At 46.6% G+C, this 57,671-nt stretch carries 52 protein-coding genes (1 of these 52 running past the window's edge); 29 read left to right on the top strand and 23 right to left on the bottom strand.

All coding sequences use genetic code 11. The features are described from left to right. From gap to def, 8 genes are all read right to left on the bottom strand, one after another. Nucleotides 1–48 carry the beginning of a type I glyceraldehyde-3-phosphate dehydrogenase gene (gene gap, locus ABF87_RS13645; protein WP_160829664.1) on the bottom strand. The gene continues 951 nt to the left of window position 1, outside the view, so only the first 48 of its 999 coding nucleotides appear in the window; the start codon lies at nt 46–48; the stop codon falls past the left edge of the window. A 76-nt stretch (nt 49–124) separates the two neighbouring features. After that, nucleotides 125–2,140 (bottom strand): transketolase, encoded by a 2,016-nt coding sequence (gene tkt / locus ABF87_RS13640; protein ID WP_160829663.1) that lies wholly within the window; start codon nt 2,138–2,140, stop codon nt 125–127. A gap of 176 nt (nt 2,141–2,316) precedes the next feature. Continuing rightward, complete coding sequence (locus ABF87_RS13635; protein ID WP_160829662.1) at nt 2,317–3,579, bottom strand: sigma-54 dependent transcriptional regulator; 1,263 nt, start codon at nt 3,577–3,579, stop codon at nt 2,317–2,319. A gap of 314 nt (nt 3,580–3,893) precedes the next feature. Then, nucleotides 3,894–6,056, bottom strand: a complete 2,163-nt coding sequence (locus ABF87_RS13630; protein ID WP_160829681.1) for an ATP-binding protein — start codon at nt 6,054–6,056, stop codon at nt 3,894–3,896. Continuing rightward, nucleotides 6,056–6,619 carry a DUF4390 domain-containing protein gene (locus ABF87_RS13625; protein WP_345789920.1) on the bottom strand — a complete coding sequence of 188 codons (564 nt, stop codon included), beginning with the start codon at nt 6,617–6,619 and terminating at the stop codon, nt 6,056–6,058. Before ABF87_RS13625 ends, ABF87_RS13630 begins: the two co-directional genes overlap by 1 nt. Before the next feature lie 43 nt (nt 6,620–6,662). Continuing rightward, the gene (gene rsmB, locus ABF87_RS13620; protein ID WP_160829660.1) at nt 6,663–7,940 is read right to left on the bottom strand and encodes a 16S rRNA (cytosine(967)-C(5))-methyltransferase RsmB; all 1,278 of its coding nucleotides are present in this window, start codon (nt 7,938–7,940) and stop codon (nt 6,663–6,665) included. Then, nucleotides 7,933–8,892, bottom strand: coding sequence for a methionyl-tRNA formyltransferase (fmt, locus tag ABF87_RS13615; RefSeq protein ID WP_160829680.1), 960 nt, complete (start codon nt 8,890–8,892; stop codon nt 7,933–7,935). The genes rsmB and fmt overlap by 8 nt, the downstream gene beginning before the upstream one ends. Nucleotides 8,893–8,955: 63 nt before the next feature. Continuing rightward, nucleotides 8,956–9,459 (bottom strand): peptide deformylase, encoded by a 504-nt coding sequence (gene def, locus ABF87_RS13610; RefSeq protein ID WP_160829659.1) that lies wholly within the window; start codon nt 9,457–9,459, stop codon nt 8,956–8,958. Between the two features lie 108 nt (nt 9,460–9,567). Between def and ABF87_RS13605 the strand changes: the two genes are divergently transcribed. The 4 genes from ABF87_RS13605 (at nt 9,568) to ABF87_RS13590 (ending at nt 14,916) form a co-directional block, all read left to right on the top strand. Further along, nucleotides 9,568–10,605: a LysM domain-containing protein gene (locus ABF87_RS13605; protein ID WP_160829658.1), complete on the top strand. Its 1,038-nt coding sequence runs from the start codon at nt 9,568–9,570 to the stop codon at nt 10,603–10,605. 15 nt (nt 10,606–10,620) lie between these two features. Beyond that, nucleotides 10,621–11,745, top strand: a complete 1,125-nt coding sequence (gene dprA / locus ABF87_RS13600; protein ID WP_160829657.1) for a DNA-processing protein DprA — start codon at nt 10,621–10,623, stop codon at nt 11,743–11,745. A 53-nt stretch (nt 11,746–11,798) separates the two neighbouring features. Further along, nucleotides 11,799–12,257, top strand: a complete 459-nt coding sequence (locus ABF87_RS13595) for a DUF494 domain-containing protein (RefSeq protein WP_160829656.1) — start codon at nt 11,799–11,801, stop codon at nt 12,255–12,257. Nucleotides 12,258–12,399: 142 nt separating this feature from the next. Next, nucleotides 12,400–14,916 carry a DNA topoisomerase III gene (locus ABF87_RS13590; RefSeq protein ID WP_160829655.1) on the top strand — a complete coding sequence of 839 codons (2,517 nt, stop codon included), beginning with the start codon at nt 12,400–12,402 and terminating at the stop codon, nt 14,914–14,916. A gap of 126 nt (nt 14,917–15,042) precedes the next feature. Here ABF87_RS13590 and ABF87_RS13585 read toward each other — a convergent pair whose 3' ends face one another. Beyond that, nucleotides 15,043–15,288: a hypothetical protein gene (locus ABF87_RS13585; protein WP_160829654.1), complete on the bottom strand. Its 246-nt coding sequence runs from the start codon at nt 15,286–15,288 to the stop codon at nt 15,043–15,045. A gap of 251 nt (nt 15,289–15,539) precedes the next feature. Between ABF87_RS13585 and aroA the strand changes: the two genes are divergently transcribed. From aroA to pyrF, 6 genes are all read left to right on the top strand, one after another. After that, the gene (aroA, locus tag ABF87_RS13580; RefSeq protein ID WP_160829653.1) at nt 15,540–16,850 is read left to right on the top strand and encodes a 3-phosphoshikimate 1-carboxyvinyltransferase; all 1,311 of its coding nucleotides are present in this window, start codon (nt 15,540–15,542) and stop codon (nt 16,848–16,850) included. 49 nt (nt 16,851–16,899) lie between these two features. Continuing rightward, nucleotides 16,900–17,583, top strand: coding sequence for a (d)CMP kinase (gene cmk, locus ABF87_RS13575; RefSeq protein ID WP_160829652.1), 684 nt, complete (start codon nt 16,900–16,902; stop codon nt 17,581–17,583). 127 nt (nt 17,584–17,710) lie between these two features. Further along, nucleotides 17,711–19,423, top strand: coding sequence for a 30S ribosomal protein S1 (rpsA, locus tag ABF87_RS13570; RefSeq protein ID WP_160829651.1), 1,713 nt, complete (start codon nt 17,711–17,713; stop codon nt 19,421–19,423). 9 nt (nt 19,424–19,432) lie between these two features. Further along, complete coding sequence (locus ABF87_RS13565) at nt 19,433–19,723, top strand: integration host factor subunit beta (protein ID WP_160829650.1); 291 nt, start codon at nt 19,433–19,435, stop codon at nt 19,721–19,723. A gap of 169 nt (nt 19,724–19,892) precedes the next feature. After that, nucleotides 19,893–20,093 carry a LapA family protein gene (locus tag ABF87_RS13560; protein WP_160829649.1) on the top strand — a complete coding sequence of 67 codons (201 nt, stop codon included), beginning with the start codon at nt 19,893–19,895 and terminating at the stop codon, nt 20,091–20,093. A gap of 11 nt (nt 20,094–20,104) precedes the next feature. Next, the gene (gene pyrF / locus ABF87_RS13555) at nt 20,105–20,809 is read left to right on the top strand and encodes an orotidine-5'-phosphate decarboxylase (protein ID WP_160829679.1); all 705 of its coding nucleotides are present in this window, start codon (nt 20,105–20,107) and stop codon (nt 20,807–20,809) included. A 36-nt stretch (nt 20,810–20,845) separates the two neighbouring features. Here the strand turns inward: pyrF and ABF87_RS13550 are convergent, their stop codons facing one another. Together ABF87_RS13550 and ABF87_RS13545 are read right to left on the bottom strand one after the other, a co-directional pair. Beyond that, the gene (locus ABF87_RS13550; RefSeq protein ID WP_160829648.1) at nt 20,846–21,028 is read right to left on the bottom strand and encodes a hypothetical protein; all 183 of its coding nucleotides are present in this window, start codon (nt 21,026–21,028) and stop codon (nt 20,846–20,848) included. Nucleotides 21,029–21,279: 251 nt separating this feature from the next. Next, complete coding sequence (locus ABF87_RS13545; protein ID WP_160829647.1) at nt 21,280–23,784, bottom strand: hypothetical protein; 2,505 nt, start codon at nt 23,782–23,784, stop codon at nt 21,280–21,282. A 455-nt stretch (nt 23,785–24,239) separates the two neighbouring features. On the opposite strand from ABF87_RS13545, the gene ABF87_RS13540 reads away from it, so the two are divergent. The 10 genes from ABF87_RS13540 to ABF87_RS13495 all read left to right on the top strand — a co-directional run bounded on the left by ABF87_RS13540 (nt 24,240) and on the right by ABF87_RS13495 (nt 39,194). Beyond that, on the top strand, nt 24,240–24,995 hold the full coding sequence (locus ABF87_RS13540; protein WP_160829646.1) for an ABC transporter permease: 756 nt from the start codon (nt 24,240–24,242) through the stop codon (nt 24,993–24,995). Then, entirely contained in the window at nt 24,985–26,271 is a 1,287-nt protein-coding gene (locus tag ABF87_RS13535) for an ABC transporter ATP-binding protein (RefSeq protein ID WP_160829645.1), read from the top strand. The genes ABF87_RS13540 and ABF87_RS13535 overlap by 11 nt, the downstream gene beginning before the upstream one ends. 119 nt (nt 26,272–26,390) lie before the next feature. Then, entirely contained in the window at nt 26,391–27,962 is a 1,572-nt protein-coding gene (locus tag ABF87_RS13530; protein WP_205012707.1) for a GNAT family N-acetyltransferase, read from the top strand. Nucleotides 27,963–28,084: 122 nt separating this feature from the next. Then, nucleotides 28,085–31,717 (top strand): glycosyltransferase, encoded by a 3,633-nt coding sequence (locus tag ABF87_RS13525; protein ID WP_160829643.1) that lies wholly within the window; start codon nt 28,085–28,087, stop codon nt 31,715–31,717. Between the two features lie 54 nt (nt 31,718–31,771). Next, nucleotides 31,772–32,686, top strand: coding sequence for a glycosyltransferase family 2 protein (locus ABF87_RS13520; protein ID WP_160829642.1), 915 nt, complete (start codon nt 31,772–31,774; stop codon nt 32,684–32,686). Nucleotides 32,687–32,705: 19 nt separating this feature from the next. Next, a complete protein-coding gene (locus ABF87_RS13515) occupies nt 32,706–33,623 on the top strand; it encodes a glycosyltransferase family 2 protein (protein ID WP_240143693.1) in 918 nt (305 codons plus the stop codon). Next, nucleotides 33,616–34,500, top strand: a complete 885-nt coding sequence (locus ABF87_RS13510) for an NAD-dependent epimerase/dehydratase family protein (protein ID WP_160829641.1) — start codon at nt 33,616–33,618, stop codon at nt 34,498–34,500. The genes ABF87_RS13515 and ABF87_RS13510 overlap by 8 nt, the downstream gene beginning before the upstream one ends. A gap of 141 nt (nt 34,501–34,641) precedes the next feature. Further along, entirely contained in the window at nt 34,642–36,426 is a 1,785-nt protein-coding gene (locus tag ABF87_RS13505; RefSeq protein ID WP_160829640.1) for a type I secretion system permease/ATPase, read from the top strand. Nucleotides 36,427–36,480: 54 nt separating this feature from the next. After that, nucleotides 36,481–37,839, top strand: coding sequence for an HlyD family type I secretion periplasmic adaptor subunit (locus ABF87_RS13500; protein WP_160829639.1), 1,359 nt, complete (start codon nt 36,481–36,483; stop codon nt 37,837–37,839). Between the two features lie 2 nt (nt 37,840–37,841). Next, nucleotides 37,842–39,194 (top strand): TolC family outer membrane protein, encoded by a 1,353-nt coding sequence (locus ABF87_RS13495; protein ID WP_240143692.1) that lies wholly within the window; start codon nt 37,842–37,844, stop codon nt 39,192–39,194. A 6-nt stretch (nt 39,195–39,200) separates the two neighbouring features. On the opposite strand, the gene ABF87_RS13490 is transcribed toward ABF87_RS13495, so the two are convergent. Next, nucleotides 39,201–39,683: a DUF5658 family protein gene (locus ABF87_RS13490; protein ID WP_160829638.1), complete on the bottom strand. Its 483-nt coding sequence runs from the start codon at nt 39,681–39,683 to the stop codon at nt 39,201–39,203. A 539-nt stretch (nt 39,684–40,222) separates the two neighbouring features. Here ABF87_RS13490 and rpmH point away from each other — a divergent pair. The 6 genes from rpmH (at nt 40,223) to ABF87_RS13460 (ending at nt 45,278) form a co-directional block, all read left to right on the top strand. Further along, the gene (gene rpmH, locus ABF87_RS13485) at nt 40,223–40,357 is read left to right on the top strand and encodes a 50S ribosomal protein L34 (protein ID WP_090721140.1); all 135 of its coding nucleotides are present in this window, start codon (nt 40,223–40,225) and stop codon (nt 40,355–40,357) included. 31 nt (nt 40,358–40,388) lie between these two features. Continuing rightward, nucleotides 40,389–40,769 carry a ribonuclease P protein component gene (rnpA, locus tag ABF87_RS13480; protein WP_345789922.1) on the top strand — a complete coding sequence of 127 codons (381 nt, stop codon included), beginning with the start codon at nt 40,389–40,391 and terminating at the stop codon, nt 40,767–40,769. Beyond that, on the top strand, nt 40,754–40,963 hold the full coding sequence (gene yidD, locus ABF87_RS13475) for a membrane protein insertion efficiency factor YidD (protein WP_160829637.1): 210 nt from the start codon (nt 40,754–40,756) through the stop codon (nt 40,961–40,963). Before rnpA ends, yidD begins: the two co-directional genes overlap by 16 nt. A gap of 193 nt (nt 40,964–41,156) precedes the next feature. Beyond that, complete coding sequence (gene yidC / locus ABF87_RS13470; RefSeq protein WP_160829636.1) at nt 41,157–43,082, top strand: membrane protein insertase YidC; 1,926 nt, start codon at nt 41,157–41,159, stop codon at nt 43,080–43,082. Between the two features lie 63 nt (nt 43,083–43,145). Then, entirely contained in the window at nt 43,146–44,507 is a 1,362-nt protein-coding gene (gene mnmE, locus ABF87_RS13465) for a tRNA uridine-5-carboxymethylaminomethyl(34) synthesis GTPase MnmE (RefSeq protein ID WP_160829635.1), read from the top strand. Nucleotides 44,508–44,579: 72 nt separating this feature from the next. Further along, nucleotides 44,580–45,278, top strand: coding sequence for a response regulator transcription factor (locus tag ABF87_RS13460; protein ID WP_160829634.1), 699 nt, complete (start codon nt 44,580–44,582; stop codon nt 45,276–45,278). A 170-nt stretch (nt 45,279–45,448) separates the two neighbouring features. On the opposite strand, the gene ABF87_RS13455 is transcribed toward ABF87_RS13460, so the two are convergent. Beyond that, nucleotides 45,449–46,015, bottom strand: a complete 567-nt coding sequence (locus tag ABF87_RS13455; protein WP_160829633.1) for a plasmid pRiA4b ORF-3 family protein — start codon at nt 46,013–46,015, stop codon at nt 45,449–45,451. 126 nt (nt 46,016–46,141) lie between these two features. On the opposite strand from ABF87_RS13455, the gene ABF87_RS13450 reads away from it, so the two are divergent. Continuing rightward, nucleotides 46,142–46,867 carry an RNA methyltransferase gene (locus tag ABF87_RS13450; RefSeq protein WP_160829632.1) on the top strand — a complete coding sequence of 242 codons (726 nt, stop codon included), beginning with the start codon at nt 46,142–46,144 and terminating at the stop codon, nt 46,865–46,867. Between the two features lie 15 nt (nt 46,868–46,882). On the opposite strand, the gene argB is transcribed toward ABF87_RS13450, so the two are convergent. Both argB and ABF87_RS13440 read right to left on the bottom strand, forming a co-directional pair. Beyond that, nucleotides 46,883–47,773, bottom strand: coding sequence for an acetylglutamate kinase (gene argB / locus ABF87_RS13445; protein ID WP_160829631.1), 891 nt, complete (start codon nt 47,771–47,773; stop codon nt 46,883–46,885). Nucleotides 47,774–47,823: 50 nt separating this feature from the next. Further along, complete coding sequence (locus ABF87_RS13440) at nt 47,824–48,330, bottom strand: chemotaxis protein CheW (protein WP_240143691.1); 507 nt, start codon at nt 48,328–48,330, stop codon at nt 47,824–47,826. 110 nt (nt 48,331–48,440) lie between these two features. On the opposite strand from ABF87_RS13440, the gene ABF87_RS13435 reads away from it, so the two are divergent. Continuing rightward, complete coding sequence (locus tag ABF87_RS13435; RefSeq protein WP_160829630.1) at nt 48,441–49,019, top strand: BON domain-containing protein; 579 nt, start codon at nt 48,441–48,443, stop codon at nt 49,017–49,019. 12 nt (nt 49,020–49,031) lie between these two features. Then, entirely contained in the window at nt 49,032–50,411 is a 1,380-nt protein-coding gene (locus tag ABF87_RS13430) for an FAD-linked oxidase C-terminal domain-containing protein (protein ID WP_160829629.1), read from the top strand. Nucleotides 50,412–50,582: 171 nt separating this feature from the next. Here ABF87_RS13430 and cyoE read toward each other — a convergent pair whose 3' ends face one another. From cyoE to coxB, 8 genes are all read right to left on the bottom strand, one after another. After that, a complete protein-coding gene (gene cyoE, locus ABF87_RS13425) occupies nt 50,583–51,476 on the bottom strand; it encodes a heme o synthase (RefSeq protein ID WP_160829628.1) in 894 nt (297 codons plus the stop codon). Between the two features lie 71 nt (nt 51,477–51,547). Further along, nucleotides 51,548–52,129: a hypothetical protein gene (locus tag ABF87_RS13420; protein ID WP_160829627.1), complete on the bottom strand. Its 582-nt coding sequence runs from the start codon at nt 52,127–52,129 to the stop codon at nt 51,548–51,550. Continuing rightward, nucleotides 52,098–52,820, bottom strand: a complete 723-nt coding sequence (locus ABF87_RS13415; RefSeq protein WP_160829626.1) for an SURF1 family protein — start codon at nt 52,818–52,820, stop codon at nt 52,098–52,100. Before ABF87_RS13415 ends, ABF87_RS13420 begins: the two co-directional genes overlap by 32 nt. A gap of 168 nt (nt 52,821–52,988) precedes the next feature. After that, a complete protein-coding gene (locus ABF87_RS13410; RefSeq protein ID WP_160829625.1) occupies nt 52,989–53,846 on the bottom strand; it encodes a cytochrome c oxidase subunit 3 in 858 nt (285 codons plus the stop codon). 33 nt (nt 53,847–53,879) lie between these two features. Further along, a complete protein-coding gene (locus ABF87_RS13405) occupies nt 53,880–54,053 on the bottom strand; it encodes a DUF2970 domain-containing protein (RefSeq protein ID WP_275689472.1) in 174 nt (57 codons plus the stop codon). Between the two features lie 44 nt (nt 54,054–54,097). Then, nucleotides 54,098–54,646: a cytochrome c oxidase assembly protein gene (locus tag ABF87_RS13400; RefSeq protein WP_160829623.1), complete on the bottom strand. Its 549-nt coding sequence runs from the start codon at nt 54,644–54,646 to the stop codon at nt 54,098–54,100. 117 nt (nt 54,647–54,763) lie between these two features. After that, the gene (ctaD, locus tag ABF87_RS13395) at nt 54,764–56,350 is read right to left on the bottom strand and encodes a cytochrome c oxidase subunit I (RefSeq protein ID WP_160829622.1); all 1,587 of its coding nucleotides are present in this window, start codon (nt 56,348–56,350) and stop codon (nt 54,764–54,766) included. Nucleotides 56,351–56,362: 12 nt separating this feature from the next. Beyond that, the gene (gene coxB / locus ABF87_RS13390; protein WP_160829621.1) at nt 56,363–57,184 is read right to left on the bottom strand and encodes a cytochrome c oxidase subunit II; all 822 of its coding nucleotides are present in this window, start codon (nt 57,182–57,184) and stop codon (nt 56,363–56,365) included. Between the last annotated feature and the right edge of the window lie 487 nt (nt 57,185–57,671).

Genomic DNA, 57,671 nt, shown 5'->3' with positions numbered 1-57,671 from the left:
CATACGGCCAATACGACCAAACCCATTAATACCTACCTTAATTGCCATTCTAAAACTCCTTAAAATAAGAAACTTAATTTTTCGAGTGATGAAACATCACCCGATAATTTATTCATTCATTGATTCAGAGAATACTTTTCGTCGTTTTGACCACGTTTTCCACAGTAAAGCCAAAATGCTTGAATAATGCATCCGCAGGCGCCGATTCTCCAAAGGTATCCATCCCTACCACGGCCCCATCCAGACCTACATACTTGCGCCAGAAATCCGTTACGCCGGCTTCGATCGCCACCCGTTTGATGCCTTTAGGCAGAACGTTGTCCTTGTAAGTTGAATCTTGACGATCGAACACATTCGTACAAGGCATGGAAACGACGCGCACATGAATTCCTTCATCCGCCAATGCTTTTTGCGCATTCATGGCCAAACCGACTTCCGAACCTGTGGCAATCAGAATGGCTTGTGCTTTACCATTGGTCGCTTCAGACAATACATATCCGCCTTTTCTGATCAATTGAATGGTTGCGGCATCCCGTTGTTGGAACGGCAGATTCTGACGGCTGAAAATCAAGGTTGAAGGACCGTCCTGGCGCTCAATAGCACACGTCCAAGATACAGTCGATTCAACCGTATCGCAGGGGCGCCACACATCCATATTAGGGATAAAACGCAGCGTCGCCGTTTGCTCGACAGGCTGATGCGTTGGCCCATCCTCACCCAGGCCGATCGAATCATGCGTAAAAACAAATATATTGCGGATCTTCATCAATGCTGCCATGCGCAGAGCATTACGAGCATATTCCGAGAACATCAGGAACGTAGCGCCGTAGGGAATCAAGCCGCCGTGCAATGACAAGCCATTCATGATTGCGCTCATACCGAATTCACGCACACCGTAATAGACATAATTGCCACCGTTTTTCTGATCTATCCCTTTGGAGCCCGACCACAGCGTCAGATTGGATCCGGCCAGATCGGCGGATCCCCCGATCAGTTCCGGTAATATCGGCGCCAAACCTTCGATCGCGTTTTGAGATGCTTTTCGACTCGCGATCGTTTCCGCTTTGGCATTGACTTGATTGATCACGCTTTCGGCATGGCTGCGCCAATTGGCGGGCAGGTCACTCGACATGCGGCGATTAAACTCAGCAGCCTCAGACGGATATTTTTCTGCATATTCGGCAAACTTGACATTCCACTCGGCTTCGAACTGTTGGCCCTTTGCACGCGCATCCCAAGCACTATAGACATCCTGTGGAATCTCAAAAGGGGCATGATGCCAACCGATGTGCGGACGGGTAGCCGCAATCTCGGCATCTCCCAATGCTGCGCCATGCACCGAATGGGTGTTGGCCATATTGGGTGAACCCAAGCCGATCACTGTTTTACAACAGATCATCGAAGGCTTGTCACTGACTTTCTTAGCTGCTTCGATCGCCGCTTCGATGGCTACCGGATCGTGACCGTTCACGTTCGGTACGACATGCCAGCCATAGGCTTCAAACCGTTTCGGCGTATCATCGGTAAACCAGCCTTCGACATGTCCATCGATGGAAATTCCATTATCATCATAGAAGCAAATCAGTTTACCCAACCCGAGTGTTCCCGCCAGAGAACAGGCCTCATGAGAAATGCCTTCCATCAGACAACCATCACCAAGGAAAACATAGGTGTGATGATCGACGATATTGTAACCCGGACGATTGAACTCAGCGGCCAGAACTTTCTCCGCCAACGCCATGCCGACTGCATTGGTAATCCCTTGTCCCAATGGCCCTGTTGTAGTTTCTACCCCGGGCGTATAGCCGTATTCGGGATGTCCGGGTGTTTTGGAATGGAATTGCCGAAAGCGTTTAATTTCTTCCATCGGCAAATCATAACCGGTCAAATGCAGCAAGGCGTAAATTAACATGGAACCATGTCCGTTCGACAGTACGAAGCGATCGCGATCCACCCACTTTGGATTGGCAGGATTATGACGCAGATGATGCATCCACAGCACTTCGGCGATCTCGGCCATGCCCATTGGCATGCCGGGATGACCCGAATTGGCTTTTTGCACGGCGTCCATTGCCAATGCACGAATCGCACTGGTCAAATCCTTAAACACCGGCGCGTCAAAATCCTTAAATGTACCCATCAATACTAACTCCCTTAAATTTTCAACAAACAGAAATAAAAAAGCCTGCTGCGTGCATAATGCTATGCATACGTGACAAAGTTGGCATTATCTCTTAAGATGGGTAAGACGACAACTAGAGACCCTCATTTTGCGCATAAAAACCAATTCAGTAGCAGCAAAACTTTCTTACAACGTTAATTTCCTCTCAGCTTGATTCCCAGCAATTTTATCTTGCGGTAAAGATGTGTCCGCTCCAATCCAGCGCGATCTGCAACACGGGTCATATTGCCATTTTCCTGGTCAATCAATCGTTCAAAATAGGTTTTCTCAAATAAATCACGCGCCTCGCGCAACGACAAATCCAGCGGAATTTCCGGAGAAACTGACGTCGACGCTGACTCAGGAAAAACCATCGCCTGCTGAACCGCCTCAACCGAAATTTCCTCGCTGGTACAGGTCAATGCCAACGAATGAATCACGCCTGTCAATTGAGTCAAGTTGCCCGGCCAGTCATAGTTCCTCAGGCAGTTGAGCGCCGCAGTACTAAATTGCAAGGCTGACGCAGCCTCGCCCGATTCCACGAAACGCGACAGAATCTGGTTGGCCAATTCCGGAATATCCTCTCGATGCGCTCTGAGGGGAGGAATACCAATACTCAAATTGCTGAGCACCTCGAACAGCTTGGGGTGATAATTGCCTTGCGCTGTCAATTCCGCGAGGGGTTGCGAGGTTGCACACACCAGCCGCACATTGTATTTATCCAATTTACTCAATAACAGCAACAACCCTTTTTGCGCCAACTTGTTGATCTCGCCGATATCCTTGAGAAACAACAAACCATCCCGCGCCAGTTCCAGTAAATCCAGAGGTGATTCAGCCAATGATCCGAGAGTTTCCGGCTCCACCCAAGGGGTATTAGGCCGGTGCATGAAGCGTGCGCATATTTCTGCACCAACGCCGGGTTCACCCATCAGCAACAACGGTGTTTTCAAATTGGCGACCTGCTCCAGCTTTTTCCTCAAATCTGCAATGAGCGCCCCTTTGCCCATGCTGCCCAACGATAACGCAAGCTGCTGCTTGTTTTGCCCGCCGCGCAGTGCTTTACTGACCGTACTCAGTAATTTCTGCAGCGGGATAGGTTTTTCCAAATAGCCGAATGCGCCGATTCGCGTCGCCTCGACTGCGGTGTCGATGGTGCCATGGCCCGACATCATGATCACCGGCATCGTCAGCATTCCGTTGCTGGCCCAGTCCTTGAGCAACGTAATACCATCGGTGTCAGGCATCCAGATATCCAGCAACACCAGATCCGGGCGCGTTTGATTGCGCCATACGCGAGCTTGTTCTGCATTCTCTGCCAATGCCACCCGATATCCTTCATCACGCAAAATTTCAGACAGCAATTCGCGTATACCAATTTCATCATCAACAACAAGGATTGTATTGTTTGTTATCATTTAAAATTCTCTCCGCTGCCGAAATCTATTCAGCTTAATTACAAAAAAACTGTCACTGTTTGTTATGAATGATCGCTGACTCGCTTGAGCGCTATTACTCTGATGATTCGTATTGGTCGAAACAAATGTTGTTTTTCAATAACTCTGAAGAACTACTGCACCCAATCATTCGGCGTTTAAATCAAATTCAGAATGCACATTTACTTTCTGTAAGCTGTGCTTTTCATCTCATTTCCAATTGCTTTGATCGTCGCTCGCTGCTTTTTCAGAGCTATCATTTGTTCTTTTACATCCGACGCTTCAGCCTGAATCAATCAACCGACCTTAGCAGATACGCTCTTCTCCACTGTCGGTAGAATAATTGAAATTTGGGCCCCATGCGGTTTAATATTTTCAATGTGAATCAAACCGACATGCTCCTCTATTATTTTCTTAACGATGGGCAACCCGAGGCCGGTTCCCTTCTTCTTCGTTGTCACGTAAGGTTCGAAAACCCGCGCTCTGACCTCATCAGGAAAACCGCAGCCGTTGTCGCGCACGCTTAATTGCACCCCACCATGCACTTTTTCAGTGCTTATTTCGATCACCGGCTCGGAGATATCGCTCAATGCATCCTGGGCATTTTGCAGTAAATTATGCAGTACCTGGCGCAACTGGGCAGAGTCTCCTCTGATTGCCGGCAGATCTGCTGCGAGTACTTGGTTGATTTTGATATGCCTGCCATTTTCAGCGGTCATATTGGCAGTTTCATACAATGATAATACTTCCCGCACCAATCGGTTGAAATCAAGCTGCCGTAATTCTAATTCAGGAACTCGCGCATATTGATTAAATTCATTGACCATCTTCTTTAAAGCTTCGACCTGATTGACGATCGTTTCTGTCGATCGCCGCAGTATGCGGGCATCTTCTTCATCCAGTTTGTGTATCAACTTATGCTGCACGCGCTCAGCGGAAAGTTGGATGGGCGTCAAGGGATTCTTGATCTCATGCGCCAGTCGGCGCGCCACTTCCCCCCAAGCCACCGCACGCTGCACTTGCAATAAACTGGTGATGTCGTCAAAAACAACCACTCCTCCGCCACCCGATATCTTGGGTAAACGCGTACCTCGTAACAACAATACTTGATTCTGGCCATCCTGCGTACGTGTCAATTGCCGCTGCCAGACACCTACTGCTTCGGCGTTAAATCCCTCTCTGATCTCAGCAACTAATTTACTCAACTGCGGCTCATTATCGACGCAACCCTCGATAATTGAACCATCCAAGCTGATCAACGGAACTTGGAGAATCTGTTCCGCACTTCGGTTTGCTTTTGACAAAATCAATTGCTCATCGAATACCAGCACACCCGATGAAAGATTTGCCAGAATGCTCTCCAGATGCGCGCGCGCGCTCTCCACTTCCTGTTGATTATGCTGTGCCGTCGCCTGCGCTTCCTCAAGTTGTTGCGTCATCAGATTAAACGATTCGGTCAACACGCCCAACTCGTCCCTGCTTTGCACCAAATGACGCCGGCTATAATCTCCCTGAGCAATGGCACGGGTACCCTCTGCCAGCATGCCTAAGGGGGCGCTTAATCGTTCACTCAATAATGACGCTGTCGCTAGCGCAGAAAATAATGACAACAGTAGTGCCAGCGTCAAGGTCACGCTGTACAACCGCGTAAGCCCTTGGCGTGACAAGGACAACTCCTGATAATCCTGATATCCGGCCTGGACGCGCTCGGCATCTTTGGCCAATTGCGCGGGAACGGGCTGCAATAACTGGAGCGCCTGAATATCCTCTTTTAGATTCAGCACATTCACCGGCGCAACTACTCGTAAATACATTCCCTTATCAGAAACAGATTCCACCACACCGTAGGGTTTCTGAATCCTGATATGCCGCATCACCATGGCACTTGGCACTCCCGGGAATAGTGCTGCATCGCTTTCACTTGAAAATACAATGACTTTACCTTCCTGGTTGAACAATGTCGCTTCTTCAATCTGAGATTGCAATAGCAATTCATTCAATACCAGCAATGGCGGAGTAGAAGATTCCGACAACGTCAATGCAGCCGCCTGCGCTTTCTTCTGCAATTCTGACAACAAATTTTCCAGCATGGTTTGACCCAGGCTAATCCCGCCTTCCAGCGCACGATCTACCTTAACATCAAACCAGGATTCAATGCTTTTCTCCAGAAACTGAACAGACACCGCATACACCAGCGCACCTGGAAGTATCGCCATCAATGAAAAAACCAGCATTAGCCGTAAGGCCAGTCGCGACCCGAACACACCTGATTTCAATCGCCGCCGGAATCGCCACAACAAGAATCCCACGATAATCATGAGAAAAGCGACGAAAACGATATTGATACCTAGCAGCAAGCGATATTTTCGTTCAAAAAACTCTGTGTTCGCTCCTGCCGTGGCCAGCAAGAACAACATAACCGCTCCAATGCCTGCAGCAATGATGAGCACATATTTCATCAGCGGCCTTTCAGATGAAACGGTTGCTCCGGAAGGGGCAATTTCATGCGCCACTCCAATCGATCCGAGCTCAAATTCCATTCGTTGGAACCCAGCGCCTCGACCTGAAAAGGCTTCGGCATACGTGTCAGATCAAGCCAAATCCGCAACGATGCAATGTATTCGATATCCTGCTTCAGATCTGATTTGACCGTTAAAGAATATTTGCGCAGCTGGCCCAGCGCCTGAAGCGCCTCTCTGAGCGTATTGAAGCTTTGTGAAAATTCCGGGAAATTCAAATGATACTGACGCGTAAGCGCATAATATCTTAGCCCAATCCTGGACTTGCCACGCACCACTTCATCATTCAACCAGTACCATCTCGAATCGACCAGACTGAATTTGGTAACGAAGTACAGTACGATACCTTTTTCCAGCGCTTGCTCCAAGGTCGCGTTGAGTACAATTTCTGAATCGACACTCATTTCATAGTGTCGATCAACCGCTGCCAAGCTGAAAGATTTAATCTGTATTCCTTCCGCCTGCGCCATCGCACTGAGCAATAACAAGACCAGCAATAACACGAATGATTGGATGTTAAGCCATCCCTCGCACCACCTACTTGGGCTATTTTTTTTGCAACAAGGTATAAAAGAAACCGTCATGGTGATTAGTGGGTAACAATTGTCCATCGATCAACGCTGCTTCAGAAAGGGACAATGGATACGCATCGGAATGATTTTCAAGGAACCTCTCTATCTGCACAGTGTTTTCTTCAGCAAAGATCGAGCAGGTCACATACAGCAACTTACCATTCTTGTTCAAAATTTTCCACAATGCGTTCAAAATTGCTTGTTGATGTGTTGCAAACTTAACCAAGTCCGTGTCACGCCGCAACCATTTGATATCAGGATGCCGGCACACTACGCCGGAAGCAGAACAAGGCACATCCGCGAGAATCCGGTCATATGATTGACCATCCCACCATTGCTCGGGCTGCGATGCATCCGCGCATACCAGACGCTCTACATCCATATTCAAACGTTGCAAATTCTGCGCAATCTGAGCAAGCCTGATTGGATCGCTATCCAAGGACGTCAAGGATACATCAGCCAATTCCAGTAAATGGGTGCTTTTTCCTCCGGGTGCTGCGCAGGCATCCAACACACGCATACCATTTCGCACGTCCAGAAAAGGGGCTGCAAGCTGAGCTCCAGCATCCTGAACAGTTACCAAACCGGCGTGGAAGCCTGGCAAATCGTCCACGCTCACTGGCTGAATGAGGCGGAGCGCGCCATTCCATAAACGTTCAGCCTGTAACCCGTTCTCCGCTAGTAACTGATCATAATCCTCGACGCTGATTTTTCGTTGATTGATCCGCAAGGTCATTGGCGGCCGTTTGTTGCCGGATTCGAGTATCGATTGATAATGATGGGGATACTGCAACCGCACCCGATCAATCCACCACGACGGATATGAATACCGCCCGGTCTCATGCTCGGCAGCTTGCTCCAAGCAATGCTCACGCTGCCGGATAAAATTCCGCAATACCGCATTGATCAACCCTTGGATTCCGTGCCCCTTCGTCAGCGAGCGTGACGCTGAAACGGCCTGATCCACGACGGTATGCGGCCGTGCCCTGCTGTATTGCAGTTGATACAGGCCAACCAATAACAAATAATGCACACATCGTTGATCCAACGCTTTTCTCAGCAGACCACCCAATATGGCATCAAGTTGCCCGTAAAACCGTAATACACCATAACTGATATCTTGAATCGCACCCCTTTGCTGTTGGGATAATTGCACATCGGTGCGCCAAAGATCTTGCAGCACTGCCGTCAAGCTTGCGCCGGCCATTACTTTACTGATGACGGACACTGCAGCAAGCTGCGTCTTAATCATGCACTGAAACTGAATTGCCGAGCATGCAGAAACGATCGCCCGGACGAATCGGATAACCTGCCAGAAATTCATTCATCGGCAACTTCTTACCACCTGCCTTTTGCATCCTTTTGATCCGCAATCCGCCGGAACCACAGGCCACGGTAATGCTTTCCCGGTCAACAGCAATAACTTCTCCTGGTCGCTCGGATATTTCCCCAACCACGACTTCCGCCTGCCAGACTTTTAGAATCTTCTGATGAAAATGAGTATATGCACCTGCATTGGGATTAAACGCTCTCACCAAGCGTTCCAATTGTTCTGCACTTTGTTGCCAATCAATTTCCGCCTCATTTTTTTTGATCTTAGCCGCATAACTGGCCTGCGCTTCGTCTTGCCGGGTAGCGATGAGTTTTCCCTGTTGCAAGAGCGCCAGAGCTTCCACGATACTGTGCGCACCGAGCACACTCAGCCGGTCATGCAACAATTGCGCCGTATCATCCGGAATGATTGCCAAAGTATGCTTGAGCAAGATGGCACCGGTATCGAGACCTGCATCCATCTGCATGATGGTAATTCCGGTTTCATGATCACCCGCCAGAATGGCACGCTGAATCGGCGCTGCACCACGCCAGCGCGGCAATAATGACGCATGGATATTCAAACATCCTTGCGAGGGAATATTTAGAACCGCTTCGGGCAATAATAATCCATAAGCCGCAACAACCATGACATCGGCCTTCAACGCCCGCAACTGCGATTGCAGCGCCGCATCCTTGAGCGTTTGCGGTTGCAACAAAGAAAGCTCATGCTGTTGAGCAACTTGCTTTACGGCGCTCGCAACGGTTTTCATTCCTCTCCCGGCAGGGCGATCGGGTTGAGTCAACACCAGGGCAATATCATATTGCGCCTCGAGCAGTGCTTCTAATGCAACAGCGGCGAAGACCGGAGTTCCCGCAAATATGATTCTCATCTCAGGCATACCGACTGATCGATTGATTCCGATCGCATTGCTCCTTTTCCATACTCGAACACATTACATGACGCTACGCTGTTTTTTCTTCAATCGCGCTAATGTTCGTGCTTGCCTGAGCCGTGACCAATATTCCACGAATACTTTTCCCATCAAATGATCCATTTCATGCTGGATACATACCGCCAACAACCCATCGGACTCCAGCACATACGATTCTCCTTGCGCATTCAATGCTTTCACAGTCACTGATTCAGCCCGCTGCACTTTTCCGTAAATACCCGGAACCGACAAGCAACCTTCTTCATAATCCGATATACCGCTGCTCGCAATGATTTCTGGATTGATCAATACCAATAACTGATCATGGGTTTCAGAGGTATCAATGACGATGATCCGTTCATGAAAATCCACCTGAGTAGCTGCCAATCCAATCCCTGGAGCAGCATACATGGTCTCAGCCATATCCTCGATTAACGAACGGATCCGATCAGTGATGTGAGCAACCGGAGCAGCTACCGTATGCAGCCTTTCATCAGGGTATTGTAATATTTTTAGGATAGCCATGAAAAAAATGTAAAGTTTTATCAACAAAATATTCGGTTAGACCGTATCATTGCCAATCATTCAATATGTTCTGTTATATTTTGCCAACGTTTGCCAGCGGAGTTATTGATGCGAAAACCAATTATAGCTGTGATTTTGTTCCTGAGCCTGCTTTCCGTTACGCCAGTCAAAGCTGAGAACACGCTATTGCGCAGCGATTCGCCCGATCGCTATGTGGTCGTTCCCGGGGATACCTTATGGAGCATTGCATCCCGGTTTCTCAGAGACCCATGGCGCTGGCCGGAGGTCTGGGGATTCAACCGGCAACAGGTAAAGAATCCTCACAAGATTTACCCCGGCGATATCATCGTGCTCGACAGATCAATGCAAGGCATTCGTTTGCGTATCGCAGATGAAGACGCAGGAGGCATCAAAACCGTCAAACTTTCTCCTCGAGTTCGCTCGGAACAATTCGTCACTGCTGCCATCCCGAGTATCCCGGCCGCGACGATCGAGCCGTTTCTGAGCCAACCGCTCGTCATTGAAAATGATCAGCTTACGAATGCGCCATATATACTGGGTCCCGGGGAAGGCCGGGTTGCTCTCAGCACCAGCGACATCGGCTACGTCAGCGGACTGCCCAAGGATCAGGGAAGTGCATGGCAAATCTTCCGGCCCGGAAAAGCGCTGAAAGATCCCGATCAGAAAGACCTGATTCTCGGATATGAAGCGATATATCTGGGAAATGCCAGAGCCGATGTATTCGCTGACGTGAGCACTGTCACTATCACTCGCATTAAAGAAGAAATTCTCAAAGGCGACCGCCTGGTACCCTCTCCCGATATCATCTTCAATAATTATGCTCCCCATGCGCCGGAATCTCAGATCAATGGACGGATCATCTCGGTCTATGGCGGTGTCACGGAAGTTGGCAAAGGCGCCATCGTCACGCTGAACAAAGGTGAGAAAGATGGTCTGGAGATGGGCCATGTGCTAGCAATTTATCGAAAAAGCCAGGCAAAATCGCTCAAGGGAGATATCGTGCAATTGCCGGATGAGCGCACTGGCTTGGTCTTCGTATTCCGTGTCTTCGATAGAATCTCGTATGCACTAGTGGTACAGAGTATGTATCCGGGCAGGGTATTGGATGCTGTCAAAACTCCCTAAACGACCCTGCTGTTTATGAAACATACACCTGATATCGTGTCATGGTTGACTCTTAACCTGATCGAGGGAGTAGGTGGAGAATCCATTCGCCGGCTTTTAGTCGCCTTTGGAAATCCCGCGGCGGTACTTTCTGCGCAGACCGGTGCACTCGAGCGCATCGTAAAGCCGTCGATTGCCAAGCGCGTCAGGCAGGGAGCTGCTGCCGACAGAATCGATCAAGCGCTGAAATGGCTCGAAGACCCCGTCAATGCGGTGATCACCTTCGCTGATGCCGACTATCCGCTCCAATTGCTTCATATTGTCGACCCGCCTCCGCTGCTCTATTTCAAGGGCCGGCGCGAATTATTGCGCCATCCCGCTCTGGCAGTGGTGGGCAGCCGCAATGCGACGCCGCAGGGTTTAGCCAATGCCGAAGCTTTCTCTGAAGCCGCTAGCAATGCCGGGCTATGCATCATCAGCGGAATGGCTCTAGGCATCGATACCGCTGCCCATGAAGGCGGTCTGCGCGGTTTTGCGGCGAGTATCGCGGTGGTCGGAACGGGTCTGGATATCGTATATCCCGCAAAAAATCACCCATTGGCGCATCAACTTGCCAAACACGGCGCGCTAATATCCGAATTTTCTTTGGGCACGCCGGCCATTGGCAGAAATTTTCCCCGCCGTAACCGCATCATTAGCGGCATGAGCCAAGGATGCCTGGTGGTGGAAGCGGCTCTACGGAGTGGTTCGCTGATCACTGCGCGCCAGGCATTGGAGCAGGGACGTGAAGTCATGGCGATTCCTGGATCCATTCATTCGCCTTTATCCAAAGGGTGTCATGCATTGATCAAAGAAGGCGCGAAACTGGTGGAAAATACTCAGGATATCCTGGATGAATTGAATCACCTTTCGCTGGAAATTGAAACCCGAGATGAACACATACATAAAATCGATGCTGATGAGCGATCCGTTGAAAACGCGGTATTACTCAAACACCTCGGTTATGATGCCGTTGATATTAATACCTTGTGTAACCGGAGTGGCTTGACGTCCGAAGTAGTATCAGCCATGCTATTAACACTTGAGCTCAATGGTCAGGTCAGTTCTTTACCTGGAGGGTGGTATCAACGGATTCAGCCTAATCTAACCAAAACAAATTGAGAATGACTGATGCCATGCAAATGCTCATAACCTAATACATAAATATAATTATCATGTTCGACATACTCGTTTATTTATTCGAAAATTATTTCGATTCAGGAAGCTACCCGGACTCCGCCACGCTCACCCGCAAACTCGCCATGGCGGGATTTGCTGATGAAGATATTACCGAAACGCTGGACTGGCTCTCTGAATTAGCGCAGCACGATATCGGCAATTACCCAGCCAGTTTCGCGAAGAATGATTCGTTTCGTTGCTATTCGGATTATGAAATGGAAAGAATTGACACTGAAGGCCGAGGATTCATCTGTTTTCTGGAGCAAGCCAGCATTATCAATCCGCTGCAACGAGAATTGCTGATAGATCGCGTCCTGGCTATGGATGAGAGTTCATCGAGCCTTGAAAAAATCAAGCTGATCGTGTTGACAGAGCTATGGATTCAGAATCAGCTCACCGATGATGCCATTCTCGAGAAATTGCTCATTGTCAGCGACTCACATTATCGACACTAATAAATTTACTTGCTTTATGCAGCGTGAATGCACGTATCGCACTCTTCATGCTTGTCGTTCAAACTCATGACTCGGATTCGGCGCGCATGATCATGCTCAGCAACGATTGGATAAGTACCATGCCAATTCCTTCGAAACATTCATGAACAAAACTTTAATCATCGCAGAAAAACCTTCTGTTGCAGCCGATATCGCCCGTGCCCTCGGAGGCTTCACCAAGCACACTGATTATTTTGAAAATGATCAGTACGTCATATCGTCTGCAGTAGGCCACTTACTCGAATTGATCATTCCGGAAGAATATGAAGTCAAGCGGGGCAAATGGAGTTTTGAAAATCTGCCCGTTATTCCGCCACATTTCGACCTGAACCCGATCGAGAAAACCTCAACGCGCCTTAAACTTCTCAGCAAGCTCATCAAACGCAAAGATATCGATACGCTCATCAATGCCTGCGATGCGGGGCGCGAAGGCGAGCTGATTTTTTATTATATTCTGCGCCATGTAGGCGCGAACAAACCGGTCAAGCGACTGTGGCTGCAATCGATGACCCCTGATGCCATTCGTGAAGGCTTCACCAAATTGCTGGACAATTCTGAAGTAGAATCATTGGCGGCTGCGGCAGTCAGTCGCTCCGAGTCGGACTGGCTGGTAGGAATAAATGGTACTCGGGCAATGACCGCATTCAATTCCCAAGAAGGCGGTTTTCACAAAACCACCGTCGGGCGTGTGCAAACCCCTACATTGGCCATCTTGGTTGAGCGTGAAGAAAAGATCAAAAAATTTCGCCCCCAAGATTACTGGGAAATTCAGGCTACGTTTGGGGCCGATCAAGGCAGCTATACCGGTAAATGGTACGATGAAAAATTCAGCAAAGATAAAGTCAATCATGAACTAAAACCGGAGCGGCTGTGGAAAAAGGAAGCTGCCGAACTGATTCGAGACAAATGTCAGGGAAAAACCGGACAGGTGTTCGAAGAAAGCAAACCGAGCAAAGAGGTCTGTCCATTGCTGTATGATTTGACCAGCTTGCAGCGCGATGCCAATGGCCGTTTTGGTTTTTCTGCAAAAACAACGCTTGGGCTGGCGCAAGCGCTATATGAGAAACACAAGGTATTGACCTATCCGCGCACAGACTCACGAGCACTACCGGAAGATTACATCGCCACCGTCAAAGATACATTGCAAACGTTCGGACAGACTCCGTATGAAAAATTTGCCCAGCAGATTCTGGCTTCCAATTGGGTAACGCCGAATAAACGCATTTTCAACAATGCAAAAATTTCGGATCACTTTGCCATTATTCCGACCGCGCTCAATTCAACAAAACTGAATGAAGCCGAAGCAAAGCTTTACGATCTGGTTACCAAACGATTCTTGGCCATTTTTTATCCTGCCGCCGAATTTTTAATAACGACGCGCATCACGCGAGTTGAGAATGAGCCCTTCAAAACTGAAGGTAAGGTCATGGTCAATCCCGGCTGGCAAGCTGTATACGGCAAATCGGTCAAAGCAGATTCGGAGGATGAAGACGCAACGCTGATTGCCATTCCCCCTGGCGCACAGGTCAATACTGAAGAAATTGAAGTTATTGCCCATCAGACGCGTCCGCCGGCTCGATTTAATGAAGCAACGCTGCTTTCTGCGATGGAAGGTGCGGGTAAATTGGTCGAAGATGAAGAACTCCGCGCTGCAATGAGCGCCAAAGGCCTCGGTACGCCGGCAACCCGTGCGGCCATCATCGAAGGGCTGGTACTGGAAAATTACTTGCAGCGCGTGGGACGCGAACTCCATCCAACTGCCAAGGCTTTCTCATTGATCACTTTATTGCGTGGCCTCAAGATTCCGGAATTGATTTCTCCTGAATTGACTGGAAATTGGGAATATCAGCTCCGCCAGATCGAACAGGGTCAACTGAAACGGACTGCGTTCATGGAAAAAATTGCCGAAATGACGCGCCATATCGTTGAGCAGGCAAAATCCAGTCGTGGCGAGACGATTGCCGGAGATTTCTCCACCTTGAAATCCCCTTGCCCGAAATGCGGCGGCGTGGTGCATGAAACCTACAAAAAATTTCAATGCCAGAAATGTGATTTCGCGCTTTGGAAAATCCTCGCAGGACGCCAATTTGAAGTCGGTGAAATGGAAACCTTGATCACTCAACATGAAGTAGGGCCGCTGCAGGGTTTTCGCAGCAAGATGGGACATTCTTTTAATGCCATGATCAAACTCACTGATACGTTTGAAATGAAATTCGATTTTGGCAATAACGAAGAAACCCAAGAGGATGTGGATTTTAGCGATCACACCCCACTGGGCAAATGTCCTCAATGTGGTCACTCCGTGTATGAGCACGGCCTGCATTATGTTTGCGAGAAATCTGTGGGCGCTGCTCGCACGTGCAAATTCAAAATGAGCAAAATCATCCTTGAGCGTGCGATAGAGCGAGAACAAATTGCTAAATTGCTGGAAACAGGAAAAACAGACTTACTCACGAAATTCATCTCTAAGAAAGGCAGACCTTTCTCAGCCTACCTTGTCAGAGGCGCCGATGGAAAAATAGGGTTTGAGTTCGAACAAAAAAGCCCCAAGAAACCAATCCAATCAAAAGCTAAGTCCAAGTCAACGCAGACAAAATCATCTGATAAAACGGCTACTTGAAATAGTTCCCAGGAATCTGGAAGATCTCGATTCCTTGCAATGTCTATTGCCGAACACATCATCGGAAAGATATTCGGGTTATCCATCGATATGCCCCGAATATCGATAAATTCAATACAAAATACGTTATGTATAAAAATTAATGATGTACTTGATGACTCCTCCCGATCCCATGATGATCATGATGAGTCCTCCTACGATCGCCGCACCTTCTATGATGATCGACGTAAAGGCACGTAACGTACTTTCAAACTCCTCTTCTCCCAGCACATTTTTTCGGTTTTCTCTGCGGCTCTTTACCCATAGCTGTAGCCAGATGGCGACAGGAATGACGAGTAACGAAAACATCAAAGCAATTTCTGCATCTTCCATTCAAAACCTCTATTATAAATAACAAACCAAACCATCGTCCTATCGAAAGACAGTGCATTGAACTGTCGACATATGCCCCTCCAAAATTCAGGGTGATAGATTACCTGAAACTATATCCATTGATAAAGATTTTTCAGAATGAAATTAATTCAAATATAGACCTAAATGAACGAGTAATTCCGAAAGTGAATAAAATTAGGCTCATCAGATTCTTATGAGATATCATTGGCAAATTTGTATACCTTCCCCTCATGAATTCGCTTGATCTTCCTCATGTAAGAAATGCCCATGGCGCTGTGCAGTTGCCTGGATCAAAAAGCATTTCCAACCGGATCTTATTATTGGCGGCATTGGCGGAAGGCACGACCCTCATTGAGGACTTATTGGCATCGGACGACACCGAGCGTATGCTTGAGGCGCTGATCAAACTTGGTATTTCAATCACACCGTTGGATCCTCACACCTATCGAATAGTTGGCGGAAAGGGTGCTTTTCCCATCACACAAGCTGATCTTTTTCTGGGGAATGCCGGCACCGCTTTTCGACCTTTGACCGCAGTGTTGTCGCTATTGCAAGGGCATTATCGGTTATCAGGCGTTGCCCGCATGCACGAACGTCCGATTGCTGACTTGGTGGACGCATTGCGGCAATTGGGTGCTGATATTACTTACCTTGGGGAACCAGGTTTTCCGCCTTTGGAGATCAAGCCTATCCACTCGTCGAACACTGACAGAAACTCAGTTACCGTTCGAGGAGATGTTTCCAGCCAATTTCTGACTGGATTGCTGATGGCCTTACCACTCAGCAAAAAGGCTTCCGTTATCGATGTCGCCGGCACGCTCATTTCACAACCCTATATTGAATTGACGCTTGCGCAAATGCGGCGTTTTGGAGTGAAGGTCGAGCGAAATGGCTGGCAGCAATTCGTCATTCCGGCGCAACAGGTTTACCGCAGCCCCGGTCGAATTATGGTTGAAGGTGATGCCTCATCCGCTTCTTATTTCCTTGCGGCCGGGGCCATCGGCCATGGTCCGGTACGCGTCCAAGGAGTCGGACGTGATAGCGCACAGGGTGACATCCAGTTTGCCACTGCATTGGAAAAGATGGGGGCGAATATCAGCATGGGAGAAAATTGGATCGAAGCAAGCAGTCCGGTCAATGGTTATGAAAAGAAATGTTTGCGCGGCATTGATTTGGATTGCAATCATATCCCCGATGCGGCCATGACGCTCGCGGTCGTGGCATTGTTTGCCGAAGGCGCCACGACACTGCGCAATATTGCGAGCTGGCGCTTGAAAGAAACCGATCGCCTCACCGCAATGGCTCATGAATTGCGCAAACTGGGCGCAACCATCGAAGAAGGCCATGATTATTTGCGTATTGCCCCCCCTTCCGACGGATTATTGCCGCATGCCGACATTGACACCTACGATGATCACCGAATGGCAATGTGTTTCTCGCTGGCCTCGTTTGGCGCTCCGCTGCGTATTAATGATCCCGATTGTGTGGCAAAAACATTTCCGGATTATTTTAAAGAATTTTCGCGGATTGTCTTTCCATGAATGTGCTTAAATTTCTCACCACGATTTAATTCTTAATTAACGACGCTCGATGAAAAACGACTCCAACATTCCCGTCATCGCCATAGATGGCCCTTCCGCTTCCGGCAAAGGCACTATCGCGCAGTTAGTAGCACAGAAACTGGGCTTTCACTACCTCGATAGTGGCGCACTGTATCGACTGGTCGCTTTGAAAGCGATGCAATCCCATGTCGACATTGACGACATCGCAACGCTTGTGGATATCGCCAGGAACTTGAACGTGACATTCGGCAATGATGACATTGCCTTAGATGGTTATATTGTCACCAATGATATTCGCACTGAAAAATGCGGTATTCTGGCGTCTCAATTAGCAACTTATCCTCAAATCCGCACAGCATTGACTGATCGCCAGCGCGACTTTCGTCAACTTCCTGGATTAGTCACTGATGGACGCGATATGGGGTCTGTCATCTTCCCTGACGCCATTCTTAAAATATTTTTAACCGCGAGCGCTGAAATTCGTGCACAACGACGATATAAGCAGTTGATAGAGAAAGGAATGGATGCTAACATCTGCGACTTGTTGCAAGATATTCAACAACGTGACGAACGGGATCGCAATCGCAGCACTGCCCCTCTGATGCAGGGAACAGATGCCCGATTATTGGACACTACGTCACTCACCATTGCCCAGGCACAAGAGAAAGTATTGTGCTGGTATAATGAAATCTGTGCAAAAATCCCCGTTTGAACATGCATTGACAATATTTCTGCTGACATAAGGGAAATAGAAAACTGTGAATGTGTTTCAGACATTTTATTAACTAACCCATTGGCCTAGCGCAAGCCAAGGCTGATATTAATCAGGTATTTTTATAATGACTACTGCTTCCTCCGCAACTCAAAAATCCCCAGAAAGTTTTGCTGCACTCTTTGAAGAAAGTCTCTCACGCCAGGAAATGCGCGTCGGCGAAGTCATCACGGCTGAAGTCGTTCGCGTTGATTATAATATCGTTGTCGTTAACGCCGGGCTCAAATCCGAAAGTTTCATTCCTGTCGAAGAATTTAAAAATGATCGTGGCGAGATCGAAGTAAAACCTGGTGATTTTGTCAGTGTTGCCATTGAATCCCTGGAAGATGGTTATGGAGAAACACGTCTTTCTCGTGACAAAGCGAAACGTCTGACCGCCTGGCATGACTTGGAAGAAGCCATGGAAAGCGGCAAGATCGTCACCGGCATGGTAAATGGTAAAGTCAAAGGCGGTTTAACCGCCATGATCAATGGCATTCGTGCATTTTTGCCAGGTTCGCTGGTGGACATTCGCCCCGTCAAGGACACGACCCCTTATGAAAATAAGGAAATGGACTTCAAGGTCATCAAGCTGGATCGCAAGCGTAATAATGTGGTGGTCTCCCGTCGCGCGGTATTGGAAGCGACCCAGGGCGCCGACCGCGAAACATTGTTGTCGAATCTCCAAGAAGGTGCGATCGTCCATGGCGTAGTCAAAAATATCACTGATTATGGCGCCTTTGTCGATTTGGGCGGCATTGATGGTTTGCTGCACATCACTGATTTGGCTTGGCGTCGCGTCAAGCACCCTTCCGAGGTCGTCAACATCGGCGATGAAGTTACCGCCAAAGTGCTCAAATTCGATCAGGAAAAAAACCGCGTTTCACTGGGCATGAAACAATTGAGCGAAGATCCATGGGTTGGCCTGTCGCGACGTTACCCTGCCCGCACCCGTTTATTCGGCAAAGTCACCAATCTGACGGATTACGGCGCATTCATTGAGATCGAGCAAGGCATCGAAGGACTGGTTCATATTTCTGAAATGGATTGGACGAACAAAAATGTCTACCCATCCAAAATCGTTCAACTCGGCGATGAAGTTGAAGTGATGATACTCGAAATTGACGAAGAACGTCGCCGCATATCGTTGGGCATGAAACAATGCCAGCCTAATCCATGGGAAGAATTCGCCGCATCTCATGAAAAAGGCGATAAAGTAAGCGGGCAAATCAAATCAATCACTGACTTCGGTGTATTCATCGGCTTACCAGGCAATATTGACGGCCTTGTGCATTTATCGGATCTATCCTGGAATCAGCCCGGAGAAGAGGCAGTTCTTAACTATAAAAAAGGCGATGAAGTCGAGGCGCTGATTCTATCGATCGACGTCGAGCGCGAACGCATCTCGCTGGGAATCAAGCAATTGGAAGGTGATCCTTTCACCAGCTTTGTTGCAGAACATGATAAAAACAGCATCATTGAAGGGACCGTAAAATCCATTGATGCGAAAGGCGCCGTGATTGCATTGACCGATGAGGTCGAAGGCTATTTACGCGCATCCGAAGTTTCCCGTGATCGTGTTGAAGACATCCGTACCCATCTAAAAGAAGGAGACAAAGTCGAAACCATGATCATCAATCTTGATCGAAAAAATCGCACCATCAATCTTTCTATCAAAGCAAAAGACAAATCTGATGAAACCAGTGCTTTGCAAAAAATCAAAACACCTGCAAATGCCGGAACCACCAGTCTGGGTGCTTTACTGAAAGCCAAAATGGACAGTAAAAATACTGAGCAATAAGGAATATTCATGACAAAATCGGAATTAATCACACGACTTGCGGCACGCTTCCCGCAATTGGTGACGAAAGATGCTGAGCTCTCTGTCAAAACGATTATCGATGCCATGGCCAAAAGCCTGTCTCAGGGCCAGCGCATCGAGATCCGTGGATTTGGCAGTTTCGATCTCAACTATCGGCCACCCCGCATCGGTCGCAACCCCAAATCAGGAGAGAAAGTCAAAGTACCTGAAAAATACGTCCCACACTTCAAGGCAGGCAAAGAAATGCGTGAGCGTGTTGATTACAAATCAAAAAAATAATTGCATCTTATAGAAGATGATCCAATACGGTCATCTGTTCCGGGTAATTGATTGACGGGCTGTAGTTCACTCAATCAATTATCCGAAGTTATCTGAGCTGCCCAAGATTAGAACGAACATTATTGGATTACTTTTCATTCTTAATTAATTCGTACGGATTGAACTCATTATGATGAATCTGATGACATGGATTTTGCGTATTGTGGTTTTTGTAATTTTGGCCGTATTTGCTTCCAAAAACTCGCAACCGGTGACACTTCAGTACTACCTGGACAAATCGCTTGAACTTCCGCTTAGTGTCGTGCTCTTGATTTTCTTCGCTCTAGGCATTTTCATTACCTTATTGTTTGGGCGCCGCGCTGATTGCTGATCTCTTCTACCTTGAAGAATCCGCGCATCATTGTCGCGCTTGATTTCAACAGTGCCGGAGAGGCGTTATCTCTGGCCGATCGGCTTCATCCTGAGTTATGTCGCCTCAAAGTCGGCAAAGAATTGTTTACCGCCGCAGGGCCTCAGCTCGTCGAAAAATTGATAGCGAAGGGCTTTGACGTATTCCTCGATTTAAAATTCCACGATATTCCGAACACCGTCGCCAGCGCTTGCAAAGTTGCGCATGATTTGGGCGTTTGGATGGTCAACGTGCACGCGCTGGGTGGACGGAAGATGCTGCAAGCCGCAAGAAGTGCCATTCCTGAGAATTCCACCAGGCTGATCGCCGTCACCCTGCTTACCAGCATGGACCAGGATGATCTTGAAGACATTGGATTACAAGGAGAACCCGCTCAGATTGTCGGACGATTGGCGCGATTGGCGAGCGATTGCGCATTGGATGGCGTTGTTTGCTCGGCATTGGAAGCAACGCATCTGCGGCAATTACTGGGCAAGGATCTTTGCTTGGTAACGCCGGGCATTCGGCTCTCAGGAGGAGAAGCAGCTGATCAAAAGCGAATCACGACACCGCAACAGGCCATTCAGAATGGCTCCGATTATCTGGTCATAGGCAGACCGATTACCCAAGCCACCGATCCCCTGCTGGTCTGCCAACAGATCAATTCAGAAATAGCCTGCTTCCAACAAACAAGTTAATTGGTGACGCCTACTAAGGTTGATCGGTTGACTCCTTCAGAGTAGCTTTACCAAAGCCGCGATAACGGCTACTTGCCCCAAAACCAGTCCGACACTCCATTTAATTAATCGATTCTCCATTTCCATCAAATCACTTTTTGAAACTGATTGAGTATCCATAGCTTCAGTAAACGCATCTTTTTGTGCTTCTGCGATAGCCGCTGCCTGATCGCGTGGCATACCTACTTTTCTTGAGCTTTTCGAGAAATTTTGAGATATCAAAAGTCACAGATGCCATTACTCAACCTTTTAACGGCTATAGCTGAAAACCTCAATCTCACTTCCAATAATTTTTCCTGCTGAATGTATTATTTGATTTCGCAAACGCCAGGGCAATCTTTATTTCTCGATAAAAAGTGATACCAGAATAAAAAAACCACCCAATTGCTTGGGTGGTTTTTGTTTTTGAAGTTTAACTTTATTTTCTAATCTTAGAAACCGAAGTTAGCCAAAGTTACACCGGTAACACCAGCTAGTTCTACAACAGCATCATCAGTTGATGTAAAGTTACCATCTTTGTTGGCATCCACGAATACAAACGTACTGCCACCGTTGGTACCGATTGCAACACCGCGGTCTTGACCACCTGATGCGAAGAAGTCTGTTACAGATAAAGTCGATCCATCAACTGCAGAGTTAGCTAAAGCGCCTTTGTTAGCCAACGCAGAAGCTTGCTGACCGGTAAATCCTGCAACACCCACATCGATGACGTCGAGCTGACCGGCAACACCGAAGCCGGTAATGATGTCATGCCCATCGGTAGTTGCATTCAATTGCGAATCGGTTGCTGCATTCAGAATGATGGTATCAACTGCACCTGTTCCTAATGTAATATTATCCGCCCCGCCGTTACCGGTAATGGTGTCTCCGCCGTCGGTTCCCGTGTAGACATCATTTCCTGCACCACCGATAAATTCAACGCCATCAGCAGCGCTCGCATCGACTGTCAATGCACCGGTTAAGGTACTGGCGTCAATTTTGTTGAGTGCAGCCGCGGTCAGGGTGGTAATTTCCAAACCAGCAGTTCCGCTGACATTGATCGTTTCAACGGCATCGCCATCTAATGCAGTGATTGTATTAAAGTAATCAGTGCTATCTGCTTCAGCGTCAGCTTCAGAAATATTAGAAACGATATTAAAGGTTTCGATGTCATCGGCTGCAAATGAATCCACGAAGACTAAGCCATCAGCGGATGTATCATCACTTCCATCCAATGCGTTCAATGTCAGGGAAGCAGCATCTGCGGTTCCGGTTGCATCGGCCAATGCATAAGTCAGATCATTTCCAAGTACCAAGTCGGTTTCTGCTTCTGCATTGACTGTGATTGTGGCATCTGCAACTGCATTTGTAATATCGGCGTTTCCTGCAAGCGCTGCACCTATGGTTACTGCCGTCAAGCCGGGCAGATTTTCCATATCATAGACACCCTGTCCACCACCGATTTCCAGCGTTTCAAAATTGGAATACACATCTGCGGCATCCGCATTCAGCCACGTGCCATTGGTAACAGCTAATGTATCGGCGGTACCTTCTCCAGCATCGGCAGTAGCGCCAGCAGTCGATATTCCAGCAATCGTCAACGAATCATCGCCTGCGCCCAGATTCACAGCAGCATTAGCAGCCAACGCAGCGGTATAAGTAATGTCATCATTACCTGTTCCACCATCAACAGTAACTGCTGCGCCATTCACGGTTGCAGTTACGCCACCTGAATTTTCAGTTGCAGTTAAAGTTTCCAATACGGTGAATGGGGTCACCAATTCGACACTACCTGTGCCGGTAATGGTCGCCGCAGTAGTAACGCCTCCCGAACCTTGCGTAACGACATTCGTTCCAGTCGCAGCGACATTCAGTGTTTCAACTGAAGTTAAGCCAGCGATGGTAGCAAATGCATTGCTTGCCGACAGATTCAGCGTGGTTGCACCATCATCCAACGTAACCGTATTGGAAACATCCGCATCACCAAAAGCAGCCAAATCTAGATTTAAGCTCGTTGCGGTATTACCAACAAAGATGGTGTCTTGTTTTTGATTTCTAACAGACAAATCAGCTACGTCACCAATATTACTAACCGTTCCGACGTCGGTGCTCGAATTAACAGTAATTGCCTGAACACCTGTTGCATTGTTGAGATCAAGCGTATCAGCACTGGTAAAACGCACATTAATATTTTCAATATTAGCTAGCAGGGGCGTTGCGCCATCATTTGATAATGTCGCAGTTAATGTATCTTTAGTTCCAGCACCGCCGTCGAGCTTGTCTACGGACTCAAGCGAATTGACTGGAGCTCCATTATTGTCTTGTGTAACCAGCGCCTTGAAGATGTCATCTCCAGCCGTACCCGTCAGATTGTCTTCCCCTATTACCAAATTAAATTCCTGACCTGAACCAGTCGGAACGCCACTTTCATTCAGCGCATTTTGAACGTCGGTTGGAGTATATTCGCGATCTCCGGTCACTTTGCTCAACACCGTTTGCAGTAACGCCAAATCGGTTGATCCCGCTTGAGATGAATAGGCTGCAGCAACTTTTACTTTATTAGCCAGCAGGGTCGCTGTGGAAACGAATTCTTCCGCAGGCGATCCTTCCAGATAATTGATCGCATCGATGACGATCTTACCGAATCCTTCTCCTGCCGTCAGTTTGGCAAGGAAGTATTCTTTGGCTTGTGAACCAGGGCTGGCAGGATCATCATCCGCCGCCAGACCGAAATGGCTCAACAGTACATCCACTTGTTCGTCCGTCGTTACTTTACCGCCGATAATGCTGGTTTTAAATAAGGAGTGAGCGGCTAACAAGTCAGCTAACTGTTCGGTGGAAGCACCACCTTCGATCACTGCTGCGAGGTCAGGTAAGTAAACATTACCTGGCGCTCCGTTAAACAAACCAACAGTTACCTTCAAAATATCATCACGTTGTTCTGGTGTTATAGCCATGGGAGCTCCCTCAAATAAAATTAATGAAAATAACAAAAGTAAATTACTTGCAAGTTTTCACTTTGATTCTATGAACTTCTGCGCTACCAACCGACTTACTAGCAGAAAATACCACAAAAGCCAAGTTGAGGTGCATTCTGCCCAAAACCACATTGCTTTGCAAGTATACAGCCGAAGTTGATAAATCATATGTGGTTTATTTGCAACAAGCCTATTTATGCTCAGAAGATTTCACTATCATCGATATTCATCAGGATGAGATCCGCTAACCGGCTCACAACAGGGCATCTACTTTGTTATGAATTTTTCTTTCAATTAAATGGACAGGCAATTTATTGTATAGTGCTAACACTATTTATATTCTGACATCTCATAATAATCCCTTGCATCCTCCCACACACTATTTATTCCGAATTTTCCTGGCCTTGAAATGGCATTATCCTTTAGTTGCTCAAATGATCAAACGGGAAGTACTGGGGCGCTATCGGGGTTCAATTTTAGGACTATTGTGGTCGTTCGTTAACCCCATTCTGATGCTCGCGGTGTATACCTTCGTGTTCAGCATCGTCTTCGAAGTGCGTCTGGATCAAACCCAGACGCTTTATGACGATAAATTTGCATTTGCGCTACTATTATTTGCCGGATTAATTATTTTCAATCTATTTTCGGAATGTGTTTCACGCGCACCGGGATTGATACTCGCCAATGTCAATTATGTCAAAAAAATCATTTTCCCTCTGGAAATCCTGCCGTGGATAACGTTAGGATCAGCATTGTTTCATGCTGGAATCAATTTTCTGGTTTTATTTGTTTTTTTGATGCTCACTGATCATCCGATACACGCCACGCTGATTTACTTACCCATCATCATTTTGCCATTTCTCCTGCTCATCATGGGATTATCATGGTTGTTGGCATCCATAGGCGTTTTCGTCCGTGACATCAGCCAATTCATCGGCTTGGTTTTGACGGTATTACTATTTATGAGCCCTATTTTTTATCCGGCCTCGGCACTCCCAGAATCAGTGCGTGATTATTTATTCTTGAATCCATTGACGTTCATTATTGAGCAGGTCCGCAGCGTCACGTTATACGGTCGATTACCCGATTGGCAGGGTCTGATGATTTATTATGGTCTGGCGTTATTCGTTGCCTGGGGTGGTTTGATGTGGTTCGAAAAAACCCGCAAAGGATTCGCGGATGTCCTTTAGCGGTTGGAACTCTGAGACGGCGATCAGCGCTCATGGATTATCGAAATGTTATCAGTTGTATCCGCATCCCAAGGATCGCCTGAAACAATTCTTATGGCCTCATCGTTGGTTGGGAGCGCGGCAATACTACCGGGAACTCTGGGCGCTGCGGGATATTGACTTAACCATACGGCACGGCGAGGTCATCGGCATCGTAGGTCAAAATGGTTCTGGAAAATCGACGTTATTGCAATTGGTATGCGGCACATTGACGCCCACCCAGGGCGAAGTGCAGATCAATGGACGGGTGGCAGCATTGTTGGAGCTGGGCGCCGGATTCAATCCCGAGTTCACCGGCCGCGAAAACGTTCACATGAGCGCCGCCATCATGGGCTTAAGCGCCACTGAAATCGCCGAGCGTCTTGAAGAGATCATTGATTTCTCGGGGGTCCGGGATTTCATAGATCAGCCCGTCAAAACCTATTCCAGCGGCATGTTCGTTCGGCTGGCATTTTCTGTCGCCATCAGCGTGGATCCGGATATTCTTGTGATCGATGAGGCGTTATCCGTCGGCGACGGCGCTTTCGCACGAAAATCATTCACTCGCATCATGCAAATGCGTGACGCAGGAAAAACCATTCTGTTTTGCTCACACTCATTATTTCAGGTTGAATCATTATGCACGCGCGCGCTATGGATTCATCAAGGCCAAATCGTCCTGGATGGGGAATCGGCTCAGGTCGTCACTGCGTATCAGGCATTTTTGGACAAGAATTCCAGCGATCCGACGCTCGAGGCACCACTTGCTCCCTCCATCACATTGACATCCGAACGGCACACGATCTCCGGCAGCGCTCATCTGGACAAAATCAAACTGCGCACGCAAGATATTGATATCGATGGCGCTCCGCTCACCAGCGGAGAATCCAGCCTCAGCGTGGAAATTTCTTTCGTTTCCGATCCCACCTTGCCGTGCCCTACTCTTGCGATGGCACTGCAAACCAAAGAAGGCCGAATCATTACCAGTGCAGCGACCTGGGAAGATGACTTCAATGTACATCGTTCAGCGGACGGATACGGACAGGTTTGCCTCACTCTTGATCAATTACCCCTGCTCAAAGGGGAATATTCGGTCAGCGCCTATCTGCTTTGCGAGCGCGGCCTGCATCTGTATGATGCCGCAGAACGCGTAGCTACCCTGCAAATACGACAGAAAGGCCGCTTACAAGGCTATTTCTCGATCCCACATCGATGGGACAATACCGCCAGTGAGAGCAGCGCACCCACTCAAAATTGATCAATCTGATAGCACTCAATGCGTATTTCCTTCCAGGAATCTTATCGGTTGATTGTCATTGAGCTCAAAAATATACGCATCCGCTCTACAAATAACGATTTGAACATTCCTTACGCCGAATGCACCCATTAGCACCATTTTCAATCAATCTGCTGTTGACGCGATTGCCAGCACCGCCATGCCACCTGCTCGCAATCGGCGCGGGATTCGAAGCTTCTTCATCGCTGCTCGACCGGCAAGGTTACCGCGTCCGATACATAAGCTCTGTAGCACAGCAATCCACGACTGATCCAGCACAATCCACGGACTCCGGCACATTCATCCACAGCCATGCCGGCGGAAATTTTGCAGCGCCAGCAGAGCGCTTTGATGGATTGTTAGTGGCGCAGCCCGTTGAACCATTGATTATTTTCAATCTCGCCATCGATTACTTGTCTCTGGCTGGGGATTTGGTGATCATCGATCAGTTCGTGCACATGTATGATGCCCCCAGTTCCAATCACTTTCCTGTCCTGAAAGAAATCATCGCGCTGGCGGAACGATGTGGTTTCGAACTGCTGGAATGCATCGATGTACCCAGAGAACATGCGCTCGCTGTCGAAAAAACCAGCGACGATCTCGACCTGCTCCTTGATCCTCCAACATCAGTCAAAGCCCCCACTTATTCATTTCACGAGAACCATCGTTCTGGCATTTTTGCATTGCTTCATTTCAGAAAAAAAATGCTGCCGAAGTGGCGCATCCGTATTCTTGAAAAAGCACAGATCGATGACATGCGCAGCCTGTTCAGAAAAACCTTTCATCACGACATGAGCCGCGCGTTCTGGGAATGGAAATATGATGACTCGTCGGCGCGGGCAGTGGGAATCTGGGAAGGCCATCAATTGATTGCCCATTATGGCGGCATGGGCCGAAGAATACTCTATTTTGGTCAACCGCAAACCGCCGTTCAGATCGGTGATGTGATGGTCGATTCGAGCAAGCGTGGCGTTTTGACCAAGAAAGGCCCTATTTTTTTAATGATGGCCACTTTTCTGGAACGCTATATCGGTTATGGTAAACCCTATTTCATTGGATATGGATTTCCAAACGACCGGCACATGAAATTGGCCGAACTGCTGGGATTATATGCGGATGTCGGGTATATGGTTGAATGTTCTTGGAGCCCTCATTCGCGATTACCGCTTTGGAGCACGCGTTTACGATTAATCCAGAAAACACCGACCGATGCCGAAAAAAAGGCGATCGATTCGTGCTGGCAGCGCATGGCCGCAGATCTACAAGGAGCGATCATAGGCATCCGGGACTGGCGTTATCTCGAACACCGGTATCTGAATCACCCCGCCCACGACTATCAATTCTTGATCATGAAGAATCGCTTGAGTAGCAAGGTCCGGGGTATTTTCGTGTTGCGGCTCGTCCCGGAAGGATGTGAACTGGTTGATTGTGTCGCTGCATTGAGCGACATTCCATTACTGATCACGCATGCCCGACGATTGGCAGGCATGCAGGGCGCTGCTCGGCTGTTTTGTCGAATCACCGCAAATTTCGCTCATCTATTTAAGGTTGCCGGCGGGATTCAGCACCCCATCAATATTCGCATACCCACCAATATCTGGAGCAATGGCCCCTCTGCTGCAGTAATCAAGGATCATTGGTGGTTGATGAGTGGCGATATGGATTTTCGCTGATGAACGGCTCATGGGTTGCCGCTTCTCCGATGCTGAGGTAGGAATTCATGCGGTGTTCAGGTTAAAATACCCGGGCTTTTTCACACCGGCAACACAACCCAACATTACGAACTGAGATTTTCTTGGAAAATATCCTCGTCCCTTTTCAAGCTACACCCCATATTTCCTGCACACAAGCTCTAGTGTTCGCCCCCCACCCCGACGATGAAGTATTCGGCTGCGGCGGCGCCATCATGCGGCATATCGAGCACAATACGCCGGTGCAGGTCATCATATTAACTGATGGTTCCTATGGCGTCAGCGATGAAAATATGGCTGAGTACATATCGCAACGCCAGCAAGAAAGCATTGCAGCCGCATTGATTATGGGTTATGGCACCCCGAGATTCTGGCATTACCCCGACCGTCAGATTGAGTATGGGGAAAAACTCATCCAAGAAATTCTCGCAGCCATCCGTGAATCCGGTGCTGATTTGATCTATGCGCCATCAATTTTCGAGATGCATCCTGATCATCGCGCTGTCGGCATGGCTGTGCTTGAAGCTGTCAGAAGAATCGCAACAACGTTACGCGCTGCGTTATACGAAATAGGCATCCCTCTTCATCCCAATCAATTGCTGGACATCAGCTCTTTAGTTGAACGCAAGGCTCGGGCAATGGAGTGTTTCGTTTCCCAAAACACCCGTCAACGTTACGATCAACATATCGCTGCCCTAAATCGTTTCCGTACTTATACGTTGCCTGCCGATGTGACGGCGGCCGAAGCTTATCTTCTGGTTTCAACCGAAGAACTCACGCTCGATCCTCTAAAGCTTTATCAATCCGAACACGCACGTCAAACGGAGTTAGGATTGGCGCTCGATCGCAGTGATATTCCATTGGTCAGTATCATCATCCGCAGCATGGATCGCGACACACTCTCCGATGCACTGGATTCTATCGCCTTGCAAACCTATTCGCATATCGAAGTCGTAGTGGTAAATGCCAAAGGCGACGCTCACCGCGATCTGGGAGAATGGTGCGGACGTTTTCCGTTGCGAATGGTCGACCATCAAGCGCACCTGGGCCGCAGCCGGGCCGCCAACATCGGCCTGCAAGAAGCCAGGGGTGATTACCTGATTTTCCTGGACGATGATGATTGGATTGAAGCAGATCATATCGATGCGTTGACTCAAGCCATTAAAAATCACCCTGAAGTCAAACTCGTTTACAGTGGGGCAAAGTGTGTCGATGAACACAAAAATCCGTTGCCGACAAAATTTTCTTCCTCATTTGACCGTACACAGCTCCTCGCGGGTAATTATATCGTCATTCACGCCGCGTTGTTTGCGCGGGAATTGCTCGATCTGGGCTGTCGCGTCGATGAAACGCTTGATTTGTATGAAGACTGGGATTTTTGGATACAACTATCCATGCACACCGATTTCCTCTTCGTTGATAAATTGAGTGCGGTTTATCGAATTACTCAACGAACGGGTTTTGGCGTCAATGCCGATCCTCGGATCGTCGAGCAAGCCAGCTTGGTACTTTTCAAAAAATGGCTGCCTCGTTTGCGAGAAGACGAGCTGACCAAACTAATGACACGCATTCATCTCAACCTTGCCAAAGATCATCACATCAGAGATCAACAGCTTTATATACAAGCCAAAGAACAGCAATTAACAACACTTGAACAACATATTCACGATCAGAATCAACGGCTGCTGTCCCAAGAACAGCAGATCAACGACCAGCAACGGCTAATCACAACCCAAGCCCAGGAAATAACCAGCCAACATCAGCAATTCATCAAACAATCGAAGATTCTTCAAGAAGTGCTCATGTCCAATAGCTGGAAAATTACCCGTCCGCTGAGAGGATTAGTCTTGACCATCCGGTGGATACGCACGCTTGCACAGAAAGTCAGCGCAACACTGAAATACCATGGTAGTTTCATCGGATTGATCAGCAGAATTCTGGCTATCGTGAAACAAGAAGGGATTAAATCCTTGGCCTACAGGATGATGCGATTCTTCTCTTGGCAGCAATCTCTTCAGAACGACGGCGATACATATCAAGAGTGGACTCGCCGCTATGACACATTGTCAGATGCATCGCGTTCCCAGCTGCAGGCCCGTTTGAAAAAATTTGCACAGAAACCATTGATTTCGTTGGTGGCAGCTATTCATAACCCAAATCCAGAGTGGTTAAAAACATGGATAGAAGCGGTTCAAAAACAAATTTACCCCCATTGGGAATTATGCATTGCAGATAATGATTCCACCGATGGCTCGATTCGCTCCCTGCTGGAGGAATATACGCGCCATGATGCACGCATCAAAATAATTTGGCATTCGAACAAGATTAATACTGCCTCAGCCGTTAATAGCGCGCTCGACATCGCTCAGGGTGAATGGATCGGTTTATTCGATCCCGATAGCTTAATAAGCGAAGATGCGTTGTTTTGGATATTGGATGTATTGAATAAAAAACAGGATATTGCGTTGATATATTCGGACGAAGATCAGCTCGATGTGCAAGGCAAAAGAACAACTCCTTATTTCAAATGTGACTGGAATCAAGAATTGTTCTATTCTCATCATTTTTTTGCTCATCTTGGGATATTTCGCGCCGACTTGTTGCGAGAAATCGGTGGATTCAGGGCTGAATTTGAGGCCGCTGCCGATTACGATCTGGCGCTACGTTTCATTGAGCGAATTTCTGCTGCACAAATTCATCATATTCCCCGCATCCTCTATCATGTCCGCGCCCCAAGTCATCCGACCGGCACATCAACCATCGATTCAGATGTTCAGATGGCCGGACTCAGAGCACTCAACGAACATTTTCAACGCCGGGGAATACTAGCCACAGCGGAATCCAACGGTGCTTACTATCGGGTACGATATGCTCTACCCAATGATCAGCCCTCAGTGACATTGATCATACCGACCCGAAATGGCGTGCAGTTGCTTCGTCAATGCATTACGAGCATCATCGAAAAAACAACCTACCAAAACTATGACATCCTCATTGTTGATAATAATTCCGATGATGCGGCTACGTTGCAGTACTTCAGCGAATTGGAAGAAAAGGGCCACGCCCGCATTCTCAGGGATAGCCGTCCTTTCAATTACTCCGCCCTGAACAATAATGCCGTTCGGCATGCCCGCGGTGAGTTCGTCGGCCTGCTGAACAACGACGTGGAAGTCATTACCCCGGACTGGTTATCTGAAATGCTTGCGATTGCGGCGCAGCCCGGCGTCGGCGCGGTTGGTGCAAGACTGTGGTATCCCGATGACACGCTGCAGCATGGCGGCGTCATTTTAGGTCTTGGAGGGATTGCAGCGCATTCTCACAAACATCTGCCGCGCCAAAAGGCCGATCAGTCTGTACGGGTCAGTTGTACTCAGAACCTTTCAGCCGTGACCGCGGCTTGCCTGCTCGTCCGGAAATCCATTTACGAGCAAGTGGGCGGATTGGAAGAACAGAATCTGCAAGTTGCATTCAATGACGTCGACTTCTGCCTGCGGTTACTGGAAGCGGGTTATCGCAACGTGTGGACACCTCACGCCGAGCTTTATCATCATGAATCAGCAACGCGCGGTTATGAAAACACACCAGAAAAAATGGCGCGGTTTCGTACCGAAATTGAATACATAAAACAACGATGGAGCCATTTATTATTTAACGATCCCGCTTACAATCCGAATTTAACACTGGATCGGGAAGATTTTTCCTTGGCAGATCCACCGCGGCGGGAAATATTGAATTAATGCCGTTAAGCATCGGGAGATTCGTGAAAAATTCCTATTGCAAGTTTGGAGACTTTGAACGCTGATATCATACCGGTCATCGTGACCTACAATCCTGAGCAGAGCGCTTTGCTGGCCAGCCTCAAAGAGCTACTGGCCCAAGCCGAAACTGTCGTCGTGGTCGATAATGGTTCGAATACCTCTATCGATGCTATGTTGCAGTACCTTCCCATTTCCAACAGGCACAATGTCAGGCTCATCGCATTCGAGCAAAATTATGGGCTGGGCAAAGCCTATAACGCCGGCATCGCCTTGGCGAAGGAGTTAAATGCTGCCTTTGTTCTCTTCATGGATCAGGACAGCGTTCCGGAATCAAATATGCTGGCTGAATTGCACTCCGCTTTCATGAGCCTGGAGGAACAGGGAAAATCAGTTGCTGCAGTCGGCCCGCGCTATCGCGATCATGCGACCAACAGGTTATCCGAATTTGTTGCCGTTGGTTCATGGAGTCTGACACGGCTACGTTGTGAATCATCCTTCCATTACGTGCGAGCAGATTTCATCATATCGTCCGGGTCACTGATTTCGTTGGGAGCGCTGGATCGGATTGGCGATATGGACGAGGATTTATTCATCGATCATATCGATACCGAATGGTGTTTTCGGGCAAAAGCCAACGGATTTGATATTTATGGCGTTTGTAACGCAATCATGCTGCATTCATTGGGGGAACGGCGCATTCTCGTCTGGTGGGGCCGCTGGCGATCGATCTCGATCCATCAACCTTTCCGTTATTATTATATGTTCAGGAATAGCGTTCTATTATGGCAGCGCCCTTATATGCCCACGACGTGGAAACGCGCTGACAAGATACGGATGTTCTGTTTTTTCTGGTTTTTCCTGATCGTGTCGCCCAACAGAAGGGCGAATGTCGGTATGATGCTCAGAGGTCTCAAGGACGGTTTCCGGGAAAAATCCGGGAGGCTCTGAAAATGCAAGAAAACCTCCAATGAATACCGCGATGCAGCATTTGCAACCGGTCAGTGTCGTTATCGTGAACCATAACGCCGGATCACTGATTATCCAGTGCGTTCAGGCAGCGCTTGAACAAGCGCAAGAAGTCATTGTAGTGGATAATGCATCAGCCGACTCAAGCTCAGACAATCTGAGGCGTTGCTTCTCGCAAAACAGCCGTTTTTCATTGATTCTATCGGATAGGAACCTCGGTTTCTCGGCAGGTTGCAATCGCGGAATGGTTGCGGCAACGCAACCGTATATTCTTTTCCTGAATCCGGATTGCCTGTTGAGTGCTGAGTCACTGAAGATCATGGTGGAAGCCCTGCAATCAAACTCCGCAATCGGCATGGTGGGCGGTTATTTGATCAACCCCGACGGTTCGGAACAAGGGGGTGGACGGCGCGCGATCCCTTCCCCGTGGCGCGCTTTTGTGCGCGGATTTGGCCTATATCGCCTGCAGAAATTCTGGCCGCACTTATTTTTTGATTTCCATCTCCATACCCAGCCCTTGCCAATCAAGCCGATTGAGGTCGAGGCCATTTCGGGCGCGCTCATGCTGGTCAGGCGCGACGCCATCCATGCTGTTGGAGGATGGGATGAAGGCTACTTCTTACATTGCGAAGATTTAGATTTATGCCTGCGGTTTAGCGAGAAAAAATGGAAAATTATTTTTGTGCCCAATGCACCGGTAACCCATTTTCAAGGTACGTGCAGTCATACCCGGCCATACTTTGTAGCTTGGCACAAACACAGAGGCATGGTGCGCTTCTATCAAAAATTCTTTCGTCAGCACTATCCTATCTACGTCATGGGATTGATCACCGGCGGTGTATGGCTTCGCTTCGGTATCAGCGTGCTATTCTATGCAGCGCGGGACATCTACCAATGGCTCCGGTTCAAGCATGAATAAACAGGTCGGTATACTAGGCGCCACCAGCCTGGTAGGCGAGCAGTTATTACGACAAATGACGCAACAGGGCTGGCACATCACGGCCTTTTCTCGCGATCCGATGACTGATCTTCATCCCCAGATTGAATGGCGGCGGCTTAACTGCTCAGATTCAGAAAACAAAACAATCGCAGAAAAGGACATTCCTTTTTGGGTGTGTGTTGCTCCAATTTGGGTATTACCAGCATATTTCGATCTCTTATTATCATATGGCGCGCGGCGAATTGTTGTATTATCGTCCACCAGTCGCTTCACAAAACGTACTTCATGCGATATGAATGAACAAAAAATTGCCGGCCAAATCATTTCAGGTGAAGAACAGGTACAATTCTGGGCAAGCACTCATCATATTGAATGGATCATTTTGCGCCCCACTCTGATTTATGGCGACGGGCGCGATAAAAATATCGCTGAAATCGCACGGTTCATTCAACGTTTTAAATTTTTCCCGGTGTTCGGATCTGCGCAAGGATTACGACAACCGATTCATGCCGCTGATGTTGCGACAGCCTGCGTCAGCGCATTGAACACGCCCTCGGTAGCAAATCATTGCTATAACTTGACGGGAGGGGAAACTGTATCGTACCGAGAAATGGTAACGCGCATATTCAAAGCGCTTGGTCATATGGTTCGTATCGTTACGATACCGCTTTGGTTTTTTCGCATCGTGCTGTGGGGATTACGTTGTCTGCCCCGATACCAGCACTGGACAGTGGCCATGGCAAAACGCATGGATCAGGATTTGATCTTCGATGGGTGTGACGCAAAACGCGATTTGAACATCGTTCCTCGGCCATTTAACGTCAGCGTCGATGATTTGCCTAGGCAAAATGGCTAGTGGAAAACTATAATTGCAATTGATTCAATGCTGATAACTCTGCAGCGCAATTAGGAGATGATACTTTTTTATGATATCCATAGGTTGCTCCATTGCTTAATGCTGTAAGTACCTACACTCTTCCATCCACATTTTTTCCTGATGAAATTTAAATTCAAAGCGCCACATAATGAAGTTGCTGAAGTCCTTACCGGCTTTAAAAAAACATTTCGCAACATAGGTGTTTTCAGTGCGGTCATCAACATGTTGATGCTCATGCCAGCCATTTACATGCTGCAGCTCTATGATAGCGTTTTGACCAGCCGGAATGAAATGACTTTGTTAATGCTGACGCTGATCATGGTAGGCGCCTATATATTCATGGGGACGCTGGAATATGTGCGCAGTTTTGTACTGATAAGAGTAGGCGCGCAGCTCGACATGAAGTTGAATCGGCGGGTATATACTGCCGCGTTTGAGCAAAGCTTGAAACAAGGAGACGGAAATGCGGGCCAAGCGTTGAAGGATTTGACTAATCTACGCCAATTCCTGACCGGAAATGCGCTGTTCGCTTTCTTTGATGCACCGTGGTTTCCCATTTATCTCTTCGTCATTTTCATGTTTCATCCGATCCTCGGTGTTTTCGCGTTATGTGGCACAGCCATACTCATCACGTTGGCCTACGTCAATGAAAAAGTTTCCCATAAACCGCTGGCGGAAGCCAATTCCATGGCAATTGCCTCGACCAATATCGCATCCAATAATTTACGGAATGCTGAAGTCATCGAAGCGATGGGCATGTTGCCCAATATCCAATCACGCTGGTACAAATTGCACAGCCGCTTCCTGAACTTGCAAGCTGAAGCGAGCGAAAAAGCTGGTATTGTCACTGCACTATCCAAATCGTTTACTGTAGCACTCCAATCTCTGATGCTGGGATTGGGTGCGTTATTGGTGCTGGATAACGACATTACCCCAGGGATGATGATTGCCGGTTCCATTTTATTGGGCAGGGCAGTTGCGCCGGTACAGTTATTGATCAGTGTATGGAAGCAAATTGGCAGCACCCGCAGCGCTTATGAACGTTTGACCAAATTGCTCGAGCAAAATCCAGCTCGTGAAGCGGGCATGGCCTTACCAAAACCCCGAGGCGTGGTCACCGTTGAGAATGTCACGGCCATTCCCCCGGGTGGCAAGATTCCCGTTATCAAAGGGTTATCTTTTTCTCTTGCCGCCGGGGAAGTGTTAGGTATCATCGGCCCAAGCGGATCAGGTAAATCTACGCTCGCACGGTTATTGGTGGGAGTATGGCCAGCCGCCGCTGGAAAAGTGAGATTGGATGGTGCCGATGTTTACTTATGGAACAAGGACGAGCTCGGGCCTCATATCGGTTACTTGCCGCAGGATATCGAATTGTTTGCCGGCACCGTTTCCGAAAACATTGCGCGCTTTGGAGAAATTAATGCCGATAAAGTTATTTTGGCCGCTAAGCGTGCAGGCGTGCATGAAATGATTCTTAACATGCCGGAAGGTTATGACACGCCGTTGGGCGATGGCGGCGCAGGCTTATCCGGCGGGCAAAAACAACGGCTCGGTTTGGCGAGAACCATGTATGACGATCCCTCATTGATTGTGCTTGATGAACCGAATTCCAATTTGGATGACGTCGGCGAGCAGGCTTTATTAGCGGCTTTGATTGATTTGCGCAAACGCGGGAAAACCATCGTGCTGATCACTCATCGCACCAGCATCATCAGCGTGACTACCAAGTTGTTATTGTTGCAGGATGGAACGGCAAAGATGTTTGGGCCGACCAATCAAGTCATCGAAAAACTCACCAAGCAACAACAAGCTCAGAAAGGGCTTATTGCTCAGCAAGATGCCAATAAACAGGGATCTCAAGATCAAACACCTCCAGCCAATGGTTCTGTTCATTCGGAGAATTAATAGAATGCCTATTTTGATGATGCATTGCACAATGCCACCTTCACAGGACTAATAATGAAGCTCGTTTCTGAAGAAAAAGAAATCGTTGTTGAAAATACTGTAGTGGATAGCTCAAGCTCACATCGGGTGGAAACCGATGAAACTCACTATACACGATTAGGATGGTGGATTGTTCTGGCTGGATTTGGCGGATTTGTTCTATGGGCTACACTTGCACCGATCGATAAAGGTGTGCCAGTCCCGGGCACTGTCACTGTCTCTCGACATCTGCAGGCCGTTCAGCACCAAACCGGCGGAATCATTGAAAAGATCTTGGTAAAAGAAGGCGATCATGTAAACATGGGACAGATACTGGTTCGCATGAATGATGTGCAAATCAAGGCGCAAGCCGAAATCACCCGTACCCAGCTTATGGCTGCGCATGCTACCGAAGCCCGTCTGCTAGCAGAACGTGATGGAAAAAACGAAATCAGTTTTCCGCCCGAGTTGCTATCGGTACAAAATGATAGTCGCGTCACCAATAATATCATCATACAAAATCAATTATTTCTATCACGCCGATTGTCATTGCAGCATGAAATAGCCGCATTGGATGAAAATATTGCCGGTCTAAAAGTACAATTACGCGGACTCGAAGCATCCAAATCCAGTAAACTCCAACAATCCAAATTTTTGGAAGAACAACTCATCAACATGCGCGATCTTGCGACTGATGGCTTTGTTCCGCGCAACCGTGTCCTGGAACTGGAACGCACCTACACTCAATTGTCCGGGGAAATCTCCGCCGACATCGGTAATATAGGGCGTACGCAGCGTCAAATTTCAGAGCTTCAACAGCGTCGCATCCATCGTCAACAGGAGTATCAGAAAGAAGTCCGGCAACAATTATCAGATATCAAGCGAGAAGCGGAGTCATTACAAAATCGGTTGAATGGACAGGATTTCGAATTGGCCAATGTTGAAGTCAAGGCACCTGTTGATGGAACGATCGTAGGTATGAATGTATTCACCGAAGGAGGGGTCATTGGAGCTGGTTTCAAATTAATGGACATTGTGCCCAGCGACGATACGCTGATTGTGACAGGACAAGTTCCTGTGCATCTGATTGATAAAGTCCATCCAGAATTGCCGGTCGATCTCATCTTTTCCGCACTCAACCAGAAAAAAACACCCAACATTCCAGGTCTCGTCACTCATGTTTCTGCTGACCGTCTGACTGATGAGAAAAGTGGATTGCCTTACTATACCATTAAGGCCAGAGTGACACCGGAAGGTTTAAGAATGCTGACAGATCATCAAATTCGCGCAGGTATGCCCGTAGAAATCTTTGTTAAGACAGGCGAACGATCATTGATGAGTTATTTATTCAAACCGATTCTGGATCGTGTTCATTCGTCCATGAGTGAAGAGTAGCAATGATGCCTTTTACACATCGGAAATTCATTGCCCTGCTTTGCATTTTCTTATTCAACCAACAAGCGAATGCTGTGCACGCCATGAGTCTGCTGGATGCTTATGAGGCCGCCCTCTACCATGATCCAACCTATCGCTCTGCACTACATGAAAGCGAAGCTGGAGAACAGGCAGAAAAAATCGGGCTTGCAAATCTGCTGCCCAATTTATCAGTCACGCACTCGCAAAGCACCAGCTCTGGAACGATTACACAAAACAATGCAACCGGCCCTCTCAATTTTGATAGTCAGGTGAGTACGTTGTCCTTGCGCCAACCGATCATCAATATGGAAGCACTCGCAGGTTACCGACAAGGAAAAGCGCAGGCTGATTCAAGCCGTGCCAAATTTACCGGCCGAAGCCAGGAGCTTGTCGTACGATTGGTCGAAGCCTATGTCGATGCCTTATTGACTCAAGAGCGTGCCAGATTGGCTGAAACGCAACTCAACTCACTTGAAGAGCTCAAACGCGTCAATGAACGCATGCTGCAAAAAGGCGAGGGAACTACGACCGATGTACTGGAAACGCAATCGAAATATGCCATTGCACAAGCCCGCGTAATCGAAGCAAAAGATGAATTTGAGGTTGCACAACTTAAGCTTGAGGCTATTGTCGGTCAAAAAATTACTCAATTGGATCAACTGTCCGAGCAATTCAGCTCCCGCGCCATTCAATTACAAGATTATGATACTTGGTATGAGATGGCCCTGGAACGTAATGCTGAACTGGTAACTCAACGACACGCTGTCGCCTCAGGGAAAGAGGAAATCAGGAAAAGTCATGCCGGACATGCCCCGCGAGTAGATTTCGTTGCCAGTTTGACTCGCAACAAAGCTGGTTCTTTCATTACGCAGGACCGTGATGTCAGTCTGGGAACCGTAGGCGTCGAAATTAATTTCCCGTTATACTCAGGCGGTCGTGTCAATGCAACCACCGCTCAGGCCAAGGCCAATCATGCTCGCGCAGAAGCTGATTTAAACGCAATCACCGACAAGATACTGGTAGAGCTGCGAAAACAATATAACCTTCTCTTGAGTAGCGTCAAAAAAATTGAGTCTCTTGAGATGGGGGTTAAATCTGCAGAACTATTAGTAGATGCTACCCAGAAAAGCATACTCGGAGGAATACGCATCAATTTAAACCTTCTCGATGCGCAGGAACAACTTCATACTGCGCGACGTGACTTAGCTCAGGCTCGCTATAACTATTTATTGGCTTATCTTCGGTTACAGTTCGCCGCCGGCACATTGGTACTGGATGACTTGAGGAATGTAGCGACTTATTTCAAACCTCAACGTGTTCAGTCTCAGAACTGATCAATATCAGTTCAGCATATCAACTGCCGCGGCCAATTCAAGCAAATATATTTCGTAACCAATCAATATGCTATAACCACTCAAAATCATATACTTAAAATATCTTACTCGGAACCATTTCATGATCTGAACATCGTGATGGATGATCAGCAAAATGAGCGCCATAGCTGTCAATGCAAGTTTGAATCCCACAAACTTTTCTACACTGTCCTCCAAAAGTATCGCCATAAGCCAATTGAGCTCTTCGCCACCATTGGCCAAAATATTCAGTGTTAGAAACGCATCCAGCGCACTCAATAATAAAATCAGACTCGTGCAGAGTACCAGTCGACCAGAATAAGAATCTACGTATACTGGTTTTCCTCCCATTTCACGTCGCTGGTTTCTTCTTCTGCCCCTCTTGATTCCCATATGGAACGCACAGAAAAATGGCATGCTTTGACGACGGTCGTAATGTCGATTATTAGACAGTTGAAATGCAGTTGGCATATCTCTACCTCAATTATTGATATCATAAAATTCAATCCAAATCGTTCCTGGTACTTTGCTTGTCAAGACAGCTCCATGGTCATCAGCACATATGGAGCATTGCATAAGGGATTTGGCAGCATCCTCCGGAAAATGCCTCGATTAGGATATTAATCAGAGACCCTAGTATGCTATCTGTCCACGCTCTGAACGAAAAGAGAAATATGTCATGAAGTCGAATCGACAAAACAACCAGGTCAAAGGTACACATCTCCTAAAAATAACCCACCAGAATATACTTCCGAATATATAGGTGCGCAATTCAATTACATCAAGTCACTCAATATTATTGGAATTTATAAAAATCTATGCGAAGCCGTAAATATCAGCCTGGAGAAAAAGACCTCAATGAAGAAAAATTTATTTGTACTCATGCATAAACAAGACTCATCATTCACTTCTCTCGACTACTGCCAGAACATCTTGATAAATAATATTGACATCACGGCCTTAACAAGTTGTAATACGCGGTTCTATTGACTAAAGAATCAGAGAGAGAAATGAAAAGGACTTATCAACCCTCAGTTACTAAAAGAAAACGCACGCATGGATTTCTTGTTCGCATGAAAACGCGCGGTGGCGCAGCAGTGATTCGGGCACGTCGCGCTAAGGGAAGAGCTCGATTAAGTGTTTAAGCCTAATCGTCTATTTCTTAATTGATAACTTATTTTTAAGTTTGTTGAAATTCATTCGCTACCTAGAAATTGCAGGTTACATAAAGCAGCGGAATTTTCTGCGGTAATTACTTTAAGATATCAGGTAACTGGCGATTTAATCCAGGTTTACGCAAAACCAAATGGATTGGACTGTGCACGTATAGGTTTGATTGTTCCCAAAAAGATTGAACGTCGTGCGGTTAAGCGCAATTGGATTAAACGTATCCTTCGCGAAACATTTCGTAAAAGCCAGCATAGGAAATCTGGCAATGATCATCATATGGATTGGGTAATACGATTGAAACGGACAATCAATAAGCATGAATCAATACGATTAATCCATGAAGTTCAGTCATTGATGATCGAATTACAGCAATGTCACGACTATTAATTTTCTTGATAAGGTGTTATCAGTATTGCATCAGCCCCTTACTGGCTCCTTCATGCCGATTCAGTCCTACCTGCTCTCAGTACGCTCGCGAAGCCTATGAAAAATACGGTGTAATACGAGGGACGAAGTTGACCGTATGGCGCATACTGCGATGCAATCCCTGGAGCAAGGGTGGTTATGAGCCAGTTCCCTGAATAACAAAGAATATAAATAGATAAGTAATTTTCCAAAGAATTTATCCAGCAACACCTTTTAGAATAAAAGTGATTACACATCAATACCGTGTCCCAACATGAGAAATTCTCAGCACTTATACTATCGCTATATTGTTATTGATTTTCTCAATAGCGCCGCCATACCCAGAAACCCAACCTGATCAGATAAACAATGGAAACAAAGAAACTTGTACTCATTATCATTTTTTCCACATCACTCCTATTTTTGTGGGAAGCATGGCAAAAAGAAATCAACCCGCCACCTCCCTCACAGGTTATGTCCGGGGCAAACTCGAATTCATCCAATCAACGACACGATCCTCTCCCAGTACCGGGAGACGGTCTTACTTCGTCGACCACGGAGCCGAACGGTATCGCTGCTGGGATAGAAGGTGCTACTCCATCAGTCACGCCCAATTTGTTTGCCATTGGTGAAAAGATCACAGTAAAAACGGATAAGGTGATTGCGGAGATCGATACCGCTGGCGGTGATATCCGTCAACTCGGGCTGATTGAATACCCTTCCCGAGAAGACGAAAGCAAACCGTATGAGCTGTTATTGGACAAAACTGCACGTTTTCAGGTCGCACAATCTGGACTTATCGGAGAAGGATTACCCAGCCATAAAACTAATTACACTTTAGATTCCAATACGCGCAATTATGAATTGGAAGCTGGGCAAGATAAGGTAGTAATTCGACTGCTTGCACCAGAAACCGATGGCGTGCAGGTCGCTAAAATCTTCACCTTTCACAGAGACAGCTATGTCATTGATGTGGAATTTGAAATTAACAATCAGGGAGGAACGACTCTCATCCCTTTCTCTTATTTCCAGATGCTAAGAGACGCCAATGAACCGACAGGCGCCAGCTCGATGGTTCATTCGTATACCGGCCCCGCGATGTATACAGAAGAAGAAAAATTTCTAAAAATTAAATTTTCCGATCTGGATAAAAATAAAGCAGAGTACCCAACCAATGCTGACAATGGTTGGATAGCCATGTTGGAACATTATTTTCTGACGGCTTGGCTTCCTCCGCAAAACACGCCGCGAGAATATTTTGCGAAACGCCTCGCACCCAACCAATATACTGCGGGCGTGATCGCACCGGTCGGCGCCATTGAAGCTGGTCAAACCAAGCATATCACCATGCCCTTCTATGCGGGCCCTCAAGAACAGAACAAGCTGGCGGAGCTAGCGCCTGGATTGGAGCTCACAGTCGATTATGGATGGTTAACCGTCTTGGCCAAGCCGCTATTCTGGCTACTCTCGTTCTATCACTCATGGGTAGATAACTGGGGCGTAGCCATTATTCTTCTGACGTTGACGGTCAAGCTGTTATTTTTCCCGCTATCTGCAGCCGGATATCGTTCGATGGCCAAGCTGCGGATAGCGACGCCTAAACTGCAAAGGATACGCGAACAATATGCCAGCGACCGTCAGCGCATGCATCAAGCGATGATGGAATTCTACAAAGAAGAGAAAATTAACCCGATGGGAGGATGCCTGCCGATCCTAGTTCAGATTCCGGTATTCATCGCCTTATTCTGGACGCTGATGGCAGCGGTTGAGCTGCGCTATGCGCCGTTAGCCCTGTGGATCACGGATATGTCGGTGCCTGACCCATATTATGTGTTGCCGGTCATCATGGGCATTTCGATGTGGGTGCAATCCAAGTTGAGCCCAACGCCAGCCGATCCGATTCAGGCAAAAGTCATGCAAATCATGCCACTGGCATTCAGTATATTCTTTTTCTTTTTCCCCGCCGGATTGGTACTCTATTCGCTGTGCAACAATATTCTTTCCATTCTGCAACAATGGCAAATCACCCGGATGTATGAAAACAAATCGACAGAGACTGCTGTCAAAGGGAATAACAAAACCAATAGAAAAACCAAGCCCCAAGCACCTGCAGAGGAACCTCAACTCTCCATTTCTGCTAACGACCTGGTGAAGGAAGAAGTAGCGCTCGCTGCCGAAACAAGTACCGAGCAAATTCAAAAACCGGCAGCTAATGCTCCAAGCGCTGCAGCGAAAGGCAAGCTTCCGGTCAAATCAAAAGGCAATGTATCTCATAAAAAATCCAGAAAGAAATAAACGATGAATGCTGGTTATCCTAAGCAGTGAATAACCAGCTCCTACGATGTGCCATCAAACTTCATGATGAGCGCTGATATCATTGCAGCCATTGCTACTCCGCCAGGACGCGGAGGTATAGGCATCATACGCATTTCCGGCAAGAACCTGGCAAAACTTGCCGAGAAAATCCTAGGTAACCTTCCTAAGCCGCGTTACGCCCAGTTAAGCCAATTCCTGGATAATGAAAAGCAAGTGATCGATCAAGGGATCGCAGTATATTATCCGGCTCCTCATTCGTATACTGGCGAAGATGTGCTCGAATTACAGGGTCACGGCGGCACGGCAGTCATGAATCTGCTGCTCACCGAATGTCTTTCTGCCGGTGCTCGTTTGGCACAGCCCGGTGAATTTACATTGCGTGCTTATTTGAATAACAAAATTGATCTGGTTCAGGCCGAAAGCGTAGCGGACATCATTGAGGCCAGTACATGCGAGGCAGCCCGCTGTGCAGTCAATTCCCTGCAAGGCCGGTTCTCAGCAAGAATTGATGAAGTCGTTAATTCTTTGATCACGCTCCGCATGCTGATCGAAGCCACTCTCGATTTCCCGGAGGAAGAAATTGAAGGCACCCACCTGCTTTATATCCGAACCAAGCTGGATGACATCCATGCACAGCTTGAGCAGATTTTCCGGTCAGCCCGGCAAGGAAATCTATTGCAGGAAGGTATCAAAATTGCGCTGGTAGGCGCACCGAACGTAGGCAAATCGACATTGCTGAATCAATTGGTCGAAGACGAGGTGGCCATCGTCACCGATGTTCCCGGGACTACCCGGGATACCATTTTGCGCACCATCACCCTTGAAGGCGTGCCGGTCCATGTCATAGACACGGCCGGACTTCGAGAAACCACCGATATCGTGGAGCAAAAAGGCATCGAACGCACACATGTGGTCATGAACAATGCGCACATGATCCTTGGATTGGTCGACGCAACACACCCTCTCTCTCCACCAGATCAAAACGACCCAGCCCTTCGTCACATTCCCGCTGACAAGCCCTACATCGTTGTCTACAATAAAATCGACCTTTCCAATGAATCGCCCAGAATTGAGCGAGAAAGAAACCGTATCTGCATTTATATTTCCGCCAAGACTGGCGAAGGCATCGAACTACTCCGCCAGATCATTTTAGAAACCGCTGGGTGGCAATTCCATCACGCCGGTGAAGGCATCTTCACGGCCAGGCAACGCCATCTAACGGCACTTACACTTGCTAAAACACATATCGACAATGCACAAAGCTTCACTAAAAATGACCTCCCCTTAGAATTATTGGCTGAAGAACTGAGGCTCGCGCAAAATGCATTATCTTCAATCACAGGCCAATTTACTGCAGACGATCTACTCGGGGAAATTTTTTCCCATTTTTGTATCGGGAAATAGCAATTTCCCTAAAGCCCCATCAAGAAAATGCCGCTGACTCACCCAACTCAGACATTTAAACTTTGGCGACCTATGCGTTTAGGAATACTCGAAGACGAAGTGACCCAGATATCCATCTACGAGCTTCTCTTTTCTCCGACCCGGCATCAATACGAATTCTTCGGAACGATTTCTTCGTTCATGGAAGCCCTTAAACAGGAGAAATTTGATCTTCTCATTATCGATTGGATGCTACCCGACGGCACCGCCGAAGAAGTGCTCAACGGAGTACGTAAAACGCTCCACTCGACCATTCCAATCATATGTGTTACGTCGCGCAATAACGAATCGGACGTGGTCACCGCACTGCACATGGGAGCTGATGATTACTTTGTAAAATCACCTCGATATTTCGAGTTGCTCGCCCGAATCGAATCTCTGGCACGACGCAACCGAGAAAAACAAACCCCAGCCCATCTTCAATTTGGTCCCTATGAAATTGACCAAGAAAATCAAGAAATCACGGTAGCAGGAAAACGCACCGACCTTACCCAAAAAGAATTCTTGCTTGCTTGTTATCTCTTTCAGAATCCGAACAAACTCCTGTCGCGAGTTCACTTACTGGAAAAAATATGGGGGTTGGCAGCAGAAATCGATACGCGCACGATTGACACGCATATCAGCCGCATTCGCAATAAACTCAATCTATCTTCTCAGAATGATTGGGATATCACGACCATCTATGGCTATGGCTATCGCTTGCAACAAGCTAAGCACCCTGCATTGACTTAATATCGCTCATTGTTGCTGAAAATACTTGGCTAAAGCCGATTCATTAATCCTATCCGTTATTCTCCTCAAGAAACTTTTTCACGGAACGAGGCATGCTTTAGTAACACATCCCGCAGAATTCTCTGCCCAATAGGCAATTATTCAAATCGCGAATTAACCCTGAAGATTGATCATGTTTGTAATAGGTCATTCACTTTTATAACATCGAAATGCTCAGGATCGAATGGTTCTCCGAACCATTCAAGCATCTCATCATGTTCAGGGTGATTGGGATCGGCGATCGCTTCGAGAAACATTTCATATCCTGGCAGTCCACCAATGTCTTCCGGCGGACAGGCACGGCTTCCTTTGAGACAAACGGGCAATCGGGTTTGCGTTTCAAACGGCAGGATCTTTTCCAAAACGATGTCATGATCCCAACTATCGCCAAAGTCGTAGGTATACCGCAGTTTCTCCTTTTCCTGTTTCAAAATCTGATCGATGCGGAATTCAGATTCATCAAGAACATCCGTAGGAAAATCTTCATCCGGCACACCATACCGTTCTCTACCCTTGATAAATTCATGCAGATGCGAATCAGTCCAGCCCATCACGATCTGTATGACGAGATGCAAATCCGTTAAGCTCTCAGTGCTGGCGATCAAAAACCTGCGCCATATCGGCGGACGGATATCATTCAAGATAATTTTCAGTTGATAAATAGATCGTAGCGATTTTGCTGTTGAAGGTTTTGCCAATTAACAAACTCCCTATCAATTATTTCTTAAATCAGAATATCTAAAAATATTAGGCTGTCTTCCTGAGCTATGTAGTGCATTCTTTGCTTTGATAGAATCAATCCTTTTCGGTTCTAACCTTTGCTCATGATGAACTACTGCCCCCTCGACCTTATCCGCATCGTACTCAGCCACACCAGTCACCCCGGCAATATTGGCGCGGCAGCACGGGCGATGAAAACGATGGGATTGCATTCATTGTATCTGATCGAACCTAAATTCTTCCCTCATGCAGAAGCCGAAGCGCGCGCCGCTCATGCGACGGATATTTTGCAGCAGGCGCAGGTTTGCACAGATATGGATCAAGCACTCGATCAAACCGTGTTGGTTGCTGCGATAACAGCACGGCCACGCGAGCTATCGCATGATGTGTTCGATGCACGAACAGGCGCTCGCGAGTTATTGCGCTATGCAAAACAACCCGTAGCCTTGCTATTTGGAAGAGAAAATACCGGATTGACGACTGCGGAGGTCAGCAAATGCCAGATCATCATCCATATCCCTGCCAATCCCCAGTACCCGTCATTGAATCTGGCCAGTGCGGTACAGGTGATGGCGTATGAACTGCATATGGCATTCATCGAGCAATCAGAGCCTGTACCTGATGTAGCGACATATCCGCCAGCCAGTTTCAACGAGCTGGAATCCTTCTATGCGCATCTTGAGGAATTGATGATTACCAGCGGTTTTCTGAATCCACAGCGCCCCAAACGGCTGATGCAGCGGGTGCGCAGATTATTTGCGCGAGCCCGACTGGAAAAAGAAGAAGTACAAATATTGCGCGGCATACTCACCGCTTTGAGCAAACGCTGATCAATCACCGAGCCATCAACTTTCCTTAATTAACGTGCCTACTCCTTGATCAGTGAGAATCTCCAGCAGCAATGCATGTTCGACACGACCGTCGATGATATGGCAGGACTTGACACCTTTTTTGACAGCATCCAGCGCCGAGCCGATCTTGGGTAACATGCCACCGGAGATGGTGCCATCGGCAAACAATTCATCGACCCGCTGAGCGGTGAGCCCGGTTAGCAGCTTACCTGCCTTGTCCATGACACCAGGAATGTTGGAGAGCAAGATCAGCTTCTCGGCTTGCAGAATTTCTGCCAGTTTGCCGGCCACCAAATCGGCGTTGATATTGTACGATTCTCCATCTCTGCCCACTCCGATGGGTGCAATGACCGGAATGAAATCTTGCGTGTCGAGTAGTGCAATCAGTGCTGGGTCGATCGATTCGATCTCGCCGACCTGGCCGATATTGATCCATTTTCCGGCAGATTCCCGATCTGGCATCAGCATTTTCTTGGCGCGAATGAATGCCCCATCCTTGCCAGTCAAGCCTACGGCCTTGCCGCCATGCCGATTGATCAGATTGACGATATCCTTGTTGACAGAACCACCCAACACCATCTCTACCACGTTCATGGTTTCCGCATCGGTAACACGCATGCCTTGTATGAATTCACCCTGTTTGCCGACGCGCTTCAACATATCATCGATCTGTGGGCCGCCACCATGAACGATGACCGGATTCATACCTACCAGTTTCAACAACACGACATCGCGCGCAAATCCATGTTTCAGATTCTCTTCCACCATAGCGTTCCCGCCATATTTGATGACGATGGTTTTACCGTGGAATCGTTGAATGTAGGGTAGCGCCTCAGCCAGAATCTTGGCTTTGTCTTTCCCACTCGTCAGAGGAATCTGTGTCATTCTGGCAATAAGGTATGAAGATTGTAGATAGAAAATTTTCTTGAGTTGAGCTAATCAGCAGCGATATGCAAGAATTTCTCATCATGCAACAATTCGAGCAAGCTCAACTGCCGCCATAGCCGCCCTTCTGCATCCTGATGGTGGGCTGTAACACCGGGGGTAAGTTCCTTCTTGCCCGGTTCGACAGGGGTAAAGTCGGAAAGATTTCTGATACCCAGCATGTTATTCACGATAAAACCTCCAAAAACTTTATTGTCCAGTGACGCCAGCAATATGCGTGATTTCAAATTGAATGGCACGAAATCACCACCGAGATAAACTCTCAGGTCTGTGATTCCATATAAATTTCCTCGAACGTTCGCCAAGCCGAGAAACCAGGGTTGCGTCAATGGAACTCGCCCCAGCTTTGGTATCGGAATGACTTCGTTTACTTCCGTCATCAAGATGAGATAACGATCATCTCCTACTGACACCCCCAGCACAGCTGTCGAGGCGTCATCATTTTTGACGTGTGCAGTTTGAGTATCCGGCAGTTGTCTTTTTTGAGTATCCATCATGGCTAGTATGTCATTCGGTTCTAAAGGATTTTAATTGATCGAATTTACGTTAGGCAGTTATTTTACTGTATTATCGGGCATCAAATTTTGAATTCTGTGGAGTGAGTAAAATGAAGGTTTTAAATCAATACTGGCTGTCAATGTTATTGCTGTCATCACTTCTCTCTGGTTGCGTACCTATGTTCGCGGTTGGCACCGCCGCAGGAACCGGCGCTTATGTTTCAGAAGATCGAAGAACCAGCGGTATGTTCATTGAAGATGAAGGTATTGAATTAAAAAGCACTCGACGCATTCATCAGCAATTTGGTGATAAAGTGCATATCAATGTCACCAGTTATAATCGTATCGTGCTGCTTACTGGCGAAGTACCTACTGAATCCATCAAGATCGATATCGAACGATTGATCATGGGAGTGGATAACGTGCGTAAAATTTTCAATGAAATTGCAGTTGGACTTCCCACCACCCTGGCTTCCCGCAGCAACGATACTTTGATCACATCAAAGGTCAAGGCTCGCTTCCTTGCAGAACGCAAATTTCAAATCAATCACGTCAAGATTGTCACAGAAAATGAAGTCGTCTATTTACTCGGTGTCGTGTCACATCAAGAAGGTGAAAATGCCGCTCAGATCGCCAGTTCAACCTCGGGCGTAAAGAAAGTTGTCAAGGTATTCGAGTATAACAGGTAATTTCTATCATTCATGGCAACGTTACCCGGTAAGTTAATCACTGAATTAACCAGCGCGTTTCCATCAGATCGATTTTTGACCGATCCTGTGGATTGTTACAGTTATGCTTACGATAACAGCCGTAAAATTTACCCGCCGGATGCTGTAGTATTTCCCGTGACCGCCGAAGAAGTACAACATGTCGTGGCGTTATGCAACTGCTATCGTATTCCATTGATTCCTCGCGGCCGCGGCACTGGAACAGCGGGAGGCAGTCTGCCTGAGATTGGAGGCATCGCTTTATCCATGGAGCGGATGCTCAATATTCTGTCGATGGATGCAGCAAATCGCGTCATTGTCGCCGAGCCTGGTGTATTAAATCAAGCGGTGCAGGATGTGGCCAAGCTTGATGGTTTCTTCTGGCCGCCTGATCCTTCAAGCGCAGCGTTCTCAACGATTGGTGGCAATATTGCCACCGGTGCAGGCGGTCCTCATGCTGTCAAGTATGGAACGACCCGAGATCACGTATTAGGATTGAAGGCGGTAACCGGAAAAGGTGATTTCATCACTACCGGATGCTATACCACGAAAGGAGTAGTCGGTTATGATTTGACCCGCCTTTTGATCGGTTCAGAAGGTACGCTAGCTATCATCACAGAGGCAACTCTCAAGTTGACTGCTCTTCCCGATAAGGTAGCCGGCATTACCGCGCATTTTCGAGATCTATCCAGTTGCACCGCTGCAATCGTCCGCATCATGGCATTGCCGCAATTGCCTAGCGCATTGGAATTTCTGGACAATGGTTCACTCCATTTGATACGTCATCGATATCCCGATATGCTGCCATCGGATACCCACGCAATGCTCATGATTGAAGTAGAAAGCTCTGGCAAGGATATTTCTGATGCAATATCCGTGATACTCGCAGCCTGTCAGAATGACGGATTAATCCGTGCAAGCCAAACCGAGAACACTGCCATGCTATGGAAAGCTAGAAAAGCGTTGTCTCCATTACTGAAAGAAATCGCCCCAAAAAAAATTAACGAAGATGTCGTGGTACCCGTTAGCACACTGCCTCAATTTTTAAAGGGCTTATCGCAACTTAGCGCGCAATACCGGCTTCACAATGTCAACTTTGGGCATGCCGGTAACGGTAATATTCATGTGAATTTGTTGATAAACCCTGCTGATGCGGATGAAGTCGCACGAGCCGAGCGTTGTTTGGATGAAATATTCGATTTAGTCATTCAATTGCGCGGCACGTTATCAGGCGAACATGGAATTGGCAGTGAAAAACGCGCGTTTATCACTAAGGAAATTGATCAGGCTACACTAAGGTTGATGCGCGACATCAAGTATCTATTTGATCCAAGAAACATTCTGAACCCCGGCAAATTATTTCCCGAAATTTAAGTAAAGCTTCAAGAAGTCAAGCACTTCTTTCGATTCACTAATCCTGATTTCGCTCGTGATCTTTTTTGATACTTGCGTAGATATGATTTGAAACTGCTTTTTCGTTGCGCCTGCATTCTTAAACTGCTCTAACCAATGCAACACGCAACGAATCCCTTCTTTGATCAAAGTTTAGAAAAAGAAATAATGATCAACTAATAATGCTACAAACAACAACGCAAGATAAAGTATCGAATAGCGAAAAGCTTCCCTAGCTAGTTGATCGCTATAATTACGATAGATCGCAATCGCATAATACATAAAGACACCGTTCAATATCACCGAACTTACTAAATAAATGAGTCCACTCATCTGCGTGACATATGGCATGGTAGTCACTAGACATAATATAACGGTGTAGAGTAATACCTGTAATTTTGTGAATTGATCACCATGCGTCACTGGTAGCATCGGCATCCCAATCGATGCGTATTCATTTTTTCGATATAGTGCCAAAGCCCAGAAATGTGGTGGTGTCCATGCAAAAATAATTAAAAAAAGGAGCAATGCGTCACTCGCAATCTCGCCTGTCACGGCTGTCCACCCAAGAACTGGAGGCATTGCACCGGATGCGCCACCGATGACAATATTTTGCGGAGTCAATGGTTTCAGAATAACGGTATAAATAATGGCATATCCAACGAACGTTGCCAGAGTAAGCCACATTGTCAATTCATTAATCCAGTGGTAAAGAATAAAGAGACCCGAGCCGCCAACGAGAGTCAAAAAAAATAAAGTTTCAGGTACACTGACTCTTCCTTGAGGTAATGGCCGACCCTTGGTTCTTGCCATAACCGCATCCATCTTTTGTTCCACCAGGCAATTTAAGGCTGCGGCTGCGCCAGCCACTAATGCAATTCCCACGGTTGCCAAGATAAGGGTATCTATAGGCACTGCACCTGGCACGGCCAAAAACATTCCAATCACTGCGGTAAATACAATGAGCGAGACAACGCGCGGCTTCGTCAATCGATAGAATTGATTGATACGCGATGCAGTTTCATGCCACATCATGCTTGTAGCCATCTTTCTAACCTCCTCTTCACATTCTTGTAATTAAATATTTGATAAATTTGGGTGCTTTTAATCATTGACCACTAATGTTCAATTTGAGAGACATGCAAAAGTCTTTTAATGTCATTACCCATCTTCTTTCCATCTATCTTTTCCGGAAAGCGCATCATTAAATTACCTATCGGATCAAGTAGATAAACATGCTTTGTTCGTACATCAGCTGTTTCGAAAACATTGAGAATCTCCTGATCTTTGTCACGCACAACATACAGGCCTTCATGATCTTTGATCAGTTCTGGATCAGGATCAATATCATCATTAAGTAACCATAATCGCTCTATTCGGTGTTTTTCTTTTCCTTGCACCATACGTACTTGTCGCATGTAATAAAGCTTTTCCCTGCACAACTCCCCACACTGTCCGGAATCTACAGTCACTAAAACCCATTTGCCATGTAGATCCTTCATTCTCAGTATCGTATTATCTGCAATGTTCGTACCTTTACCTGACGTCTTCACAATAGGAAGCAGATCTCCATAATGTTTGCTGTCGGGTTTAAAATCAAAAAAGTACAACGTATATGAAACAATTACTGGTGCGCACATTAGGGCTAGCAGTAACAGAAATTTACGCCTATTTGCTTTTTGTGCTTGCTCGTTTGACATTCAATACCAAAAAAATAATTATTGCTGTTATTGCTAACGAAAACCATTGCACCGCATATCCGATATTTTTTGACGCACCTGAATCAGGCTTCTCCCAGTCTCGAATCAATCCATCATCAGATTTATCTTTCTGCAATATCAGAATTGGCTGAAAATCACGACCTGTCATTTCTTGATAACTGTGCAGATCAAATTTATCCCAAACTTTACCATGTCTGATCGGTTCCGATAATTGCAGCGTTCTTAATTCCGGAGATACTACAATCCCTGTCACTTTGATCGTTCCCCGGATTTCCGGTGCTTCCGGCAATATTGTTCTATCATTTCCAGTTGATATCCATCCTCTATTAACGGCTACACTAAGTGTACTATTTGAAATTTCGAGAGGTGTTATGACGTGATAACCGGCACGGCCTTTGTAAGTTTTATTATCAATCAATAGAGTATGCTCAGAAAGATACTTGCCTTCGATTTCAACTTCGCGATATTTGAAATCATCAAGTTTTATCGATGACTTCGGAAGTGCAATCATGGGCTGCTTAGCAAACTCTTCCAATTGATTATATTGGATATTTTTTTCTTCAGCACGAGACAATTGCCATTTTCCTAATTCAATAAAGATTACCACCGATATCACAGTAACTATGATTGTCCATAGCTTAGGTTCAAATCGATATCCAAAGACAATCATATTTTAAGGCAAAGACGAGACTCGATAGCTGCTAGAAATTACTCAGGAAAGTATCAAACAGATCTTCATTTAATTATCGGATGAATCATTTCTTTGGACTTCACTTATGTGCATTATGAATTTTAATCAAATTCATAATGCACAACTGATGAAATCTTCGAAATTGTCTTACATCAAGTACACAAAAACAAACAATCCTAACCAAACCACGTCAACGAAGTGCCAATACCACGCAACTCCTTCAAATCCGAAATGATGCTCAGGAGTGAAATGTCCCGCCACGCTGCGGAAGTAGATAACCAGCAGCATAATTGTACCGATGGTCACATGAAAACCATGAAATCCCGTCAACATGAAGAATGTTGAACCATAGGCACCGGTGGTCAATTTTAAGTTGAGATCGTTATACGCATGAACATACTCGTATGCTTGGCACGCGATGAATAAGGCTCCAAGAGCAACAGTTGCTAACAGCCATAGTTTTAGTCCATCACGTCTATTTTCTTTTAATCGCCAGTGGGCAATAGTTACCGTCACACCTGAAGTCAATAACAACAGTGTATTAAAAGCAGGCAAACCCCATGCACCCATCGGAGTAAACGGATCGTGAGTACCAGGGCCTGCGGTCGGCCATTTTCCTTCGTATGAAGACCAGAAAGAATTTCCTAATACGGTGCTTTCTTCAACTAGCCAAGGAATTGATAAATTCCGCATGTAGTACAAGGCGCCAAAGAATGCACAGAAAAACATAACTTCAGTAAAAATAAACCAACTCATTCCCCAGCGAAAAGAACGATCTACTTGCTCACCATATTTTCCGCTTTCACTTTCTCTTGCAACGGTTCCAAACCATCCGAAGAGCATATAAATTAAAATAGAAAAACCAACTGCTAGCAATCCATAACCCAATTCCATTTTATTCATGGTCAGAGCTGCACCCGAACCCATGAACAAAATCGCCGTTGATCCAATGATTGGATACATTGACGGAGCTGGGACGTAATAATGTCCTGATTCTTGACTCATTCTTTTCTCCTCCTACTTATGATTTATTCAATTCTAACTAACCACTAAGCGAACCACTAACATAATGCAAAGTACAAATAATATTGCTCCGATAATTCCCCCGATGATGACTTGCGAGGGCTTTAGCGTTGCAGCATCGTTTTCAAGATCACTTTTTTTACGAATACCCACAAAAGCAAACATCACTGCTTTCGCAATCTGCCACAAAGTCGCTTTTTTCTGCTCGTCAGTAATTTTTCACTCCTTTATGCTCACTTTTTGACAGGATTATTTCCTTCCGGAAGTTCGAAAAAAGTATATGAAATAGTTACTGTTTGCACATCGATAGGTAATCCAGGTTCAATCACAAACTGCACTGGCATTTGTCGAGTTTCTTTTGGCTTTAACACCTGTTTTGTAAAACAAAAACATTCAAATTTTTTTAAATGCTTATCCAGAAAGCGCGGACTATAACTAGGTATTGCTTGTCCATTAATTTCACGCTCTGAATTATTAGTAATTTCGTACATCACATTTACTGGTTCGCCTGGATGAATTCGAGCGCTTGTCTGCAGTGGTTTAAAGCTCCAAGGCAATCCTCGCGTATTCGCATCAAACTCCACTGTAATCCATCGCTCTTCATCCACCCAGTTTTCCTTCACGAGTACATCCGGCTTTAGAAGATTATTTATGCCAGTTACTTCACAGAATTTCTCATAGAATGGCACAAGCGCAAATCCAAAAACGAACATGATTAATGTAAAAATGAGCAGTTTTTTTCTCATTAAAACATTAGCGCTTGATGAAGCGTTATCTACCATTCTTTTAAAATAACCGTTAAATAAAGACCTACAACCGTAATCAGCAAAAATATCGCCGTTCTATATTTCTTGCGCTTGATATTTGTATCCGTTTCTTGTGACATACGCTTCTCTTTATTACTTCACAATAGGTGGTTTTTCAAAACTATGATATGGCGCAGGTGTCGGTAGATGCGTCCATTCCAATGTTGTTGCACCATCCCATGGTTTTTGAGGTGCTTTCTCTCCGCTACGAATACAACTAATCATAATGTAAAGAAAAAGAAGTTGTGTCATTCCAAATCCGAATGCTCCAATACTTGAAATCATGTTGAAATCAGCAAATTGAAGATTGTAATCTGGAATTCTACGTGGCATTCCTGCTAAGCCTAAGAAATGTTGCACAAAAAAGGTTAAATTGAAGAAGAACATGGATAACCAGAAATGCCATTTACCCAACGTTTCGTTGTACATACGGCCTGTCCATTTTGGAATCCAATAGTACGCACCTGCAAACAATGCAAACAATGAACCGGAAACCAGCACATAGTGAAAATGTGCAATGACGTAATAGGTATCCTGAACTTGAATGTCAATTGGAACAATTGCACAGATCACGCCGCTGAAACCGCCAATAACGAATAGGAAAATAAATCCTATTGCAAATAGCATAGGAGTCTCAAACGACATGGAGCCACGCCACATGGTCGCAGTCCAGTTAAATACTTTTACGCCCGTCGGTACTGCAATCAACATCGTTGCATACATGAAAAACAATTGCCCAACCGTCGGCATCCCGGCTGTAAACATGTGATGAGCCCATACTACGCAAGATAAAATAGCAATCGATGCGGTTGCATAAACCATAGAAGAATAGCCAAACAAAGGTTTACGCGAAAAAGTAGGAATCACCTCTGACACGATACCGAAAGAAGGCAAAATCATGATGTAAACTTCTGGATGGCCAAAGAACCAGAAAATATGTTGGAACATCACAGGATCTCCGCCACCTGCTGCATTGAAGAAGCTTGTGCCGAAGTGACGGTCTGTAAGCAGCATGGTTACTGTACCGGCTAACACTGGCATTACCAGAACGAGCAAATAAGCAGTAATTAGCCAAGTCCAAACAAACATTGGCATTTTCATCAATGTCATACCAGGCGCACGCATATTTAAAATGGTGGTAATGATATTAATCGAGCCCATTATTGAGGATGCTCCCAAAATATGAACTGCGAAAATCATCAAATCCACGCCCAGTCCACCCTGAGTCGATAATGGAGGATAGAATGTCCACCCGCCTGCTGCCGCGCCTCCAGGTACAAAAAATGAGCTAACGAGCAATGTCGCGGCAGGGATCAGCAACCAAAAACTCCAGTTGTTCATCCGAGCAAATGCCATATCGGGAGCACCGATCATTAGTGGCACTTGCCAGTTCGCAAACCCCACAAATGCCGGCATAATGGCGCCGAACACCATAATCAAGCCATGCAGCGTAGTAAATTGATTAAATAATTCTGGTTGAAGAATCTGAATTCCTGGTTGAAACAATTCAGCACGAATTCCTAATGCCAATGTTCCACCTGTAAGAAACATCGCAAAACTGAACCATAAATACATCGTACCAATATCTTTGTGATTGGTAGTTGTAATCCAGCGCATTATTCCGCTTGGATGATGGTCATCATGTTCATGACCATGAACGTCACCGTGTACTGCTGCCATAGTTATCTCCTTTTACTTGTTTTCCACATGCATTGATGTTTTAACCGTAGATGCGCTTAATTGAGCTGCCGCCCACTTGGTATATTCACCTGATTCCATCACTTCAACCACAATCGGCATGAATCCGTGATCCTTACCGCATAGCTCAGCACATTGGCCACGATAAATTCCTGGAGTATCTGCTTTGAACCATGTATCTCGTATAAAACCGGGAATGGCATCCTGTTTGATACCTAGAGCTGGAATCCACCAAGCATGGATTACGTCATTCGCCGTTAAAATAATGCGCACTTTTTTACCGACTGGTACAACCACACGATTGTCCACTTCTAATAAATAGTTTTCACCTTTTGGCGCTTTATTTTCGACTTGAGCTCTAGGTGTCGATAATTTGCTGTAAAAGCTAATACCTTCACCTTCACCCTGAAGATAATCGTAGCCCCACATCCACTGATATCCCGTAGCTTTAATAGTCATATCGGGACTCGAAGTATCTTTCATTGCGATGACTGTTTTTGTGGCCGGATATGCCATTACAACAAGAATAATACAAGGTATTACCGTCCAGATTATCTCAACGGCCGTGCTATGGTGAAAATTGGCTGCTTTATAACCCAATGATTTACGATGTTTAAGCACAGAATAAAACATGACACCAAATACACCTATGAAAATCACCAAGCAAATCCACATAAGCAGTATATGCTGATCATAAATATCTTTTGCTATGACACTTTGCGGTTCTGGTAAATTATATTTAGACCCTAACGCAATACTTGAGTACAAAGCAAGAGCGGATACCCCCGCCAGGGTTGCTACTGATTTACTTCTCATATTTCCCCCCACATGATTACTAATTTTACAGATTTCAGGTACGACTAACGCTACAAACCTGAACGTTTATCCAAGTTCAGCCAGCTTACGGAAGTCATACGTCAAAATCTCGTTTTGTTAAAACCATACCATGACTGACGATAATTACATTTCCTTGGCCGAATTTCCTTATTATCCGCAACTTAGATTTTATTAGTTATAGAGATCCTCTATATGCTAATTAATCGAGCGGAAATTCTAGCATGCCACTGTTACTCAAACAAGGAAAATTCATGATTATTATAGCAATATTACCCTGCTTATAAAATGGTATTGCTATGAAATGATATTAAAAATATCCATACCAAAAAAAATTTTCTCTTCAATTTTAAGAGATTTGTTCTAAAAAGTAGACAGTTCTGTTTAGCTTTGCCGCAATGTATTTATGGCCAGCCTAAGCTCATAATTCCGTCACACCAATTTAATCAGAATGTAGTGGTCAACTAGT

The sequence above is a fragment of the Nitrosomonas sp. JL21 genome (assembly GCF_009833095.1).
Lineage (GTDB): Bacteria > Pseudomonadota > Gammaproteobacteria > Burkholderiales > Nitrosomonadaceae > Nitrosomonas.
The sequence above is the reverse complement of the archived record's forward strand: the minus strand, read 5'-3'. Positions and strand labels throughout refer to the sequence as shown.

Excerpts from the sequence above, each read along its gene's own strand:
- tkt (WP_160829663.1), bottom strand. The coding sequence starts at position 2,140 with ATGGGTACATTTAAGGATTTTGACGCGCCGGTGTTTAAGGATTTGACC.
- ABF87_RS13635 (WP_160829662.1), bottom strand. The coding sequence starts at position 3,579 with ATGATAACAAACAATACAATCCTTGTTGTTGATGATGAAATTGGTATA.
- ABF87_RS13630 (WP_160829681.1), bottom strand. The coding sequence starts at position 6,056 with ATGAAATATGTGCTCATCATTGCTGCAGGCATTGGAGCGGTTATGTTG.
- rsmB (WP_160829660.1), bottom strand. The coding sequence starts at position 7,940 with ATGATTAAGACGCAGCTTGCTGCAGTGTCCGTCATCAGTAAAGTAATG.
- fmt (WP_160829680.1), bottom strand. The coding sequence starts at position 8,892 with ATGAGAATCATATTTGCGGGAACTCCGGTCTTCGCCGCTGTTGCATTA.
- def (WP_160829659.1), bottom strand. The coding sequence starts at position 9,459 with ATGGCTATCCTAAAAATATTACAATACCCTGATGAAAGGCTGCATACG.
- ABF87_RS13605 (WP_160829658.1), top strand. The coding sequence starts at position 9,568 with ATGCGAAAACCAATTATAGCTGTGATTTTGTTCCTGAGCCTGCTTTCC.
- dprA (WP_160829657.1), top strand. The coding sequence starts at position 10,621 with ATGAAACATACACCTGATATCGTGTCATGGTTGACTCTTAACCTGATC.
- ABF87_RS13595 (WP_160829656.1), top strand. The coding sequence starts at position 11,799 with ATGTTCGACATACTCGTTTATTTATTCGAAAATTATTTCGATTCAGGA.
- ABF87_RS13590 (WP_160829655.1), top strand. The coding sequence starts at position 12,400 with ATGAACAAAACTTTAATCATCGCAGAAAAACCTTCTGTTGCAGCCGAT.
- ABF87_RS13585 (WP_160829654.1), bottom strand. The coding sequence starts at position 15,288 with ATGGAAGATGCAGAAATTGCTTTGATGTTTTCGTTACTCGTCATTCCT.
- aroA (WP_160829653.1), top strand. The coding sequence starts at position 15,540 with ATGAATTCGCTTGATCTTCCTCATGTAAGAAATGCCCATGGCGCTGTG.
- cmk (WP_160829652.1), top strand. The coding sequence starts at position 16,900 with ATGAAAAACGACTCCAACATTCCCGTCATCGCCATAGATGGCCCTTCC.
- rpsA (WP_160829651.1), top strand. The coding sequence starts at position 17,711 with ATGACTACTGCTTCCTCCGCAACTCAAAAATCCCCAGAAAGTTTTGCT.
- ABF87_RS13565 (WP_160829650.1), top strand. The coding sequence starts at position 19,433 with ATGACAAAATCGGAATTAATCACACGACTTGCGGCACGCTTCCCGCAA.
- ABF87_RS13560 (WP_160829649.1), top strand. The coding sequence starts at position 19,893 with ATGATGAATCTGATGACATGGATTTTGCGTATTGTGGTTTTTGTAATT.
- ABF87_RS13550 (WP_160829648.1), bottom strand. The coding sequence starts at position 21,028 with ATGCCACGCGATCAGGCAGCGGCTATCGCAGAAGCACAAAAAGATGCG.
- ABF87_RS13545 (WP_160829647.1), bottom strand. The coding sequence starts at position 23,784 with ATGGCTATAACACCAGAACAACGTGATGATATTTTGAAGGTAACTGTT.
- ABF87_RS13540 (WP_160829646.1), top strand. The coding sequence starts at position 24,240 with ATGATCAAACGGGAAGTACTGGGGCGCTATCGGGGTTCAATTTTAGGA.
- ABF87_RS13535 (WP_160829645.1), top strand. The coding sequence starts at position 24,985 with ATGTCCTTTAGCGGTTGGAACTCTGAGACGGCGATCAGCGCTCATGGA.
- ABF87_RS13530 (WP_205012707.1), top strand. The coding sequence starts at position 26,391 with ATGCACCCATTAGCACCATTTTCAATCAATCTGCTGTTGACGCGATTG.
- ABF87_RS13515 (WP_240143693.1), top strand. The coding sequence starts at position 32,706 with ATGAATACCGCGATGCAGCATTTGCAACCGGTCAGTGTCGTTATCGTG.
- ABF87_RS13510 (WP_160829641.1), top strand. The coding sequence starts at position 33,616 with ATGAATAAACAGGTCGGTATACTAGGCGCCACCAGCCTGGTAGGCGAG.
- ABF87_RS13505 (WP_160829640.1), top strand. The coding sequence starts at position 34,642 with ATGAAATTTAAATTCAAAGCGCCACATAATGAAGTTGCTGAAGTCCTT.
- ABF87_RS13500 (WP_160829639.1), top strand. The coding sequence starts at position 36,481 with ATGAAGCTCGTTTCTGAAGAAAAAGAAATCGTTGTTGAAAATACTGTA.
- ABF87_RS13495 (WP_240143692.1), top strand. The coding sequence starts at position 37,842 with ATGATGCCTTTTACACATCGGAAATTCATTGCCCTGCTTTGCATTTTC.
- ABF87_RS13490 (WP_160829638.1), bottom strand. The coding sequence starts at position 39,683 with ATGCCAACTGCATTTCAACTGTCTAATAATCGACATTACGACCGTCGT.
- rpmH (WP_090721140.1), top strand. The coding sequence starts at position 40,223 with ATGAAAAGGACTTATCAACCCTCAGTTACTAAAAGAAAACGCACGCAT.
- yidD (WP_160829637.1), top strand. The coding sequence starts at position 40,754 with ATGTCACGACTATTAATTTTCTTGATAAGGTGTTATCAGTATTGCATC.
- yidC (WP_160829636.1), top strand. The coding sequence starts at position 41,157 with ATGGAAACAAAGAAACTTGTACTCATTATCATTTTTTCCACATCACTC.
- mnmE (WP_160829635.1), top strand. The coding sequence starts at position 43,146 with ATGATGAGCGCTGATATCATTGCAGCCATTGCTACTCCGCCAGGACGC.
- ABF87_RS13460 (WP_160829634.1), top strand. The coding sequence starts at position 44,580 with ATGCGTTTAGGAATACTCGAAGACGAAGTGACCCAGATATCCATCTAC.
- ABF87_RS13450 (WP_160829632.1), top strand. The coding sequence starts at position 46,142 with ATGATGAACTACTGCCCCCTCGACCTTATCCGCATCGTACTCAGCCAC.
- argB (WP_160829631.1), bottom strand. The coding sequence starts at position 47,773 with ATGACACAGATTCCTCTGACGAGTGGGAAAGACAAAGCCAAGATTCTG.
- ABF87_RS13440 (WP_240143691.1), bottom strand. The coding sequence starts at position 48,330 with ATGATGGATACTCAAAAAAGACAACTGCCGGATACTCAAACTGCACAC.
- ABF87_RS13435 (WP_160829630.1), top strand. The coding sequence starts at position 48,441 with ATGAAGGTTTTAAATCAATACTGGCTGTCAATGTTATTGCTGTCATCA.
- ABF87_RS13430 (WP_160829629.1), top strand. The coding sequence starts at position 49,032 with ATGGCAACGTTACCCGGTAAGTTAATCACTGAATTAACCAGCGCGTTT.
- cyoE (WP_160829628.1), bottom strand. The coding sequence starts at position 51,476 with ATGGCTACAAGCATGATGTGGCATGAAACTGCATCGCGTATCAATCAA.
- ABF87_RS13420 (WP_160829627.1), bottom strand. The coding sequence starts at position 52,129 with ATGTCAAACGAGCAAGCACAAAAAGCAAATAGGCGTAAATTTCTGTTA.
- ABF87_RS13415 (WP_160829626.1), bottom strand. The coding sequence starts at position 52,820 with ATGATTGTCTTTGGATATCGATTTGAACCTAAGCTATGGACAATCATA.
- ABF87_RS13410 (WP_160829625.1), bottom strand. The coding sequence starts at position 53,846 with ATGAGTCAAGAATCAGGACATTATTACGTCCCAGCTCCGTCAATGTAT.
- ABF87_RS13400 (WP_160829623.1), bottom strand. The coding sequence starts at position 54,646 with ATGGTAGATAACGCTTCATCAAGCGCTAATGTTTTAATGAGAAAAAAA.
- ctaD (WP_160829622.1), bottom strand. The coding sequence starts at position 56,350 with ATGGCAGCAGTACACGGTGACGTTCATGGTCATGAACATGATGACCAT.
- coxB (WP_160829621.1), bottom strand. The coding sequence starts at position 57,184 with ATGAGAAGTAAATCAGTAGCAACCCTGGCGGGGGTATCCGCTCTTGCT.